Source organism: Ciceribacter sp. T2.26MG-112.2 (assembly GCF_900492205.1).
Lineage (GTDB): Bacteria > Pseudomonadota > Alphaproteobacteria > Rhizobiales > Rhizobiaceae > Allorhizobium > Allorhizobium naphthalenivorans_A.
Genome location: NZ_UEYQ01000007.1, coordinates 1 through 55,357, shown reverse-complemented (window position 1 = coordinate 55,357; position 55,357 = coordinate 1). Strand labels below are relative to the sequence as shown.

58 protein-coding genes and 3 pseudogenes (1 of these 61 cut by a window edge) are annotated in these 55,357 nt (G+C 59.1%); 25 read left to right on the top strand and 36 right to left on the bottom strand.

Going from position 1 to position 55,357, the window contains the following annotated elements; genetic code table 11:
- Together DYZ14_RS12725 and DYZ14_RS12720 are read left to right on the top strand one after the other, a co-directional pair.
- Positions 1-201, top strand: the 3' portion of a protein-coding gene (locus DYZ14_RS12725; protein ID WP_232365530.1) for a WGR domain-containing protein. Its footprint begins 117 nt before the window's first position; only the last 201 of its 318 coding nucleotides appear in the window; its start codon lies beyond the left edge, outside the window; its stop codon occupies positions 199-201.
- A gap of 123 nt (positions 202-324) precedes the next feature.
- The gene (locus DYZ14_RS12720; RefSeq protein ID WP_154721022.1) at positions 325-1,098 is read left to right on the top strand and encodes an AAA family ATPase; all 774 of its coding nucleotides are present in this window, start codon (positions 325-327) and stop codon (positions 1,096-1,098) included.
- Between the two features lie 165 nt (positions 1,099-1,263).
- On the opposite strand, the gene DYZ14_RS12715 is transcribed toward DYZ14_RS12720, so the two are convergent.
- Complete coding sequence (locus tag DYZ14_RS12715; RefSeq protein WP_154721021.1) at positions 1,264-1,503, bottom strand: hypothetical protein; 240 nt, start codon at positions 1,501-1,503, stop codon at positions 1,264-1,266.
- A 464-nt stretch (positions 1,504-1,967) separates the two neighbouring features.
- Between DYZ14_RS12715 and DYZ14_RS24385 the strand changes: the two are divergent.
- Positions 1,968-2,132, top strand: a pseudogene (locus DYZ14_RS24385) (IS3 family transposase); the annotation flags it as partial.
- A gap of 531 nt (positions 2,133-2,663) precedes the next feature.
- On the opposite strand, the gene DYZ14_RS12710 reads toward DYZ14_RS24385, so the two are convergent.
- Positions 2,664-2,819, bottom strand: a complete 156-nt coding sequence (locus DYZ14_RS12710) for a hypothetical protein (RefSeq protein ID WP_154721020.1) — start codon at positions 2,817-2,819, stop codon at positions 2,664-2,666.
- Between DYZ14_RS12710 and DYZ14_RS12705 the strand changes: the two genes are divergently transcribed.
- Both DYZ14_RS12705 and DYZ14_RS12700 read left to right on the top strand, forming a co-directional pair.
- A complete protein-coding gene (locus tag DYZ14_RS12705; RefSeq protein WP_154721019.1) occupies positions 2,818-3,405 on the top strand; it encodes a hypothetical protein in 588 nt (195 codons plus the stop codon). The genes DYZ14_RS12710 and DYZ14_RS12705 overlap by 2 nt on opposite strands.
- Before the next feature lie 275 nt (positions 3,406-3,680).
- Positions 3,681-4,601, top strand: a complete 921-nt coding sequence (locus DYZ14_RS12700) for an ArdC family protein (protein ID WP_154721018.1) — start codon at positions 3,681-3,683, stop codon at positions 4,599-4,601.
- Positions 4,602-4,604: 3 nt separating this feature from the next.
- On the opposite strand, the gene DYZ14_RS12695 is transcribed toward DYZ14_RS12700, so the two are convergent.
- On the bottom strand, positions 4,605-4,793 hold the full coding sequence (locus DYZ14_RS12695; protein WP_154721017.1) for a hypothetical protein: 189 nt from the start codon (positions 4,791-4,793) through the stop codon (positions 4,605-4,607).
- A gap of 459 nt (positions 4,794-5,252) precedes the next feature.
- Between DYZ14_RS12695 and DYZ14_RS12690 the strand changes: the two genes are divergently transcribed.
- From DYZ14_RS12690 to DYZ14_RS24120, 4 genes and pseudogenes are all read left to right on the top strand, one after another.
- Complete coding sequence (locus tag DYZ14_RS12690) at positions 5,253-5,561, top strand: DUF736 domain-containing protein (RefSeq protein ID WP_154721016.1); 309 nt, start codon at positions 5,253-5,255, stop codon at positions 5,559-5,561.
- Between the two features lie 132 nt (positions 5,562-5,693).
- Positions 5,694-5,960 (top strand): type II toxin-antitoxin system prevent-host-death family antitoxin, encoded by a 267-nt coding sequence (locus DYZ14_RS12685; RefSeq protein WP_154721015.1) that lies wholly within the window; start codon positions 5,694-5,696, stop codon positions 5,958-5,960.
- Positions 5,957-6,374: pseudogene (locus DYZ14_RS12680) on the top strand (hypothetical protein). The gene DYZ14_RS12685 and the pseudogene DYZ14_RS12680 overlap by 4 nt, the downstream one beginning before the upstream one ends.
- Before the next feature lie 287 nt (positions 6,375-6,661).
- Positions 6,662-6,832, top strand: coding sequence for a hypothetical protein (locus tag DYZ14_RS24120; protein ID WP_195949938.1), 171 nt, complete (start codon positions 6,662-6,664; stop codon positions 6,830-6,832).
- Between the two features lie 510 nt (positions 6,833-7,342).
- On the opposite strand, the gene DYZ14_RS12675 is transcribed toward DYZ14_RS24120, so the two are convergent.
- Both DYZ14_RS12675 and DYZ14_RS12670 read right to left on the bottom strand, forming a co-directional pair.
- A complete protein-coding gene (locus tag DYZ14_RS12675; protein WP_232365528.1) occupies positions 7,343-7,834 on the bottom strand; it encodes a thermonuclease family protein in 492 nt (163 codons plus the stop codon).
- Between the two features lie 29 nt (positions 7,835-7,863).
- Positions 7,864-8,058: a WGR domain-containing protein gene (locus tag DYZ14_RS12670; protein ID WP_445292460.1), complete on the bottom strand. Its 195-nt coding sequence runs from the start codon at positions 8,056-8,058 to the stop codon at positions 7,864-7,866.
- Positions 8,059-8,516: 458 nt separating this feature from the next.
- Between DYZ14_RS12670 and DYZ14_RS12665 the strand changes: the two genes are divergently transcribed.
- Positions 8,517-9,335 carry a carbon-nitrogen hydrolase family protein gene (locus DYZ14_RS12665; RefSeq protein ID WP_232365527.1) on the top strand — a complete coding sequence of 273 codons (819 nt, stop codon included), beginning with the start codon at positions 8,517-8,519 and terminating at the stop codon, positions 9,333-9,335.
- Positions 9,336-9,443: 108 nt separating this feature from the next.
- Entirely contained in the window at positions 9,444-9,749 is a 306-nt protein-coding gene (locus tag DYZ14_RS12660) for a hypothetical protein (RefSeq protein WP_154721013.1), read from the top strand.
- A 63-nt stretch (positions 9,750-9,812) separates the two neighbouring features.
- Here the strand turns inward: DYZ14_RS12660 and traG are convergent, their stop codons facing one another.
- Genes traG through traC form a run of 3 tightly spaced genes read right to left on the bottom strand, consistent with a single transcriptional unit; the run spans position 9,813 to position 12,241 of the window.
- On the bottom strand, positions 9,813-11,738 hold the full coding sequence (gene traG, locus DYZ14_RS12655) for a Ti-type conjugative transfer system protein TraG (RefSeq protein WP_154721012.1): 1,926 nt from the start codon (positions 11,736-11,738) through the stop codon (positions 9,813-9,815).
- Positions 11,725-11,940, bottom strand: a complete 216-nt coding sequence (traD, locus tag DYZ14_RS12650) for a type IV conjugative transfer system coupling protein TraD (RefSeq protein WP_154721011.1) — start codon at positions 11,938-11,940, stop codon at positions 11,725-11,727. The genes traG and traD overlap by 14 nt, the downstream gene beginning before the upstream one ends.
- A 4-nt stretch (positions 11,941-11,944) precedes the next feature.
- Complete coding sequence (gene traC / locus DYZ14_RS12645; protein ID WP_154721010.1) at positions 11,945-12,241, bottom strand: conjugal transfer protein TraC; 297 nt, start codon at positions 12,239-12,241, stop codon at positions 11,945-11,947.
- A 254-nt stretch (positions 12,242-12,495) separates the two neighbouring features.
- On the opposite strand from traC, the gene traA reads away from it, so the two are divergent.
- The 5 genes from traA (at position 12,496) to DYZ14_RS12620 (ending at position 19,480) form a co-directional block, all read left to right on the top strand.
- Entirely contained in the window at positions 12,496-15,804 is a 3,309-nt protein-coding gene (gene traA / locus DYZ14_RS12640) for a Ti-type conjugative transfer relaxase TraA (RefSeq protein ID WP_154721009.1), read from the top strand.
- On the top strand, positions 15,801-16,367 hold the full coding sequence (traF, locus tag DYZ14_RS12635) for a conjugative transfer signal peptidase TraF (protein WP_445292428.1): 567 nt from the start codon (positions 15,801-15,803) through the stop codon (positions 16,365-16,367). Before traA ends, traF begins: the two co-directional genes overlap by 4 nt.
- The gene (locus DYZ14_RS12630) at positions 16,357-17,517 is read left to right on the top strand and encodes a conjugal transfer protein TraB (protein WP_154721008.1); all 1,161 of its coding nucleotides are present in this window, start codon (positions 16,357-16,359) and stop codon (positions 17,515-17,517) included. The genes traF and DYZ14_RS12630 overlap by 11 nt, the downstream gene beginning before the upstream one ends.
- A 14-nt stretch (positions 17,518-17,531) precedes the next feature.
- The gene (locus tag DYZ14_RS12625) at positions 17,532-18,143 is read left to right on the top strand and encodes a TraH family protein (RefSeq protein WP_154721007.1); all 612 of its coding nucleotides are present in this window, start codon (positions 17,532-17,534) and stop codon (positions 18,141-18,143) included.
- A gap of 83 nt (positions 18,144-18,226) precedes the next feature.
- Entirely contained in the window at positions 18,227-19,480 is a 1,254-nt protein-coding gene (locus DYZ14_RS12620) for an ATP-binding protein (RefSeq protein WP_154721006.1), read from the top strand.
- A 124-nt stretch (positions 19,481-19,604) separates the two neighbouring features.
- Here DYZ14_RS12620 and trbI read toward each other — a convergent pair whose 3' ends face one another.
- Genes trbI through DYZ14_RS12560 form a run of 12 tightly spaced genes read right to left on the bottom strand, consistent with a single transcriptional unit; the run spans position 19,605 to position 29,702 of the window.
- Positions 19,605-20,897 (bottom strand): IncP-type conjugal transfer protein TrbI, encoded by a 1,293-nt coding sequence (trbI, locus tag DYZ14_RS12615; RefSeq protein ID WP_154721005.1) that lies wholly within the window; start codon positions 20,895-20,897, stop codon positions 19,605-19,607.
- Positions 20,898-20,911: 14 nt separating this feature from the next.
- On the bottom strand, positions 20,912-21,349 hold the full coding sequence (trbH, locus tag DYZ14_RS12610; RefSeq protein ID WP_154721004.1) for a conjugal transfer protein TrbH: 438 nt from the start codon (positions 21,347-21,349) through the stop codon (positions 20,912-20,914).
- A gap of 3 nt (positions 21,350-21,352) precedes the next feature.
- Positions 21,353-22,165 (bottom strand): P-type conjugative transfer protein TrbG, encoded by an 813-nt coding sequence (gene trbG, locus DYZ14_RS12605; protein ID WP_154721003.1) that lies wholly within the window; start codon positions 22,163-22,165, stop codon positions 21,353-21,355.
- Between the two features lie 15 nt (positions 22,166-22,180).
- Positions 22,181-22,843 (bottom strand): conjugal transfer protein TrbF, encoded by a 663-nt coding sequence (locus tag DYZ14_RS12600; RefSeq protein ID WP_154721002.1) that lies wholly within the window; start codon positions 22,841-22,843, stop codon positions 22,181-22,183.
- Positions 22,844-22,864: 21 nt separating this feature from the next.
- Positions 22,865-24,043, bottom strand: a complete 1,179-nt coding sequence (gene trbL / locus DYZ14_RS12595) for a P-type conjugative transfer protein TrbL (protein ID WP_154721001.1) — start codon at positions 24,041-24,043, stop codon at positions 22,865-22,867.
- The gene (gene trbK / locus DYZ14_RS12590) at positions 24,037-24,240 is read right to left on the bottom strand and encodes an entry exclusion protein TrbK (RefSeq protein WP_154721000.1); all 204 of its coding nucleotides are present in this window, start codon (positions 24,238-24,240) and stop codon (positions 24,037-24,039) included. Before trbK ends, trbL begins: the two co-directional genes overlap by 7 nt.
- Positions 24,237-25,040 (bottom strand): P-type conjugative transfer protein TrbJ, encoded by an 804-nt coding sequence (trbJ, locus tag DYZ14_RS12585; RefSeq protein ID WP_154720999.1) that lies wholly within the window; start codon positions 25,038-25,040, stop codon positions 24,237-24,239. The genes trbK and trbJ overlap by 4 nt, the downstream gene beginning before the upstream one ends.
- A complete protein-coding gene (locus DYZ14_RS12580; RefSeq protein WP_154720998.1) occupies positions 25,012-27,468 on the bottom strand; it encodes a conjugal transfer protein TrbE in 2,457 nt (818 codons plus the stop codon). The genes trbJ and DYZ14_RS12580 overlap by 29 nt, the downstream gene beginning before the upstream one ends.
- Before the next feature lie 9 nt (positions 27,469-27,477).
- Entirely contained in the window at positions 27,478-27,762 is a 285-nt protein-coding gene (locus tag DYZ14_RS12575) for a conjugal transfer protein TrbD (protein ID WP_154720997.1), read from the bottom strand.
- Complete coding sequence (locus tag DYZ14_RS12570) at positions 27,762-28,136, bottom strand: TrbC/VirB2 family protein (protein ID WP_154720996.1); 375 nt, start codon at positions 28,134-28,136, stop codon at positions 27,762-27,764. The genes DYZ14_RS12575 and DYZ14_RS12570 overlap by 1 nt, the downstream gene beginning before the upstream one ends.
- The gene (trbB, locus tag DYZ14_RS12565) at positions 28,126-29,097 is read right to left on the bottom strand and encodes a P-type conjugative transfer ATPase TrbB (RefSeq protein WP_154720995.1); all 972 of its coding nucleotides are present in this window, start codon (positions 29,095-29,097) and stop codon (positions 28,126-28,128) included. Before trbB ends, DYZ14_RS12570 begins: the two co-directional genes overlap by 11 nt.
- 2 nt (positions 29,098-29,099) lie before the next feature.
- Entirely contained in the window at positions 29,100-29,702 is a 603-nt protein-coding gene (locus DYZ14_RS12560) for an acyl-homoserine-lactone synthase (protein WP_154720994.1), read from the bottom strand.
- A gap of 367 nt (positions 29,703-30,069) precedes the next feature.
- Here DYZ14_RS12560 and repA point away from each other — a divergent pair, with 367 nt between their 5' ends.
- From repA to DYZ14_RS12540, 4 genes are all read left to right on the top strand, one after another.
- The gene (gene repA / locus DYZ14_RS12555) at positions 30,070-31,257 is read left to right on the top strand and encodes a plasmid partitioning protein RepA (protein WP_154720993.1); all 1,188 of its coding nucleotides are present in this window, start codon (positions 30,070-30,072) and stop codon (positions 31,255-31,257) included.
- A 74-nt stretch (positions 31,258-31,331) separates the two neighbouring features.
- Positions 31,332-32,318 carry a plasmid partitioning protein RepB gene (repB, locus tag DYZ14_RS12550; RefSeq protein ID WP_154720992.1) on the top strand — a complete coding sequence of 329 codons (987 nt, stop codon included), beginning with the start codon at positions 31,332-31,334 and terminating at the stop codon, positions 32,316-32,318.
- Between the two features lie 154 nt (positions 32,319-32,472).
- Positions 32,473-33,687, top strand: coding sequence for a plasmid replication protein RepC (gene repC, locus DYZ14_RS12545; protein ID WP_154720991.1), 1,215 nt, complete (start codon positions 32,473-32,475; stop codon positions 33,685-33,687).
- 463 nt (positions 33,688-34,150) lie between these two features.
- Complete coding sequence (locus tag DYZ14_RS12540) at positions 34,151-34,402, top strand: hypothetical protein (protein ID WP_154720990.1); 252 nt, start codon at positions 34,151-34,153, stop codon at positions 34,400-34,402.
- Positions 34,403-34,412: 10 nt separating this feature from the next.
- Here the strand turns inward: DYZ14_RS12540 and DYZ14_RS12535 are convergent, their stop codons facing one another.
- Genes DYZ14_RS12535 through DYZ14_RS12520 form a run of 4 tightly spaced genes read right to left on the bottom strand, consistent with a single transcriptional unit; the run spans position 34,413 to position 36,480 of the window.
- The gene (locus DYZ14_RS12535; protein ID WP_154720989.1) at positions 34,413-35,558 is read right to left on the bottom strand and encodes a site-specific integrase; all 1,146 of its coding nucleotides are present in this window, start codon (positions 35,556-35,558) and stop codon (positions 34,413-34,415) included.
- A complete protein-coding gene (locus DYZ14_RS12530) occupies positions 35,555-35,803 on the bottom strand; it encodes a type II toxin-antitoxin system Phd/YefM family antitoxin (protein WP_154720988.1) in 249 nt (82 codons plus the stop codon). The genes DYZ14_RS12535 and DYZ14_RS12530 overlap by 4 nt, the downstream gene beginning before the upstream one ends.
- Positions 35,804-35,815: 12 nt before the next feature.
- The gene (locus DYZ14_RS12525; protein ID WP_154720987.1) at positions 35,816-36,193 is read right to left on the bottom strand and encodes a type II toxin-antitoxin system VapC family toxin; all 378 of its coding nucleotides are present in this window, start codon (positions 36,191-36,193) and stop codon (positions 35,816-35,818) included.
- Positions 36,190-36,480, bottom strand: coding sequence for a type II toxin-antitoxin system Phd/YefM family antitoxin (locus tag DYZ14_RS12520; protein ID WP_154720986.1), 291 nt, complete (start codon positions 36,478-36,480; stop codon positions 36,190-36,192). The genes DYZ14_RS12525 and DYZ14_RS12520 overlap by 4 nt, the downstream gene beginning before the upstream one ends.
- Before the next feature lie 188 nt (positions 36,481-36,668).
- Between DYZ14_RS12520 and DYZ14_RS12515 the strand changes: the two genes are divergently transcribed.
- A complete protein-coding gene (locus DYZ14_RS12515) occupies positions 36,669-37,799 on the top strand; it encodes an RHE_PE00001 family protein (protein ID WP_154720985.1) in 1,131 nt (376 codons plus the stop codon).
- 80 nt (positions 37,800-37,879) lie between these two features.
- Here DYZ14_RS12515 and istB read toward each other — a convergent pair whose 3' ends face one another.
- Positions 37,880-38,692: an IS21-like element helper ATPase IstB gene (gene istB, locus DYZ14_RS12510; RefSeq protein WP_154720984.1), complete on the bottom strand. Its 813-nt coding sequence runs from the start codon at positions 38,690-38,692 to the stop codon at positions 37,880-37,882.
- On the bottom strand, positions 38,682-40,208 hold the full coding sequence (gene istA, locus DYZ14_RS12505; protein WP_154720983.1) for an IS21 family transposase: 1,527 nt from the start codon (positions 40,206-40,208) through the stop codon (positions 38,682-38,684). Before istA ends, istB begins: the two co-directional genes overlap by 11 nt.
- A gap of 315 nt (positions 40,209-40,523) precedes the next feature.
- Here istA and DYZ14_RS12500 point away from each other — a divergent pair.
- Positions 40,524-41,305 (top strand): IS5 family transposase gene (locus DYZ14_RS12500; protein ID WP_226623038.1). Its coding sequence is split into 2 segments (ribosomal slippage): positions 40,524-40,854 and positions 40,854-41,305, totalling 783 coding nucleotides; the frame shifts between segments, so codons are not numbered across the junction.
- Positions 41,306-41,383: 78 nt separating this feature from the next.
- On the opposite strand, the gene DYZ14_RS12495 is transcribed toward DYZ14_RS12500, so the two are convergent.
- From DYZ14_RS12495 to DYZ14_RS24575, 8 genes are all read right to left on the bottom strand, one after another.
- Entirely contained in the window at positions 41,384-43,915 is a 2,532-nt protein-coding gene (locus DYZ14_RS12495; RefSeq protein WP_154720982.1) for a S8 family peptidase, read from the bottom strand.
- Positions 43,821-44,891: an AAA family ATPase gene (locus DYZ14_RS12490; protein ID WP_170117301.1), complete on the bottom strand. Its 1,071-nt coding sequence runs from the start codon at positions 44,889-44,891 to the stop codon at positions 43,821-43,823. Before DYZ14_RS12490 ends, DYZ14_RS12495 begins: the two co-directional genes overlap by 95 nt.
- A 178-nt stretch (positions 44,892-45,069) precedes the next feature.
- A complete protein-coding gene (locus tag DYZ14_RS12485; RefSeq protein ID WP_154720981.1) occupies positions 45,070-46,185 on the bottom strand; it encodes a glycosyltransferase family 2 protein in 1,116 nt (371 codons plus the stop codon).
- Between the two features lie 21 nt (positions 46,186-46,206).
- Positions 46,207-46,695 carry a GNAT family N-acetyltransferase gene (locus DYZ14_RS12480; RefSeq protein ID WP_154720980.1) on the bottom strand — a complete coding sequence of 163 codons (489 nt, stop codon included), beginning with the start codon at positions 46,693-46,695 and terminating at the stop codon, positions 46,207-46,209.
- Positions 46,688-47,677, bottom strand: a complete 990-nt coding sequence (locus DYZ14_RS12475; RefSeq protein WP_154720979.1) for a hypothetical protein — start codon at positions 47,675-47,677, stop codon at positions 46,688-46,690. Before DYZ14_RS12475 ends, DYZ14_RS12480 begins: the two co-directional genes overlap by 8 nt.
- Before the next feature lie 2 nt (positions 47,678-47,679).
- Positions 47,680-49,827: a cyclophane-forming radical SAM/SPASM peptide maturase YhhB gene (gene yhhB / locus DYZ14_RS12470; RefSeq protein ID WP_154720978.1), complete on the bottom strand. Its 2,148-nt coding sequence runs from the start codon at positions 49,825-49,827 to the stop codon at positions 47,680-47,682.
- Positions 49,828-49,842: 15 nt separating this feature from the next.
- Entirely contained in the window at positions 49,843-50,022 is a 180-nt protein-coding gene (yhhA, locus tag DYZ14_RS12465; RefSeq protein ID WP_154720977.1) for a YhhA family cyclophane-containing RiPP, read from the bottom strand.
- A gap of 309 nt (positions 50,023-50,331) precedes the next feature.
- A complete protein-coding gene (locus DYZ14_RS24575; protein ID WP_154720976.1) occupies positions 50,332-50,673 on the bottom strand; it encodes a helix-turn-helix domain-containing protein in 342 nt (113 codons plus the stop codon).
- A 76-nt stretch (positions 50,674-50,749) separates the two neighbouring features.
- Here DYZ14_RS24575 and DYZ14_RS12455 point away from each other — a divergent pair, with 76 nt between their 5' ends.
- On the top strand, positions 50,750-51,640 hold the full coding sequence (locus DYZ14_RS12455) for a LysR family transcriptional regulator (protein WP_154721131.1): 891 nt from the start codon (positions 50,750-50,752) through the stop codon (positions 51,638-51,640).
- A 291-nt stretch (positions 51,641-51,931) separates the two neighbouring features.
- Here DYZ14_RS12455 and DYZ14_RS12450 read toward each other — a convergent pair whose 3' ends face one another.
- The gene (locus DYZ14_RS12450; RefSeq protein ID WP_154720975.1) at positions 51,932-52,972 is read right to left on the bottom strand and encodes an IS110 family transposase; all 1,041 of its coding nucleotides are present in this window, start codon (positions 52,970-52,972) and stop codon (positions 51,932-51,934) included.
- A gap of 353 nt (positions 52,973-53,325) precedes the next feature.
- Between DYZ14_RS12450 and DYZ14_RS12445 the strand changes: the two genes are divergently transcribed.
- Positions 53,326-54,306 carry a 3'-5' exonuclease gene (locus tag DYZ14_RS12445; protein ID WP_154720974.1) on the top strand — a complete coding sequence of 327 codons (981 nt, stop codon included), beginning with the start codon at positions 53,326-53,328 and terminating at the stop codon, positions 54,304-54,306.
- Positions 54,307-54,475: 169 nt separating this feature from the next.
- On the top strand, positions 54,476-54,622 hold the full coding sequence (locus DYZ14_RS12440; RefSeq protein WP_003551724.1) for a DUF1127 domain-containing protein: 147 nt from the start codon (positions 54,476-54,478) through the stop codon (positions 54,620-54,622).
- Positions 54,623-54,985: 363 nt separating this feature from the next.
- On the opposite strand, the pseudogene DYZ14_RS12435 reads toward DYZ14_RS12440, so the two are convergent.
- A pseudogene (locus tag DYZ14_RS12435) lies at positions 54,986-55,204 on the bottom strand (DinB/UmuC family translesion DNA polymerase); the annotation flags it as partial.
- Between the last annotated feature and the right edge of the window lie 153 nt (positions 55,205-55,357).

The window sequence follows — 55,357 nt, the reverse complement described above, 5'->3', positions numbered from 1 at the left end:
TGGGGACGCATCGGCACGCGCGGCCGTACCCGCGTCGGTCTTTGCCAACGAGGCGAATGCGAGGCCGGCGCTGAAGCGCCTCGCGGCCGCCAGGACCCGTCGTGGCTATCGTGCCGCTGCAACGAGTTGACAGCTGTCAACAGTCTCCGCCAATCGGTCCAAGTGCTCACTCTGACGCTGAAAAGCGTCTCGTCGGCGTGACGGAGCTGTATGCATTCTCGCACGCTTGGGGCGCTCTCGCCATTGAACGGACCTTGGCCGTCGGGTTTCGTTGTGGGGGCCGGAACGCTATAGTCGCAGGGTGTCAACTTCTAGCCTGTGGCGATGTCTGCGATGCGACGAACGAATCTGACGAGCCTGCCGGCGCCATACCTGAAGCGCCTCTGGGTGCGGGAGGATGCCGGTCTGGGCGAGCAATATCCATTCAACCTGCCCTGGCTCGACAAGGATTTTTCCCTCGATTTCTCCACGCCGGTGACGATCATCGTCGGTGAGAACGGGACTGGAAAATCGACCCTGATCGAGGCTCTCGCCGCGTTGTGCGGCTATGACGAGGCGGGGGGCGGCAAGGGCTACAGGCCGGTTGATCATTCCCGGGCGCTCGACCGCAGCGGGGCCCTGCTGGCCGGCGCGCTGCGTGCATCCTGGTTGCCGAAGGTAACGGCGGGCTGGTTCTTTCGCGCGGAATCCTTCTTCTCCGTGGCGCGCTTTCTGGACGAAGCTGCCCGCGAGGCCAATGCCGCGCCGCCCGACTTCCTGTCCTTTAGTCATGGCGAAGGCTTTGTGCGCTTTTTTGCAGAACGCATGGGCAAACAGGGGATCTACTTTCTAGACGAACCGGAAAGCGCGCTTTCTCCGAAGCGTCAACTCGAACTGCTGCGCCTCCTTCATGAGATCCAGGGGTCGGCCAAGGCACAGATCATCATGGCGACGCATTCGCCGATCCTCATGGCGGTCCCCGGTGCGCGGTTGCTGGAGATCAGCCGCGCGGGCATTGCCGATACCGAACTGCGCGATACGCGGCATTTCAAGCTCTACAGAGACTTCACCGAGGATCCGGACGATTTCGTGGACCGTGCCTTGCGTGACGAGATCTGAAGGCTGTTGTCATAAACCTACTTCTCATGAGTTGGGGTCTCCGGCAAAGCCGCGGCCGTTCAAGGGCCTAAGGTGGCCGAGACGATCGACATTGCCGCGGGTGGAGGCGCGGATCGCTTTCTGATGATCGTGACCCTGTAGAGATTACAAACCGGCCGGCCTCCTTCAGGGTGGCCGTGAATCAGCGCCCAGCAGCTTGTCCAGCGGCTTTCCGCCACTCAATGCGGCCAGCTCAACCAGCTCATCTTCGTCGCAGATGCCGCTTTCATGCAAACGGACAATGAGACTTATAGCATTTTCCGCAAGCCGCGGGGTTTCCGCGTAATGGTGGTCTTTCAAGAGCCTCTGGATCGCGTTGCGGACCACAATCGGTTGCTTGCCTATGGGAAACTCGTCATGTGACATTGCCCTCTACCCCGGTGAAACCACGTAAAAAGCGAAGCCATGTTCAAATCAATGAAGTGGTGAAACAATACTACTAATTGGGGGGTGTGACAAATATGTGCCCGACGAGAATACGCGGCGCAAACAAAACTGGACGTCACGTCAAACTGCCCCTTTTTCACATTTTGACCTCCATCAGTTTGCGAACCACAAGGCCGGATTTTGGTGGCGAGCGGCGGCTTGAGTACGCGGACCATGTATACCTTCGCATGACATTGGTCGCAGCAGGACTTTTCCTGCAAATACAGTATGTGGATGTTCTCTCCGTCCAGCTTTCGGATGTCGGCCGGCGATAAGAGGGGATGGTCTTGGATCGAGCGTACCCGGCGCGTATGAACTGGCCGAGCTCGTCGGCATTCGCGAGTGGTGAGCTCTTGTTTTCGATAGAACGTGCGCTGTCGCGATAGCTGATCGCGGACATGGCTATCCACGTGATGCTCCACCGTCAGGGGATCGTCATGAACCTGAAGAAGCTTCGGCGTCTCTACCGGAAGGAGAAGCAGACGGTGCGCAAGCGTGGTGGCAGAAAGCGGGCCTTGGGGACGAGACGTCCTTTGGCTCTGCCGTCGCGTCCCAATGAGCGCTGGAGCTAAGGACTTATATTTGATGGAAATAGTTCCATAAGATATCTTATGCGATTCGTGGATGTAAGCATCTGAAATCTTGAGCTTATTTCTACCTCTTCATCTCTCGGATCTTGTGGTGACTTGACTGCATCGCCTTTGATCTCAAGAGGAAGCTGATGCTCTCCCTCACACGATGGCTCGCACATCGCGAGTAACAAGGCGGCGATGGCGGTCAGATGCCAGGCTTCTCGCAACTTCGGATCCAGCGGGCTTCTACCAGCGCCGGGCGTTCCGTAGCCGGTCCGATGGTGACCTCAACGAGTTCTGGCACTGGTCGGAAGTCGCAAGCGCGATCGCCCGGATTGGACACGACATCGGCATGGCGGGCTTGGCCATGTGCCTTCTCTCGGGCATTGGGAGTGATATCGGACCCGTGCCTGACTGCCCTTCTTGTTCGCTGCGGTCTGAACCGGCGGCCGGTCGGTTCAAGGCCGCTGTCGCGCCGCGGGGCGGCCGACCCAACCCTCTCGGCGCGAGGGCAAGCTCGCGATCTGCTCAGGCCAAGGCCTGCTGGTCCGCAAACCTGCCCTGCTGGCTCAGTCGGATCGGACCTGTGAAGCCGCCCGTCCTTTGCCGGTTCTGGTCGTCCGCACCGAAGGGCAGACCGGCACGGGCCGGAGCCGCTTCGGCAGCCAAGGAAGGAACAGACATGGCCAAGCCCTCTACCCTCAACCGCTCCAGTGTCAGGTCGTCGCAATCGCGCCGCGCCACAACCCTTGAAATGGTCCGCCTCTCCTGTCCCGACGCCACCCAGGCATTCAAGTTCGCCGAAAGCTTCGGCACGGCCGTCGTCGACAGCGATGGCATCCGCAGACTCCACGAACGCCTGATCGTAGAGACCGCCGAAAGCTTCTCTGAAGGCCTCGGCGAAAAGGCGATGCAGATCCATCTGCAGCGAATTGTCGGGGCCTTCGTCGGATCGGCGCATGGCGCCGGACAGTTCTACTCCCGCGCCGTTACCGAAGCGCGCGACGCAACGGCCAAGGCGTCGAACGACGCTCGCGACGAGGATCTCGACGGTCCGGCCGGCTATGACAGCGCCGCGCAGCGAAAGCGCGAATTCGCGGCCGACATGGGTGTCCAATCCCACGCGCTGCGCATGGCAGCCGAGGGCGCAGTCGCCGCCTATGAACAGGTCGTCGGCGAGACCTGGAAGCCCTTCGACCGACCGGTCGAAAATCCGGGCGCATCGCTCGACCGCAAAGCGGCCGAAGCTCAGATGGCCGTTTTCGGATAATACATTGGCGGGGTCGCACCCCGCCTTCATCTGGTTTCCCAAGGCTGGCGCCTGCAGGCGCCGGCCTTTTCTCATGTCGAAAATAAAAGCTGGATGCGCACCTATCGCAGCCCGTCCCGCTCGGCGGTCCTGCAGGAGCCGGGCGCCCATGCAACGGCTTCGCCGTCCTCCACGCTGTTGCGGCCGTTCCGGTGCATGGTCACACCATCGGCCCCTGACTTCAGACCTCCGTGACGGGCCGCGATAGGCGCGGTCCCTGAAAAGGAGAAGAAGTCATGGCAAAGAAATCGGACGACCGTGCAGACATCTACATGCGGATCACCGACCTGATCGTCAAGGATCTCGAACAAGGCGTGCGTCCATGGATGAGACCATGGCGTGCCGGTAACACAGATGGCCGCATTACGCGGCCGGTGCGCTACAACGGACTGCCCTATTCGGGAATGAATGTGCTGCTCCTGTGGTCGGAGCAGATGTCACGGGGTTTCTCCTCCTCGATGTGGATGACCTTCAAGCAGGCTCTCGAACTGGGTGGAGCCGTGCGAAAGGGCGAGACTGGCTCGACGGTCGTCTTCGCCAGCCGTTTCACCAAGTCGGTTGCCGACGGAGAAGGCAATGATGTCGATCGGGAGATACAATTCCTGAAGGCATATTCGGTGTTCAATATCGAGCAGATCGATGGTTTGCCCGACACCTATTATGTGCCGCCGGCCAAGGTACTGGATCCCGTCGAGCGAATTGAAAGCGCCGATCGCTTCTTCTGCAACACTGGCGCGGTCATCCGGCATGGTGGGAACCAGGCCTATTATTCGCCGGTCATGGACTATATCCAGATGCCGCCTTTCGAGGCGTTTCGCGATGCTGCCGGGTACGCGGCCGTCCTCAGTCATGAGGCGACGCACTGGACGGCGGCCGAACACCGCGTCGGGCGAGACCTGTCGCGCTATGCAAAGGACAGGACGGAACGCGCGCGCGAAGAGCTCATTGCTGAACTCGGCAGTTGCTTTCTTTGCGCCGATCTCGGAATCGCGCCGGAGCTCGAGCCGCGACCAGATCATGCATCCTACCTGCAGTCGTGGCTTTCAGTGCTGGCCAATGACAAGCGGGCCATCTTCCAGGCTGCGGCTCATGCGCAGCGCGCCGCGAGCTTCCTGCATTCCTTGCAGCCGGACGCGGATGTGAAGGCTGCGGCCTGATGCTCAAGCGCGGTCGGCACCACCGGTGGCGGCCGCGTGATTCGTATCACGCTGGTCTCCATCCTGCTGATCTTGGAGACCCTGTGCGATGTCAGCGTCAAGCCTTCCCCAGATCGACGGTTTCGCAGCGTCGGGCCTTGGTTTCCGAGATGGTTTGCGTTCGACGATGAATGGCTTGGTCTGCTGGCGCATTGTTTCTCCAGGCTGCGATTCGAGCGTGCAACGATATAGCATGTGACATTGTGGGCAAGACGGCCAATGCGCGCGCGGGGCCGTCTTCCCCGATCGAAGCGTGGAGCGACGACGGCACAGGTCGGGGATGGCGCAGGATGCCATCGTGCCCAGGGCAAATGCGGCGGAACGCCATTGCCATATCCTTTCACGTCGGAGTTTCCGGCAACCTATCTGCGGGCTCGATGAGGCATGTCTGACCGGAGACCGGCTGCGCCTCGATCGTTTTCCCGCAACGACAAGGCGCAGATTTCTTACCCCGGAAGGCTGCGCCCTCCTCCTCGCCCACTAACAAATCTGCGACTTGCCGCCCTCCAATTCATTGCGGCCTTATCAGGTGCGGTCCGATCGTTACCGGTCTTGCGACAGCCATCGAGGCCGCGATGGGCGCGGCCCGAAACATGGAAAAGGAATACGACAATGGCAACCATCGGCACCTTCACCTCCACCGAAAACGGCTTCGCCGGCTCCATTCGCACTCTCGCCCTCAACGTCAAGGCGCGCATCGTCCGGGTCGAGAACCCCTCGGACAAGGGCCCGCAGTTCCGCGTCTATGCCGGAAGCGTTGAGCTCGGCGCGGCCTGGCAGAAGACTTCCGAGCAGGGGCGCGACTACCTCTCGGTCAAGCTCGATGATCCGAGCTTCCCGGCGCCTATCTACGCGACGCTTGCCGAAGTCGAAGGCGAGGACGCCCTCCAGCTCATATGGTCCCGCCAAAACCGGGACTGATGGGAGCACGAGGCTCCGCCAACAGCGGGGCCTCCTTCCACCAAATCCAGCAAATACATCATTGCTGTAAATGCTGGAATTGGAGGTGTCCTTCCGGTACAAGGAAGCTACCGAACCTGAAGGAGTGAAAAAATGGCCAGCCGAAACGGATCCTACACGACAAGCGATCTTTCCCGGAAATCTGGCGATATCATTGCCGAGGCCCTACGGCATCCCGTCACGATCACACAGCGCAGCAAGCCGCGTCTCGTCATTCTGAATATTGATGATTACCAGCGGCTGATGAAGGGCGCCGATGCGCGGGCAGTGGGAACAGTCGACACTATGTCCGATGCCTTGTTTTCGGATATCGAGCGAGCCGTAGATCAGTATGCAGAAGACGACGAGGTCGGGCGATGAGTGTCTACGACGACATCCAGACCGCGGCAGTCATTCGCTACCCATACCTTCGAAATAGGGAGGCGGGTAAAGGCGAAACAGAGGGCCGAAAATGAGCGGCCCGTTGCAGTCGGGGTTCGGATCGAGCATGCCGATGGCGATCTGGTGCTATTCTTTCCGATCACCACGAAACAGCCGGAGCGGGGGCGGTTCGCGTTTGAAATCCCCACAATCGAAAAGCGCCGTGCTGGGCTTGATGCAGATCGTCAGCTCTGGCTGATCATGGATGAATTCAACAGCGACCGGATAGGCCACTCGTTCTACATCGAACCGGAGCCGCCGATCGGTCGGTTCAGCAAAGCCTTTTTTCTGCCGATCCTGCGAGAATTCATCGCGCGTCGCAAATCGTTCTCGGAGGTAAGCCGCCGTCGCTGAAGCTTGAGACCTCTACCCTCTCCAGCCCCTGAAACCCCTCGAGCGTATCGGGGGAGTGCTGCAATACGGTGAGCGGAAGGCTGCTCAAAATAAGCAATCTTGCCAAGCGAGCATGGCAGCCTCAAGGATGAGCGGTGCCCCCAATTTGCTCCGCCTGCCCTGAAGGGTAGCCTCCGCAAACCGGCTCCCCCCACTCCCCGGCTCGGCCGGTCGCTCGCGCGCTCCCTGGCCCTGCCATACCTTCTTGGAGCCGATGGTCATCTTTCACAAGCGTCAAGGAGACGAAGATGACCTACGAACTCGAAACCCAGATCGAAGAACTGCGGGCCGAGCTGCGCAACGCTGTCGACGGTGCCGAGCGTCGTCAGATCCAGGCTGAACTCGAAGTCGCCGAGGAAGAACTGGCCATCGCCACTACCGAGATGCATGGCCTTGCAGAAGCCGAGCCGCCTTTCTGAGGTGGCCGGCGTTGACCGCGATCGTTGTGACGAAGCTGCTGCAGAGTTCCTGTTAATGTCATTTCATCGACATCAGGAATGATACGGATCGTGCGTCATACGCAACTTGATGCCGGCTGCGTTTTCTCCGCTTGCCGCTCCTTGAGCACCAAAACTTAGCTTCCCTCAGGTTATCCGCTGCGCTTCTGTCGTTGGCGCCTCCCCCCTTGCGCAAGCGCAACGGGTCCCGTCGGTGCAGCCCTTCTTCTCCATACGCTTTTTCCCCGCGACGAAACGCAATCGACATGAGAAACCACATGCAACAGCTTGCCAGCTTCATCAAAGCAATCGGCTGTCGCCTGCGCACCCGACCAAGGTGATCTGCCACTTCTTCCGCAAAGGGCAAGTTCGGACTGAAGATCGCGATCAAGCTCCCGTTCTTCGTTGCGGTTGGGGGTACTTTCGAGACGGATTGGAACCTAGGGCGTTAACCGTCGTAGCCGCCCAGTTCGCCAGGCCGATATCCCGGCTTCAGCACCACGGCTCTCTTCGGCCGCTCCAGGTTCTGGCGAGACCTTCCGACACCAGAATATCGCCCAGGCTCCGACTATCTCTTACCAGCACGCGAAGTTTGCGACCATAACGGTCGGCATCTCGCCCCGGCCATGCTTTTAGTTCGAACGGACCATCGTTGATCAGCTCAAGCATTCTGTCCGTGGCGCGCTTGCCTAGAACCAGCTCCGACGAACACTTCGGTTCGCTCACTTCGGGCGTGTCGATATCGGCTATCCGGATCTTCTCGCCGTCCAACCAGATTGTGTCGCCGTCAACGACACATGCCGCGCGCGAGCCCGTGGCGCACTTTTGGAACGGCACGCTTATCTTTGATCTGGTGTCGCCCGCATAGGCCTGATTGCTAATGGAAGCGTAGAAGGCCAGCGGAACTGCGAGCATCGCGCCCAGGAACAACCTGCCGATGCTCCGCATTGGCCAATGACCAACATCTTCAAATCTGCTTTCCATGCCAGACCCTCGTACCATGGCCCCATCTATCAGATATAGGTGCGCGATTGCCGAACGACCGCGGAGTACCCGCGACGCTTCTTCTGCCGGAGGAGGTTCAGGAAAAGGACAACAGCCTCTTGCTCGGTTTCAAATTGGTGGCTCATCGTCTGCCCCTTCGATCCAATCCTTCCCCAACACCGCGTGAGGCAGGGCTGTCCAAACAGGTTGGGTTCGATAGTCATCGCATAAAAGCGAGCCATGTTTTTCGCGAGGTCTGTCCTCTCGATGTATAGGTGGTAGGGCTGAGTAATCATGCCTGCATGTTCGTCTCCTTGCGATTCCCGGTCCAACGAGAATTTTGAATCGCTGGGGTACAATCGATTCATTTCCGTGATGTGGTGATGCTGCCGAGTTCGGGTGGTCCGCCTTCGGCGCACGGCTCTATTCGCCGTGCGAACGAAGACCGCGCGCGGTCTTCGCTCATTCGGGTCACCATCCTCCCGCAGGTTCTGGTCGGGTAGCCTAGCGCCTCCATAGTCGGTCGTAAACGTCGTCATCGCTTAGCCCTGAGAGCGGACATGGCTCCATGGCGGCGTCACGTCGCAGAAGCGCCAGAAGGGGACATTGAAGCCGCAGCCGCTTCTGCTAGCATGCCTTCAATACCATCGTCTGTCCGTGGCGTAGGCCGTTGAGCAGTCGAATGGATCACGCATTTGAGGAGTGGACGCATTTGCCGGCGAATTCGTTTCGGGTGGCCCTCGCCCAGGTTCTATTAGATGCAGATATCAATGCAGTCATAGACAGCGCGTCTGACGCGGGAGCAGACGTTATCGTATTTCCTGAGATGTTCTCGAACGGATACAGCAAATTCGATCCGCAAGACGCCACCGGGCGTGCTGCTTGGCTAGATGGCGCCGTAGATTTGCATGGACCATTTATTGGAAAGTTCCGTGCCGCCGCGCGGAGGACAGAGATTGCGGTTGTTGCAACCTTCCTAGAGAAGGCGGAGCCTAAGCCTTTCAATTCCGCCGTTCTGATTGACGGAAACGGTGACATCGTACTCCATCAAAGAAAGCGCCACATCTGCTTTTTTGATGTGCCAGAAGAGGCCTGCGCGCCTGGCGAAAGCTCTTTAGTTCTTCGACTTAATACCCGCAGTGGGCAGGTTTCTGTCGGGATCATGGTGTGCATGGATCGCGAGTTTCCAGACGTTGCATCCGATCTGGTTCGTTCTGGGGTCGAAATTATCCTGGTGCCGAACAGCAGTCCTCTTGTTGATGATGTCGAGGTTGGTGACATTCGCGTTGCCGGGGTCCGTGCAACAGCGTTCCAATCAGTGACCGGAATCGCAGTTGCAAACTATCCCGAACCTAAAGACGACGGACATTCTTTTGCCGTGGGTGCTTCGGGGCAGATGCTCGCAATGGGAGGAAGGCAAGAGGGCATTATCTACGCGGACTTCGACCTCGAACAGCTAAGGGCCGCTCAGGAAAAGGAGTGGTTTCGTCGCGTCCGGTGACCGCTTAGGGCCGAGACGCGGCCGCCGCTCAGCGCCAAAACCAGCCGTTAATATTTCTCTATGAAGGTTCTCATTGCCATACGCTGGCGATTATGTTGGAGGGGATTCGTGATGATCAAGGAATCACTTAGACGACGCCTCGCTGAGCTGAGCCCTGTCTTGATGGCAACGGCAATTCTTCTGGGAATGATCCCCCAAAACTTGAGGCTTTCCGGAATCCAGGGATTTCATATCGGACTGACGTTCTTCTTCATTAATTTAGCGGTTTGCGCTTTGGGGCTCGCCTCGCGAAAACTCCGTCCATTCTGGCTGTCTTGGGCGGTGGCATCAATTGCGTTTTTCATCCTGTTCGGAATGGCAACGCCGGTGGGAATGGTTCTGATCTTGCCGATTTTTATCTCACATTGGTTCTGATGCGATCTTCCATGACCGGTTTGGGCCGACAGCGGAAGTCGCAACATTGTGCCAAGCACAGAGTTACGGCGTCGTCTTACCCAGTTGAAACCTTCCCTGTTGGACGCAGCCTTTCATATCTTTTCGCCGAAACCAAATAGTCCGCCCGCATCTGAGTGGCGCGTTGCCTGCCGTAAAGACGATCTGCTCGTCCACCCGCATGCGCAGAACTTCGTGAGGCTGAATAAGTGGCCGCGGGGCCAACTGCTTCGACCGCGTCCGCGACGAGCCGCGTGACTGGAAGCTGCGACTGACCTGATCGATTTCGACCGTCGTCATGCCGCAGCGGCGAGAGATGTACTCAGCGGTTTCCGGATCGTTGATAGCGGCGAAACTGATCCAGCTCGCGCTCTCGAACCACTTGCTGGAAGCGTCGCGCCCGCCATAGGCTTCGCGCAGTTGGCCGATCGACTGATAGATCATCGTCAGAGTGATACCATACTTACGGCCGGCGTCCCGTGCGGTCTCTAGAATCCTCATATAGCCGAGCCGGGCAATCTCATCGAGCAGGAACAGGGCGCGACCTTCCATGGCGCCATCGCGATTGTAGATCGCGTTCAGAAATGCGCCGATTACGACGCGCGCCAATCCGCTGTGGGTCTCCAGAGTCTTGAGATCGATGTTTATGAACACGTCGGTTTTGCCCGACGCAATGTCTTCGGTGCGGAATGTCGATCCCGAAACAAGCGCTGCGTAGTTCTGGTACGAAAGCCAGTGCGTCTCCTTGATCGCATTGGCATAGACGCCCGAGAAAGTTTCCGGCGTCATGTTGACGAATGCGGCGACGTTCTCTTTCACGAAGTCCGATCCCGAGTTGTCGTAAATGTCCTGCAGACGCTGTCGCAGCTTCGGCTCGGGTTCGGACAAATTCTCGCGGACCTGGCGGAGCGTCTGCTTCTCCTTCGGCGTGTGGCCGGACAGGCAGACATCAGCAATGATCGCCGTCAAGAGCTGCAAGCCGGAGGCGCGGAAGAAGTCGTCTCGGACACCGCTCGCGCGACCGCTGTCGCTCATGATCCATGATGCGACCGAGGCGATGTCCTCCTCCTTCGTGCCGCCATACTGACCGACCCAGTCAAGCGCGTTGAAGCCGGTTGTTGGTTTGCGCGGATCCAGGACCCTGACCCGCCGGCCCGCCGCTTCACGATGGTTCGAAACCATGGGCGCGACCTCGTTCGAGGGATCGAGCACGATGAGCGTCCCACCCCATTTCAGCGCTGTCGGGATCGTCACCGAGGTCGTCTTGAAACCACCCGATCCAGCAAACACAATGCCGTGCGAGGAGCCGAACGAGCCGTCGAAGCAGAGAAGCGGGGATTTGCCGCCGGCGCCCCAAGTTGCCTCAGTATCGGCACGGAACGAAACGCCGGCCACACTGTCGAGATCGACGCGATACCGCTCGCCGACCACAATACCGCCAGTAGCCGGGAACAGCTTGCCCGCTTCAGCAAGTTTCATCCAATCTGCCTCGCCATGTAGGGCACGTTTGCCGATGATCCGCTTGGGTGCGGCGCGTGGGAAGGCGGCGTTGCCGACCATCATCACGCGCACTGCAAAGCAGCCGGAAATCAGTGCCGCGGCCGCCCCGATCATGGTCGATGGATCCAAATGGGATAGCGCGGATCTTCCCACCTGCTCTTGGGAGGAAAGCGCAGCAAGACGCACACCCTCTCTTGCACAAGCCGTCAGCATGACCGTGGCGTTTCCGATCACAGCGCCAAAGCCTGCGGCGCGGATGCTCGGCGATCCCGCCGTCGCGAACAGAAAAATGAGGCCGAGAGCCGCAGCCGTGACATAGGGGATGGCAATACCAGCTCGACCCAAAGTGAGCTGCGCTGCTTCCGTCTTCCCAAAACCGGCAAGCCAAGTCTCGGTGCCGGTCATGGCGAAAACGGCAACACACATCATGGCCACGGGCAGAATAACGAGTACGACCCTATTCGCTTTCATTGCCGAACGCCTCCGCCCCGATTCCTGTCAACCTTGCGCGCTCGCCGTCCTCGGACTTCAGCCGCTGCCGCAGTTCGATGAGGGCGCCCAGCAGGAGCGCACGCTTCTCGAAGCGAAGGCCCGCTTTCACGATCAGGCCGCCAAGCTCGATCTTGTCACGCGTGTCCTTCTTCCGGGCGGCGGAAGTTGTGTTCCGGCTCATACGCTCAAGCCTCGCGAGCGCTGCCCGAAGCCGCGCCAGACACGAACGTCTCGGACGGCCCCCTGCCCGTGCTGCTTTCGCCTGCCCCTTTCCGTCCGCTCGTGCCGGGCTTGCCTCCACGAAAGTGTTTCGCCAGTTCCTCGAACGCTGTGTGAAGCTCCGTCTCCTCGATTTCGATTTCGCCAAGGCCTGCCCGAAGAGCGATACGACCTATGCGCTCTGCCTCCCGCGTCTCCGCTTGCTTGAGCTGTTCCTGGAGCTTGGCAATTTCTTCGCGGATCTTGGAGGATGGCTTCTTCATCTCTGGATTGTCCCTGTTGCTGCATGTTGTAATTCACGCAGCCAGAGTCGTTCAGATCGGCGTGCCGATCTACTAACAGAATTGCGAGTAGGCGGAGCCTACGCTTTTGAGCATCATCCCGACCGTTCGCAAGGACGGATCCGAAGGGCGCAATTATACGTCGCTGATGCGACGCTCTGCTTCCAAGCCCTGGCGGGGCCTTCCGATCCTGACGGACACATTGATTTTGTTCGATCGCAGGAGCGTTTTCAGTCATGGCCGTCCCGCATTTCTCGGTCAGTATCGTTGCACGCGGCTCCGGCAGAAGCGCCGTGCTGTCGGCGGCGTATCGGCACTGCGCCAAAATGGACTTCGAGCGGGAAGACCGGACGATCGATTACACCCGCAAGCAGGGTCTGCTGCATGAGGAGTTTGTCGTTCCCGCCGATGCCCCGGAATGGCTGCAATTCATGATTGCTGACCGGTCTGTGTCTGGTGCGTCGGAAACGTTCTGGAACAGGGTCGAGGATTTTGAGAAGCGGTCGGATGCACAGCTTGCCAAGGACGTAACAATCGCTCTTCCAATAGAGCTGTCGGCGGCGCAGAATATTGAGCTCGTCCGTGATTTTGTAGCCAAGCACATCACTGCCCAAGGCATGGTGGCTGACTGGGTCTTTCATGATGCGCCGGGCAATCCCCACATCCATCTGATGACCACATTGAGGCCGTTGACCGAGGACGGCTTCGGCTCGAAGAAGGTGGCGGTCACTGGGCCTGACGGCAACGTGTTGCGCAACGATAGTGGCAAGATCGTCTATGCGCTTTGGGCCGGCGGGCTCGATGACTTCAATGCGTTCCGCGACGGCTGGTTCGCCTGCCAGAATCGGTATCTCGCGCTTGCCGGCCTCGATATCAGAACTGATGGTCGCTCCTTCGAGAAGCAGGGCATCGAGCTGGCGCCGATGATCCATCTGGGTGTTGGCGCAAAGGCGATCGAGCGCAAAGCGGAGGGAAAAGGAGAGCCTGCTGCTTTGGAACGCCTGGAATTACAGGAAGAGCACCGTGCCGAGAACGCGCGGCGTATCCAGCGTAATCCAGGCCTTGTCCTCGACCTGATCACGCGCGAGAAGAGTGTCTTCGACAGCCAAGATGTCGCAAAGATCCTCCATCGTTATGTCGATGATGCCGGCCTCTTCCAGAACCTGATGGCCCGCATCCTGCAGAGCCCGGAAACCTTGCGGCTCGACCGGGAGAGGATCGACTTTGCCACGGGCGTGCGCTCGTCCACAAAGTACACCACGCGCGAATTGATCCGGCTTGAAGCGGAGATGGCCAACGGGGCGATCTGGCTTTCGCAGCGCACCTCGCATGGCATTCGCAATGCCGTGATCGAGAAGACGTTTGCCCGGCACGAGCGTCTGTCGGACGAGCAGCGAGCGGCGATCGAGCATGTTGTCGATGACGCGCGGATCGCTGCCGTGGTCGGCCGTGCTGGTGCTGGCAAGACAACGATGATGAAGGCGGCGCGCGAGGCCTGGGAATCAGCGGGCTATCGCGTGGTCGGTGGCGCGCTGTCCGGCAAGGCGGCCGAAGGTTTGGAGAAGGAAGCGGGTATCTCTTCCCGCACCCTCTCGTCTTGGGAACTGAGTTGGAGCAAGGGACGAGGTCAACTCGACGAAAAGACAATTTTCGTGCTCGACGAGGCCGGCATGGTGCCGTCACGGCAGATGGCCCTGTTCGTCGAAACCGTCACCAGGTCAGGCGCCAAGCTCGTTCTGGTTGGTGATCCGGAGCAGTTGCAGCCGATCGAGGCGGGTGCTGCCTTCCGCGCTATCGCCGATCGTATCGGGTACGCCGAGCTCGAAACCATCTATCGCCAGCGCGAACAATGGATGCGCGACGCATCGCTTGATCTCGCCCGGGGTAATGTCGGCAAAGCGGTCGCCGCCTATCAGTCCAATGGCAGGATGGTCGGCGTAGAACTGAAGGCTGATGCCGTCAACAATCTGATTGCCGACTGGAACCGTGACTACGATCCGAGCCAGTCGACTTTGATCCTTGCGCATCTGCGTCGCGATGTCCGCATGCTCAACGATCTGGCACGGGCCACGCTTATCGAGCGTGGCATCATCGAGCATGGTTCACCCTTCAAGACGAACGATGGTGTCAGACGCTTCGCAGCCGGTGAGCAGATCGTCTTCCTGAAGAATGAGGTCTCCCTGGGCGTCAAGAATGGCATGCTGGGCAAGGTGGTGGAAGCTTCACCCGGGCGGCTTGTTGCAGAGATCGGCGAGGGTGAGCACCGCGTCCAAGTCTCGGTCGAACAGCGATTCTACAACAATATCGACTATGGCTATGCGACGACCGTCCACAAGAGCCAGGGTGCGACGGTCGACCGGGTCAAGGTGCTTGCATCGCTCTCGCTCGATCGCCACCTGGCCTATGTCGCGATGACCCGTCACCGCGAGGATCTCGGCGTCTATTATGGCAGCCGATCCTTCGCGAAGGCTGGCGGCCTGGTCGAAATCCTTTCGCGCAAGAATTCAAAGGAAACGACGCTCGATTTTGCCGGCGGCAGCATCTACGGCCATGCCCTCCGCTTTGCCGAAGCGCGCGGGCTTCACATCGTCAACGTCGCCAGGACCGTCGCGCGTGACCGTCTCGAATGGACGGTTCGGCAGAAACAGAAGCTTGTCGAGCTCACCGGCCGGCTCGCAGCCATCGGCGCCAAGCTCGGTCTTTTAACGGCGGCTGCCAAGCCTATTCCCCCTGTAGCAAGGGAGGCCAAGCCCATGGTCGCCGGTATTACCACTTATCCCAAGTCGATCGATCAGGCAGTTGAGGAAAAGCTCTCCGCCGACCCGGCGCTCAAGAAGCAATGGGAAGAAGTCTCGATGCGCTTTACCCGAGTCTATGCGCAGCCCGAAGCAGCGTTCAAGGCAGCGAATGTCGATGCGATGCTGAGTGATCAGGCGGCCGCGGCGAAGACGATTTCAAGGATCGCTACGGAGCCCGAGGCCTTCGGCGCGCTCAAGGGCAGAACCGGCAGCTTCGCGAGCCGGGCCGATAAATCGGACCGGGATCGGGCGCTCAGGAATGTAACGCCGCTTGCCGACAGCATCAGCGACTATCTGCGTCTGCGCGGAGACGCCGAACGCCGAAATCACGCCGAGGAGCTGGCGGTGCGCAGACAGGTCGCGCTCGAGATACCTGCCCTCTCCGCTAACGCCAAAACCGTGCTCGAACGCGTTCGAGACGCCATCGATCGGAACGATCTGCCGGCAGGTCTGGACTACGCGCTGGCGGACAGACAGGTGAAGGCGGAACTCGAAGGTTTCACCAAGGCTGTCACCGAGCGCTTCGGCGAAAGAACCTTTCTCCCACTCGCCGCCAAGGACGCCAATGGGGAGGCCTTCCAGAGGGTCACGTCAGGCATGAACGCGACGCAGAAAAGCGAGGTGCACCAGGCTTGGAACACCATGCGGACGGTGCAGCAACTGTCTGCGCATGAGCGCAGTGTGACGGCTCTCAAGCAGGCTGAGACACTGCGGCAGACGAGATCCCAAGGGCTGACCCTGAAATGAAAATGCGCCATCGGACAAGAATGCTCCGGCGCCTCAACCGTCTTGTCTGGCTCTACCGGATCAGCAGCGTCAGCCTGTTCACACTTGGCATTATCGTACTGCTTGGCGGCGCAGGATTCAGGATCAATCTCACGCCAAGCGAGCCGCTAGGTCTGTGGCGGATCATCGAGCCGGACCGCCCGATATTGGTCGGCGATCTGGTCTTTATCTGCCCACCGAATTCCGATGCGATGCGTGAGGCCCGCGCACGTGGATATCTGCGCTTCGGGCTCTGCGCTGGACGCGTTGCACCACTGATCAAGACCGTTGTGGCGACGTCCGGACAACTCATTGAAATCGGTGAGAATGTGCGTGTCGATGGTCAGCCGCTCCCTCGCTCGCGCGTTGCTCGGATGGACGGCCAAGGTCGCGAGATGGCGCCTCATGACGGTGGTGTCGTTCCACCTGAAACGGTCTTTCTACATTCCCAGTTTCCGTGGTCGTTCGATAGCCGATATTTTGGCCCTCTTCCGATGGATGGGATACTCGGATTGGCGCAGGAGGTTTGGATCTATGCGCCGTGAGCTAATCCGGACGGTCGTGCTGGTCGCACTATCAGCGATCACCGGATGGATCGGCTGGAGCGGTCATGTGCTCCTGATTCCGATAGCTGTCGCCTATCCGCTGCTTTGGTCCCTGGCGCGGACGCGCCTGCAGGCGACGGCGGTCTCCGCTGCCTACTTCCTTGCCGCTTCGCGTGGACTGCCCCAGGGTGTGGCGAACTTCTATTCATCGGATATCTGGCCGGGTCTTCTGCTATGGCTGGTCGCTTCCTCTGCATTCGTGACGGTCCATTCAGTGCTCTGGACAAACCACGGGGGATGGCAAAGGCCGCTACGCTACCTGGCTGCTTGCCTTGCCATGGCCGTCCCACCCTTCGGTATTTTGGGATGGGCGCATCCCGTCACCGCCGCGGGTGTTCTTTTTCCTGGCTGGGGATGGTGGGGACTTGCAGCGACGGCAGCCGGCCTGGTCGTCATGACGACGCATTACAGGCCGGCTGCTGTGATGGCCATGACAGGCCTATGGCTCTGGTCCGCCGCTGAGTGGACATTGCCAATTCTACCTGCGTCGTGGATCGGTGTCGATCTCAAAATGGGCGCATCCCTCGGACGCGAAGCAGGCCTCGAGCGGCAACAGGCACTGATCGAAATTGCTCGCGAGCACCCTCCCGGCACGACGATCGTGCTCCCGGAAAGTGCTCTCGGCTTCTGGACGCCGACGGTGGGCGGCCTTTGGCAGAAGGGCCTCAAAGGGACAGAGGTTACCGTGATCGCCGGCGCGGCTGTGCTCGAAGCCGGCGGCTACGACAACGTGCTCGTTCAGATATCGGCTGAGGGGCAAGAGGTCTTGTACCGGGAGCGGATGCCGGTCCCCGGCTCGATGTGGCAGCCATGGCGAGCTTGGATCGATTATGAAAGCGGCGCTCGGGCACATTTCTTCACCAACCCCGCGGTCAATCTCGGCGATGTGAAGGTCGCGCCGCTGATCTGCTACGAGCAGTTCCTCGTGTGGCCGGTCTTGCAGTCGGCAATCCACCGCCCCGACGCCATCGTCGCAGTCGGAAATGGCTGGTGGACTGCGGGGACGTCGATCATCGACATCCAACAGGCAAGTAGCGTGGCCTGGGCCCGCCTGTTCGATCTGGCTCTCGTCATCTCGTTCAACATTTGAAACATGGAGCTTGCATGCTGGATGCTGCGTTGATCAAGGAATGTGCCGACCCATCGTTGAGGCCGGCCATCGTCGAACAGTTCGTAAAGGCGGTCGGCTCGGATAACCCGTTTGCAATTACGGTAAAGTCCGGCGGCCGTCTGATCCTCGTTGCCAAACCGAAAACGCCTGAGGAAGCGATTGAGATTGTCCGCGAGAGCATTGGTGGTTCTGTCGTGCGGGTCGGTCACACCCAGATCCCGGCGGGTCTCGGCCTGGAGGACGCGTCGGAGCTGAAGGCCGATCTCGTCGACCCCTGCGCCAACCTGCGGATGGGCACAGCGATGTTCGCCAAGATCCTGCGCATCGTTGCGAAATGGTATGGAAATCCGACGAGCGAAGAGGTCTTCCCGCAATTGTTCGATGACGCGGTCCACGCCTGGCAGACCGGCAAGTTCGAGGGCCAGAGTGTGTTTCATGCTCGGGATCCGGGTGGGGTGGTCGAGCAACGGTCAGTGGTGGAGGCAGACGATGGCGACCAAGACAGAAAAGACGCGGCCTCTTTGACGCCTGAGGAGGACCCAGCCAGACCCGACAACGCCGGTATCCGTATTGATCTCACAAGGATCGGAGGCGGAAAGCGATGACACTCAAGATTGGACGTTTCTTAAATTAAAAACGGACGGAATTATGCTTTAAATTGGACGGCCATTGAATTAAGAATGGTCGCATGGCTGAACACTTGAATTCGAAGTCCCTTGTCGATCGTAAAGCGCTGCCTCTCGTTGCGGCGGCTCTCGCCGATACCCGTGTCGTCTTGATATCCGGGCCTCGGCAGGCAGGGAAGACGACGCTCGCGCGCATGTTCTCGGACAGGGATCGACCATACATCACATTGGATGATGCGGGTACCTTGAACGCCGCCAAAGCCGACCCAACAGGGTTCATACGCGGGATCAAGCGGGCGGTTATCGACGAGGTTCAACGAGCCCCCGATCTGATGCTTGCAATCAAGGCAAGCGTGGATGACGATCAGGAACCGGGACGGTTCCTGCTGACGGGCTCCGCCAATCTCGCGACCATTCCGGCTATTGCCGACTCGCTCGCCGGCCGAATGGCAGTCATTCCGCTTCTTCCCTTTGCGCAGGCCGAAATCCGATCAAGTCCGGGCCTCATGCTCGATCGCCTGTTTGCGGGGGAGGAACCAGCCATTAAGGGTGAGGTCGTTCTGGGCAAGGAACTGATGAGCATGGTTCTGGCCGGCGGCTATCCCGAAGCCTTGAGGCGAACCACGTCGGCCCGGCGCGTCTCGTGGCTCGAAGACTATGTCAGTCTGATCCTAGATCGCGACGTGCGCGACATTGCCAACATCGATCAGCTCGATCGTTTGCCGCGCCTCATGAACATCCTCGCGGAACATGCCGGGCAATTGATCAACAATAGCAGCTTCGGTTCGGCGTTGGGATTGTCCGGGGTCACCGCTCAGAAATACATAGCCATCCTGGAGCGGCTATTCCTTATCAAAACCCTGGTGCCATGGTCGAACAACCGGCTCAGCCGGCTTGTCAAAACGCCAAAGCTCCATTTCATCGATACAGGACTTCTGGCGGCCTTGCGCGAAGACGAACTGGCCAGGCTAACCGACGACAAGACCCGATTTGGCGCTCTGCTAGAGAGTTTTGTCGTCTCCGAACTAATGAAACTGGCATCCTGGTCGGAGAGACGCGTATCGTTTTCGCACTATAGAACGAAGGATCTGGATGAGGTCGATGTCGTAATTGAGGATCGGCGTGGGCGGATCATCGGTATTGAAGTGAAGGCGTCTGCAACCGTCAAGACCGATGATTTTCGCGGGTTACGTCAATTGCAGGCAGCCGTCGGCGACCGTTTCGTGCGGGGCCTCGTCCTGCATGATCATGACCGCATTACCCCGTTCGCCGAACGCCTGCAGGCCGCGCCCCTCTCAATCCTGTGGTCGATGTGAAGTGGATTTATCGGGCTTACCAGGTTTTGTCTGGTGGCAGCGTCAGCGGCCACGCGCAACTATGCTGAGCCGTATCGGTTCAATTATCTCTTTGCTCTGGTCTTGGTCAGCCAGGGGTGCCCTTTTAGTTGCGATACGCGGTTGGAAAGATGATGTCCTGATCCACCAGGACGATGAATTTGTAACCTGGTCGGATCCTGATCGTCGGCTGGACATTCAGATTTTTCGAGATGGTTTGCTCTGCCATCCTGCCGAAGCTCTCGGCAAAATTCCGGCGAGCGGCGTCTGAAGCCGTGTCCTGCGTAGCGAGCGTGGAGCTCTCGGGCATCGACATGTCGATACCCGTTCCGATGATGGCGACGAGTGCCGCTGAACCGAACGTGCGCCAGAGGTGACGATCGACCTTGTCCTTGAAACCGCCGTACCCCTCGGCGTCCGTTCCGGACATGCCGGCAATCTGAAGCGTCGAGCCGTTCGGGAAGATGATGTCGGTCCAGACGACCAACACACGCTCCTGGCCAAACGACACCTTCGAATCGTAACGGCCGAACAGCTTCGCCCCCTGGGGGATCAGCAGCCGATAGCCGGTGGCACTGTCATAGATGTTCTGGCTGACTTGTGCCGAGATCCTGCCCGGCAAGTCAGAATTCAAGCCCGTAATCATGGTGGCGGGAATAATTGATCCTCGCTTCAACTCGTAAGGGGAGAGCTGCCGGACGACCTGGTTCGGCAGATAGCCAAGGTCCTTGATGTCCTGGTTGAAGAAATCCTCCTTCGAAGTCTGACCGTTTTGATCCACGTTCTGCCCGAGCAAACCGGATTTCACCGCAACGCTGTAAAGATCGGACGCACTGTTCGTGGCGGCATTTTGAGGCTGGCTGGCGTCGGTTCTGCTGTCAGCTTTTTGAACGTCCGACACATCCACCTTCAGCGGTGAATCGAGTGCGGTCGCTCGTGCCTGCAGGCTGGCCATCCTCTGACGCTGCGCCTCCCGAAGGATCTGCTCGTCCTGTTCCCGCTTCAGTCGGGCCTTCCACTCCGCTTCCGGCTCGAGTTGCGATCGCCGTTCCGTCCGGACCTCGCTCTGACGCTCGACGACTTCCTTCCTCACCGGCTCTCGTTCGACAACGTCAGGTGTCGGCTGAAAGACTTCTCGACTCTCTGGCTCGCCTATGATCCCGTCCGACACCCCGCGCTTCAACTGGTCACCGAAACTGGTCGCCGGAGAATTGGTATTGGTGTCGAGCTCATTTCCTCGGTTGAAGGATAGGCCGCGCCAAGACAGGCCGATGATCACGACACCGAAGAACAAAACGATGATAACGATCGAGATGATGATCGGCAGGCGATTGAGCCGCCGCATGCTCTGTTGATCGTCAGTATTGCCCGTCGTGCCGAGCTGGAGCGATTGAACCATGTTCTCCCCTCCCCTCAATTACGCTTCAAGATCGAGAGCGGGCTGGCCGGTGTCGCGCCCGCAGACGTCGCGGCGTAGGCACGGCCGAGCGCAATGGCTGGCGTACTGACCCTCGCCAGAACCTGTCCGTCGAAACTGTCGATCGACCACGCGACCTCGATTGGTGTTTGATCTTTACCGACTTTCCCATCCGCAATGACCGTGTATCCCCATCCCTTCAGTGCCGCCTCAAGGGCGGCGGCGTATTCGGACGTGTCCTTGTCCATTTTGAAGGTTGTGGTACCGGTTGGCCCAGCCTGTTCAGCGAGGCGGCTTGCCATGTCGCCGGCGATCGCGCTGGCGGTGGCACCGGTGACTGCAATCGAGGCGGAACTGGTAGTCAGTGTCTCATCCGCAGTCTGGCAACCGGAAAGAACGGAGGTGATGACGATGGCAGCGAGGGTCTTCCTCATCGGTCAACCTCCCCGCCGGATCGTGATTTTCTGCCGTCGCCACCCGACCCCGGACACCAACACAGCCTTGTCGACGGCGTAGTCGACGATCATCATGTCGTTCTTCAGCCGATAGTTGACGATGCGGTTCTGGCCGCCGCTGACGACGAACAGCACTGGGGCGTCCTGCCCGGAGAGGGACCGGGGAAACTGGATGTAGGTCCTGGCGCCGTCGGAGTAGACGCGCTTCGGTCGCCATGAGGCGCCACCGCTGATAGAATACGAGAAGTTCAGCTTGTCAGGAGCGCTCCCCGGAATGCCGCCGGTCTCGAGCCGGGCATTGATTTCCGCCAGCTTGGTCGACACATCCTCCGGATACTCGAAGCCAATCCGGGCCATATACTGGCTGGGATGCGATTTGAGCTGGATATGATAGGTCCGACGAGAGGTTGTGACGACCATCGACGTAACCAACCCGGTCTCGGACGGCTTGACGATCAGGTGGATTGCCTGCCCGCCGGTCGCGCCCGAAGTCGCCGGTTCGACCTTCCAACGGACGGTGTCGCCTACAAGTACATCCCGGACGATTTCACCGCCTTGCAGCTCGATATCGCAGACCTGGAGCGGCGAGCAAACAACAGAGGGCTGGGTTTCGCCGAACAGGAAAATGACCTTTCCATCAGGTCCGGTCGTGACCAGACCCGGTGCTCCCCGCCACTTCCGCGAGATGTTGGTGCCTTTCACCTCATTCGACGTCATGCTCTGCGCAAGAGCGCAATCTGCAAGGACGATTCCGGCCATGCAGCCGGCTGCCGCGATCAATCCTGTTCTGTGCATGTGACTGCCCCTTCCTTAAAGCTGTGCGGTCCAGTCGAAGTCCTGGACATAAAGACCGATCGGGTTGAGGCGGATGATCGCCTCGTCCTGTGGCGCGGTCAGTGCGACAGTCGCTATCCCGCGAAACCGCCTGGTGCCGATCTCCTTGCCCTTGCGGTCGCGCTCATATTCGGTCCAGTCGATCTGGTAGGTCTGGTTGGAGAGCGCGACGATATTGTTCACCTCGATGGCGACCGTCGATGTCTTTGCCTTTTCGAACGGCGAGTTTCCACGAAACCAGGCATTGATCTTCTGGGTCGACGGGTCTGAGGTTCTCAGGAGCGCGTAGGTCCGATCGATGTATTGCTTCTGCACCACCGCATCCGGCGTGATCGACTTCAAGCTCGTGACGAAATTACCGAGTGTCGCGCGAACGACGCGGGCATCCGCATACTCGATCTGCTGGGGGAAACCCGCCGTCACCGAGGTGCCGAGTTTGTCGACCTCGACGATGTAAGGCACGAGCTTGACCTGGGTGCTGAGATACATGGCATAGGTGAAGCCGATCACGGCCATCGATAGTCCGAGAATGCCGACGATACGCCATGCGCGCGCGGCTTGGACAAAGGAGCCATATCGTTCTGTCCACTCTTGCCGCGCGGCAAGGTAAGGGCTGTCGGGCGGCCGGTTTGCTGTCATCGCTTTTTGCCTTCCTGATGACTATTTGTCGTTTCGTTCGGGAGGTAGTTTGGGGCCGCTATGTCCAGTGCGGCCCTGATCGAGTTTGGCGTTGGCGAGTCCCATGATGGAACCGGCATAGGCTCCGGGCGAACCAATGGCTTTTTCCTTGGCCGCCGAGCTGGCTGCTTTTCCGGCCGAGCCGATCCCGGCACCCATTCCGCGAAGTGCTGAGCCCGCCATAGAGGAACCAGCAGCGCGTGCGGATTGAGCTGCAGCGGCACCAGCTCCGATGGCGCCCGCGGCGAGGGATGCTGCTCCGAGCGAGTATGATGTGGCCTGCCCGCCATGGCGCATGGCTTCCATGCCGCCAGAGATAGACGCGCCCTGAACAACGCCCTGGATGATGGTGGGGACGTACATGGCGATGATAAACACGACGACAGATATGCCGGCGATCGCCAGTGTGGTGATGAACTGATTGGACTCGGCCGTCGGTGCTTGCGCCAGGCCGAGAAGGACTTCTGATCCGATCTTCGCAATCATGACCAGTGCCATGAGCTTCAGGCCGACGCCGAAGGCGTAGATCAAATATCTGACGGCAAAGTCCTTCGTGAACGATGAGCCCCCAAGCCCGAGCATGATCATGCCGGCCAGGAGGCCGACATACATCTCGACCATCACCGCGACGAAGATCGCCGCCACCAACGAGAAGCATATGACGACGACGCCCATGGCAAGGACGGCGGCGATCGCAAGCGCGTTGTCTTCGAACACGCCAAACTTGGCCTGCTCGGACATCTGCGATGCGACCCGGATACCGGCGTCGAACACCTCAGCCGGTGAAGCGGAGCCGCCGCCCGCACCGATCTGGTAGAGACTGTTGACGATGTCCTTTGCAAGGGTTGGACCTTGGGCGAGAACGAACGCGAAGAAGCCGATGAACATGATGCGACGAACGAGTTCGGCGAACCAGCTCTCAAGGGATGCGGCCTGTATGGCAAGCCAGACGGCGGCAATGCCGACCTCGATCCCGGCGAGCATCCAGAACAGCGACCTCGCCGCGTTCATGATGGTGGTCTCCCACCCCTTCGCAGCAGCAGAAACCTGGTTCTCAAGCTCTGTCAGGACCTGTCCCTGCTGAGCGAGGGCTGGAGTGGCAAGGAGAAGGCAAGCTATTCCTACGAATGTAAGCGCCCGTTCAAGATTTGGCTTCACCATCGCGGGCGCATCTCCTGGCCTTTCTCGATCGGGGGCAGTTCTTCGGCTGTGCCGAAGAACTTCTCGCGGCTAATGCGTTGCTGTTCGCTCATGTCGGGTGGTGCCGCGGCGTCTGCCTGGACGAGATAAAGAGTGGTGCCGGAAGCCGCCGCAGCCACTAAGGCCAGCACCGCGACGATCAGGACCGGGCGGCTCACCAGCGTGGCTCCATCTTCTGGCCGCTCGGGATCGTGGAAACGTCGGCGTTGAAGAATTTCTCTCGCCGGGCCTGGGCGAGATCCTTGTCAGTCTGCTTAGTCTGGAGCCAGGTCCCCATCATCGTCATCTGCTGGGAGACCAGGCCGCGGAGCTTCTGCATCTGGGAGACCTGCTGTGCTGCGATCTGGTGCCCGACTTGAAGAGCCTTCATCTGGCCGTCGGCCGACTCCGACATGGATCGAAGCGAGCTCATGGTGCCTTCTTCCGTGTCGAACTGGTCCGCCGTCAGGCTTGCAGCCTTCAGCGTGCTGCCGATCGTATCCCGGTTCGTGTCCGACCAGGATTGGTAGGTGTTCGCGAAGGATTCGGAGTTGGGCAGGGTGGTTTTCAGGTCCGCATAGCTTTTGAACCGCTGCTGAAGGACGTCGTCGGCATTGCCCATCGAAAACGAGATGCTTTGCCCCTGGTCGACGATGCTCCGCAGACGGTTGAGATCGCCCTCGACCTGTCCCCAGATGTGGTTTGGGAGCTGCGCAGTATTTTGCAGCATGTTCTCGTAGATCTTCAGCTGGTTCTGTATCTGCTCCGCCAATTGGGTGATTTGGGTCAGCTGATTATCAACCTGCAGGCCGGAGCTTTGAAGGAGGTCGATGAGCTGAGCATTGTTGGCGAGCTGCGTCCATTCGGTGGCAGCGCCTGTTGCAGATCCCGCGTCGGCGGAGGCAACAGGCAACAGCGCGATCGCCGCGCTTATCGTTGCGACGGCCCAGTTATTGGACATTGAGTAGCGACGTTGCATTCTGAACCCCTCTTTTTTCAAGCCAAAAGATTGGCCAGTCCTGGCCATGTTCTGCCTTCAGCGCTCGGATGCGCTTCAGGTCTTCCTTTCCTGAGGCACCCACGAAGCTCAGCGCCACCGGTCCGAGCGACATATCGAAGAGCCGTCGGCCATCGGGCGTGGCGACGTAGTATTCACGCTTAGGAATGGCGCTTGAGACAATTTCGATCTGACGCTCGTTGAAGCCGATCCGTTCATAGAACTCGCGCGTCCCCGGCTCGCGCGCGGCGCCGTTCGGCAGGCAGATCTTTGTCGGGCAGGATTCCTTCAGAACATCGATGATGCCGGAGCGCTCGGCGTCCGAGATAGATTGGGTCGCCAGCACGACGGCGCAATTGGCTTTGCGGAGGACCTTTAGCCATTCCCTGATCTTGTCGCGGAACACCGGATGTCCGAGCATCAGCCAAGCTTCATCCAGCAGGATCAGGCTTGGAGAACCGTCGAGCCGCTTCTCGATTCGGTGGAAGAGATAGGTGAGGACGGGTACCAGATTGCGTTCGCCCATGTTCATGAGCTGCTCGATCTCGAAGCATTGGAATGCCCGGAGCGTCAGGCCGTCCTCTTCGGCGTCTAGAAGCTGACCCATTGGCCCATCGACCGTATAGTGATGGAGCGCATCCTTGATCTCGCGCATCTGTACCCCGCTGACGAAATCCGACAACGATTTTCCGGGCGCGGTCGCCATCAGCCCAATCTGACGTGAGATTGCATTGCGATGGTCGGGCGTGATGGTGACGCCTTGGAGTGCGACAAGCATTTCGATCCATTCGGCCGCCCAGGCCCGATCTCCGTCTGTGGAAAGATCGAGCAGCGGGCAGAATGCCAGTGCTCTCCCCTCCCCGTTTTGGTCGTTGCCGATTTCGTAGTGATCGCCGCCTGCAGCGAGCGTGAGTGGAAGGAGCGAGTTGCCCTTGTCGAAGGCAAAGATCTGGGCGTGCTCGTAACGCCGGTATTGTGCGGCGATGAGCGCGAGAAGGGTCGACTTGCCCGAGCCGGTTGGTCCGAAGATCAGGGTGTGGCCGACATCGTCGACATGCAAGTTCAGGCGAAACGGCGTCGATCCGGAGGCAACCTGCATCAGCGGCGGCGAGTTCGACGGATAGAACGGGCATGGAGCGACTGGACTTCCCGACCACACCGAGTTCAACGGGACCAGGTCCGCCAGGTTGCGCGTATTGATCAGCGGTTCACGAATGTTCGCGTACCAGTTACCGGGCAGGCTGCCGAGAAAGGCATCTGTCGCGTTCAAGGTCTCGATACGCGCTCCGAAACCCTCCGCCTGAACCAGCCGGCGAATGGCTTCCGCCTTCTCCTGTAAGGCTTCGCTGTTCTCATCAAACAGGATGACGACCGGGGTGTAGTAGCCGTAGGCGACGAGCTGCGAGGAGGCCTGGGCTATGGCGTCCTCGGTCTCCGCGACCATGGTCATGGCATCCTGATCGATCGATCGGCTCTGGGTCTGGAACAGTTGATCGAAGAAGGGGCGTACCTTTTGCTGCCACTTCTTTCGCGTGCGTTCGAGTTTCTGGCGCGCCTCTTCGGCGTCGAGGAATATGAACCGCGACGACCAGCGGTAAGTCAGCGGCATCAGGTCGAGGTTGTTGAGGATGCCGGGCCAGCTTTCCGCCGGCAGGCCATCAATGGCGACGACAGCGAGAAACCGGTTCTCGACCTTCGGCGTCAGGCCATGCTGGAGTTCTGCGGTCACCAACCAGTCGAGATACATCGGGACATCGGGCAAGCGAACCGGATGGCTCTCTCCGGTGATGCAAAATCGAACGAACTGCAGGAGATCGTCATAGCGTGCGACCCGCTCCCCTCCCCTCTCGCGGACCTCGCGGGTCTGCATGCGGGCGATCGACAGCGTGTTGGCCAGGTACTGTTCGACTTCCCGGATGGCGTTGCGAAATACGAACAGAATGGTGTCCGCATAGGATTTCTTCCGGCTCGCCTCGTCCGAATAGGTGTATTTGGCTAACGCAGTCTTCTTCGACTCGAGCGGCCGATAGGTCAAAATGACCGCATGCTTGCTCTCGAAGTGTCCCTGCTCTCGCTCGAAATGGCTCCTGCGCTCCGCGTCGATCGCGCGGGTAACAGGATCCGGAAAATGGCACTGCTCTGGAGAAGGATATTCGACCGTCGGCACCCGGATCGCCTCGACCTGGATCATCCAGCCCGTCCCGAGACGCGACAGGATTGCGTTGATTTGCCGCGACAGCTCATTGCGTTCGAGGTCGGTGGCGCTCTCGGCGTCCGGGCCGGCAAAATACCAGCCAGCCATCAGGCTGCCGTCCTTCAAAAGCAGGACGCCGTTATCGACCAGGCCGGCATAGGGAACCAGATCTGCAAAAGACGGGCCAGTCGCGCGAAATCGTTTGAGGGAAGCCATTGGGACACTTCAGTATTTTCGCCACGGCGCGGCCGTCGGCCGGTAGTGGGGCTTGTAGGAAATATGACGGGCATAGACCTGCCGCATCTGGGGATCGGACTTGGCCATCATGCGAAGCAAGCCGACGATGACGATCCAGATCGCCACACCAAAGAGCGCCGAGTAAACCGTCAAGACGACGAAGATCAGGATTACGGCGGCAAGCCCGGTGATCAGCACCAGCTCGCGGTCAGCGCCCATCAGGAGGTTTGGTCGTGACAAGGCGCGGTGGATGCGATTGCGGTGGAGGCTCATCAGGCCCCCTCCCCTTCCCCGTCCGAAACCTGTTGGCTGACCTGATCCCTTGGCAAGCCTATCGATGCGCCAGTCGCGCCGAACAAACCGACGATCGTCGTGGCGCCGAGCAGAATACCGGCCACCAGGACGACGTACATCAGCCTGCGGGCGAAATCGTTGAGCTCGCCGCCGAAGATCAGCATGCCGCCGGCGATCGCGACAGCGGCCAGAGCAATATAGCCCGCGACAGGGCCGGTAATAGATTCCTGGATCTGCTCGAGCGGCCCTTCCCACGGAAGACTCCCGCCGGAACTGGCGAAAGCTGGCGTTGCAGCGGCGATAACTGCGACTGCGATAACGGCAATTGTCGGGAATGACCTCTCAAACTGCATCCCGGTTCTCCTCTGCATAAGGTTCCGTTTGGTACTGGCCGCCTGCAAAGCGGGTCACATGGAGGATCTCGCTGATCCGCCGTCCTTTGGCCGTTCGTTCAATCGAGATGATCAGATCGATTGCATCTCCGATGACCGCCTGCATCGGCTGATGGCTTGCCTCGGCGGTCAGCTGCTCAAGACGCTGCAGGGCGGAACGCGCGCTATTGGAGTGGATCGTTGTGACACCTCCAGGGTGGCCCGTGTTCCACGCCTTCAGCATGGTCAGGGCTGCGCCGTCACGGACCTCGCCAACGATGATCCGATCCGGTCTAAGGCGCATGGTACTTTTCAGGAGACGCGACATGTCCACGGCGTCACTGGTATGCAGGCTAACCGCGTTGTCGGCAGCGCATTGGATTTCGGCAGTGTCTTCCAGAATGACCAGCCGATCGTCGGGGGAGTTTGATATGATCTCCGCGAGGATCGCGTTGGTGAGCGTGGTCTTGCCCGAACCAGTGCCACCGGCAACGAGGATATTGAGCTTCGAGGCTATAGCGTTGCGAATGATTTCCGCATGCCTTGCGGTCATGACCTTGCTCGACACATAGTCATCAAGAGGTATGAGCCGCGACGCACGACGGCGGATGGTGAACGATGGACCCGAGACGACCGGTGGGAGCAGTCCTTCGAAACGGTGTCCGCCGATCGGCAACTCGCCCGAAACGATAGGGCGATCGTCGTCCACCTCCGAGTTCAGAACATGGGCGACGCTTCCGATGACAGTTTCCGCCGCAGACTGTGTCATCTCCCCGGCCGCGGCCATGCCGTGACCGAGCCTTTCGATGAAAAGCCGACCATCAGGGTTGAGCATGATCTCAACGACGCTCGGGTCTTCGAGTGCTACACACAGATGATCTCCCAATGCGTTCTGCAGCTTGCTGACGAGACGGGGGAGTGAGCGGTTTTGGGTGCTGAGCATGATCAGGCCGCTTCCGCTTGATAGATTGAAAAGTCTGACGAATAGGCGCCGCGTCGAATGCGATCGAGGCCCTGCCGGTCTGCGAGGAGCAGGCCAGCGACGCTTCTCGATTCGTTGATCTGTGCAGGCGCGCCGAGACGGCTCAGAGGCCAGTCCGCACGACGGAGGATGCGCTCGAGCCTGACGTCCGTCGCGGTCGCGAATTCCCTGTAACCGCTGAGGATGTTCCGCTCGACGATGCCGGCAAACATCACGAGCGTCGCCGAGCGAAGGCCCGCCTGCTCCCGTTCCACCGCGGTGTTCGTGCCCCGGCAAAATCGAGAGCTTTCGATCATTCGATGGTAAGTTGAGAGATGCGCCATTTCCAGGAGTTCGGGAACTACCTTCTCCAGCAGGCGCGCGCATCCGACCAAAGCGTCGCAACGGTCGAGGCGAAGGACGTATGCGGAACCCAGCTTGTTGAAGTTGCCTCTTTCAAGACCGGATGTGCCACGGGCTTTCCAAGCCGGTCGACCACGGAAAATGCGGGCGCGGAGACGGTGCATGGCGCGAATGAGACGGTTCTCAGCTTCGCCTTTCAGGTTCTTGATGGCGACGACGCGCATTGAGCAGATCTCCCTGCGTTGATGACGTAGGGAGGTTTGCCGGGGCAATGAACTTCGATCTACTACCAAAAGTGTTAGCGACTGATTCCATCGCGGACGGGCGTTTCACACCAAAAAATAGGGTCTAGGCCCTCGAGTTCACTAGCAAAAGTGTTAGTAGGCCGCATCAATTGCCTTTTATGCTTCAGCAGCAACATACGGAAATTGCTCAAGAAAACGGTACTTCCAAGCGGACCTCTTCGCATTCGCTTGTGCACGTTACGGGTTTGCTAACCCTATTTTTCTTGCCATGGTGTGGGAATCGGGTGAATGTCACGATAATTGGACGAAAATCCTAGAATTATCGTGACTGAAGGCGAACAAATCAATGAACGTGAAAATGGCCGCTTCAGAGAAAGTGACGAGTTTCGCGGATACAATCCTCGCACAGGGCGGGGATATATCCTCGAAGCTCGACATGCTGCGGCAGGAGAAATTCCCACCGAATGCACAGAAGACGCTTCGCCAGTTCTCACTGGCGGAAGTCGCGGACTTTGTCGGCGTCTCGCAGAGCTATCTCAAGAAGCTTCATCTTCAGGGAAAGGGGGTCGAGCCTAGCACGACCTCGACCGGCCGACGCTACTATACCGCAGATCAGATCAACGAGCTTCGCCAGTTGCTTGATCGGGTGCCGCATCGGCAGGCTCATGAGAAGCTGCAGGTTATTGCAGTCGTCAATTTCAAAGGCGGTTCGGGTAAGACCACGACCTCAGCTCACCTCGCGCAATTTCTCGCGTTGAAGGGCTACCGAGTCCTCGCTGTCGACCTTGACCCTCAGGCATCATTGACCGCGCTTTACGGCATCCAGCCCGAGTTGGACGAGAAGAAGTCGTTTTATGAAGCGTTGCGCTACGACGACCAACGCATGTCGATCAAAGACGTGATCCAGGCTACCAATTTTCCAAACCTCGATGTGGTGCCTGCCAATCTCGAACTGCAGGAGTACGAGTACGAAACTCCGATCGCCATGCAGCGGAAAGACTCGACTGCCGGGAAGATGTTCTACACCCGCATCGGGGACGCACTGGCAGAGGTCGATGATCGCTACGATGTCGTTGTCGTCGACTGCCCTCCCCAGCTTGGCTATCTCACGCTAACGGCGCTGACTGCCGCGACATCGGTCCTCATCACCGTCCATCCGCAGATGCTCGACATCATGTCAATGTCTCAGTTCCTGCTGATGCTCGGAGAGATCTTAAAGAGCGTCGAAAGTGTGGGCGTTGACGTGTCTCTCGACTGGTTCCGTTATCTGGTGACACGTTACGAGCCAACCGACATCCCGCAACAGCAGATGGTCGGTTTTATGCAGTCGATGTTCGCTCAACATATGATGAAAAACCATATGGTCAAATCGACCGCCGTTTCAGATGCGGGCCTGACCAAGCAGAGCTTGTACGAGGTCGAGCGCGCTCAGTTCACGGCCTCGACATATGATCGGGCCCGTGAGTCAATGGATGCCGTCAACAATGAAGTCATCGAGCAACTCCAGAAGGCTTGGGGGCGGCGCAGTGCTTAGTCGATTGTCAGCCGTACAGATCGTTTTTTTCCGTAAAGAAAACAGCGGCATAATCAGATACGGAGATTGCTATCATGGCGCGTAAGAACGTATTTGCGAACATCACGTCCTCAGCGAACGAAGGTAAAGAACGCAAGGCGACACCCGGGTATGCCACCCACGGTGCCTCCAGATCCATGATCAGTTCGCTGAGCGAGCTTCGAGACAAGGTCGCACAGGCCGAACAAAATGTTCCCGGCGAAACGATCATCGAGCTTGATCCCGAGCTTCTTGAATCCTCTTTCGTTACTGACAGGATGGGTGTCGACGATATCGCCTACGCCGAGCTACTCGAAGCAATCCGGGAGCGCGGTCAGGACACGCCGATACAGGTCCGCCCCCACCCAACAGCCGAAGGCCGCTATCAGATCGTCTTCGGGCATCGTCGCGCGCGCGCTGCCAAGGATCTCCGACGCCCGGTCCGGGCTGTCGTAAAGGCAATCTCAGACGCGGACCATGTCATTGCCCAGGGTCAGGAAAATTCTGCCCGCGAAAATCTGTCCTTCATCGAGCGCGCAATGTTCGCCCAGCGATTGGTTGACCTGTCATATGACAGGTCGACGATCCAGACCGCGCTCTCTGTGGACGCGCCGATGTTGACCCGGATGTTGTCCGTATCGGGTCGCGTACCGGCCGAAATCGCGAATGCAATTGGCGCGGCGAAGTCCGTTGGTCGGGATCGTTGGACTGAATTTGCCCAGCAGATCGAAAGGCCTGCAACGCTTGAACTGGTGCGGATCCTTGTCGATGATCCATCGTTCTCGTCGCTCGGCTCAGACGCGCGTTTCGAACTTCTTGCAAAAAGCATCAAGAAGGCAGCCAGGCCGTCAAAGCGGCAGAGCAATGCAAGTGAATGGCGCGCACATGATTCGAGTGTCCGGGCAGAGTTCAAGGGAAGCGGGAAAAGCTACTCGATTGCGCTGAAAGCAAACGACGCCGGCAGGTTTGGGCGGTTTATTGCCGAAAACCTCGATCGTCTGCATCAGGAGTTTCTGAGTTCAACTACAACAGAAGGAAAATAGCGGCAAAAGAAAAAGGCCCCCCAACGTCGCCGTCGTGGAAGCCTTCCTCATGTCTAAGCAACCTGAGAATCGCATTTCCATGAATCACAGTCAAGAGTCTTTGGCGCCAGTTTGGTGAGTTGATTTCCTTTGCCTTTAGAAAGGTGAGAGGAACATGCAAACAGGAAATGTAACGACGCCATTCGGGCGGCGACCGATGACGCTTGCCTTGGTGAAGCGTCAGCTTTCGACGGCAGATATCCAAGCGGGAAAAAGCGTCGACAAGTGGAGAGTCTATCGCAGTGCCTGCGAGGCGAGAACGATGCTCGGTCTGCGTGACCGTGCCCTTGCCGTCTTGAATGCCTTGCTGAGCTTTTACCCCGAGCAGGAACTCCGCGAAGACAGCAATCTTGTCGTCTTTCCATCGAATGCTCAGCTTGCGATCCGCGCCAACGGGATCGCGGGAACGACGCTTCGTGAGAATCTCGCTCTCCTCGTGCAGGCGGGGCTTATCCAGCGCAACGACAGCCCGAACGGCAAGCGTTACGCTCGCAAAGGAAACGATGGAGGAATAGAAACCGCCTACGGTTTCAGTCTCGCGCCGCTTCTTGCCCGCGCAGAAGAGCTCGCGATAATGGCTCATCAGGTTGCCGAGGAGAGCCGGCGGCTGCGTGTCATCAAAGAACGCATCACGATCAAGCGCCGCGACATTCGCAAGCTTATCACGGCCGCGATGGAGGAGGGCGCCGCGGGGAACTGGCAAGCGGTCGAAGACGCCCTCGTGACGACCATTGCTCGGATCAAGACGGCGAAGACAAGCCCCGCCCTCGAAGCCTGCCTTGATGAGCTGACCTTGTTGAGCGAGGAAGCCGTCAACATGCTGGAAATTCAGCTAATTCCACAAAAAACCGACGCCAATGGTGACGAAATCCGTCATCACATACAGAATTCAAATACCGAATCCTTTAATGAACTTGAACCTAGCTCTGGAAGTGAGCAGGGCGAGAGGCCGGCGGCAAGACCAAGACCAGCTGCCCAGCCGATAAAGGCTTTCCCGCTGGGTATGGTGCTTAGGGCGTGCCCGCAGATCGTAGATTACGCTCCTGGTGGTTCAATCTCGCACTGGCGGGAACTGATGACTGCCGCAGTCGTGGTTCGCAGCATGCTTGGGGTTAGCCCGTCTGCCTATCAGGACGCCTGTGAAGCCATGGGGCCAGAGAATGCAGCGGTGGCTATGGCCTGTGTTCTTGAGCGGGCAGGGCATATCAACTCACCAGGCGGATATCTGAGAGATTTGACAAGACGGTCTGAAAGAGGCGAGTTTTCTCTCGGGCCGATGCTGATGGCGCTGCTCAGGACGCATGAGACAGGGGGACAGAAATCGGCTTGAGATCACAGTTCAGGTTCGTTCCCCATCATTTGCAGGGAAGTGAGCAATGAGGCCTTCGGTTGTCAGCCGTACAAATCCACGTTTTCGCCAATAATTACAAAACGTTGATCTAATGTCGTCGGTTTACATGGTAGCGCATTTGAGGTCAGCGAGACCTGCTATAGTGACAGTGGCAAGCTGTAACGGGGAGAACGAGCAGATCGCCGATTTGCTGATCGAACTGACGGGGGCAAAGAAAAACCGGCTCGCGGCCTGTGCTTCCTTTTCCCCGCGAGGTCTGGGACTATCGCTGTAGCCATAAGCGTGTATATCGCATCTATTGGAATGTCTCTTCCAGTTTGTGAAAATTGAGTTGTAACAGCCGGGTGTGCTGCACTTAGTGTGGGTGTCGAAGGCGGTGATTTGGTTTGCCCAGTCTGTCGCGCCCTCAATTCGGTTTGGGCGGCCGGCATATGTCTCACAGATGGTCTACGAGCTTGGAACGATAACGATGGGTGCGAACTATTTCGATGATGAGCAGGAAATTGGACCACAGGCGCTGATACTGCTGCGCAAGGTCTTGGTAGACCTCCGCGAGACCGCTGGTACCGTGACCGCGGAGGAGGAGCTCGGAATCGCTAGGGAGCTTGTAGCTCTTTTCAAATCGGGCTTTCGAACCGAGGAGGAGCTGAAGGCTATGGCTGGTCACATGCCCCTTTTGAACAAGCAGACCTGACCTTCTACAGTCAATCCAAGAGACGCGACGCACGACCACTTCGTCTCTGTGCACTGTTGTAGTAGCTCGATGCCTGCTGGACGGAGCGATGCCGTGACTGCTCCATCGCCTCAGGCAACGGGATGCCGCGGTTGGCGGCTTCGGTCAGATAGCCGGAGCGAAGGCCGTGGGCCGAAAACTCCTGAGGCTCGAGGCCGGCCAGCTTTGCGCGCTGTTTGACGATGTCATTGATCGCCTTCGGGTCCAGACAACGACGCGAGACATTGCCCCACCGATCGATTGCGCGAAACACGCTGCCACTTTCAATCCTCGCGGCAGTCAGCCAGGCGTCCAGTGCCTCGACAGGCCGTCCGGTGATGTAGACGACCTCGTCGTTTTCGGCGCCGCTGGTCTTGGTGCGGCCGAGGTGAATGGACAGCGAGGGGAGGGGAGTTTCGCCGCCGACAGGGATCGGCTCCTCGTGCGTCAACTGCTCCTTTCTCAAGCCCGCCATCTCGCTGCGCCGGCGTCCGCCGGAGGCAAAGGCGACCATCAGGATTGCGCGGTCGCGGATGTCGCGCAGGCTGTCGCTATTGCAGGTGGCAAGAAGCCTGGAGAGGATATCGCCGGTGACGGCCTTCGCGCTCTTGCGCTTCCTCGGCCGGGGCGTTGCACGCACGGCCAGCCGGATTGCGGATTTCAGCGCAGGGGAGCCGAAAGGACCTTCAAATCCGCGCCATTTCGTCAGCGTCGACCAGGTGGCAAGCCGACGGCGCACGGTGTCGGGGGCATGCGGGCCGGATGATCGCAGGAACCCCTGTGAGCGGAGGTTGTCCTCGACCTTAGCCGGCATTCCATGATGGGGATCGGTCAGCCGCTTCTGGACGTCCCAGAGGTGATGGGCGACGAATTTCAGCGCCAGGGCTTCGGGAGCCGGCCAGGGCAGGCTCATTCCCGTGGATGCCAGTGACCAGGCCTGCAGATAGGCGAGATCGGAGGTCAGCGCCCGCAGCGTGTTGGCGCCCATGCCTTCGTTGACCAGATGGCGGAGCGTTTCGATGTCCTGGTCCGTCAACAGTTCGGCCAGTTCGTCACGCCGATCCATGGGTAGGACCGAAGCGATGGTGTCGAGTTCCGCAGCGCGCCGTTCGATCGAAGGTGGTGACGCACTGCTCATTTCGGCAGTCCGTGGTCGTCATAGAGATCATCGTGGTTCGAATTCTGATCTCCGATCGTCGGGCGACCCTCGGCTACCAGCGCCAGAAGAGCGTCCATCGTGCCCTGACCCGGCCTCGAGATCGCCGTGAGGACGGCGATGGGCCGCCCGGCACGGCAGATGACGACCTCGTCGTTGCGCCGGGCGAGATCAACAAGTTCCTCAAAACGTTCAGCTGCTTCGGGAATGTCCGCAAAAATCTTCATCGCTATTGCCCCTCACCAGACCCGTTCATGCAGCACCGTGTCGAACGCGACGTCGGTGGAGACGAAGGCGCAATGCTCCAGGCGCGTCTGGGCAGCGAGAATGCGGTCCCAGGGATCGCGGTGATCCCAGTCGAGGGCGGCCGCCAGCTCGGCATGCAGATCGGTGATCGCCAGCGTCTGCAGGCCGCTGGCGATCACCGCGGCGCGCAATTCCTGCGGTTTCAGATCGAGCCTCTTCAGCCTCATTTTGTTGTCGAGCTCGTAGAAGGAGACGGCGCTGACGAGGACGGTGTTGGCCTTGTCCTCGATCAGCGCCCGGGCCTTGTCGGACAGCCGGTCGCTGCCGATCGTCCACCAGTAGACGGCGTGGCTGTCGAGCAGAACCTTCACGGCTTGGCCTCGCGGTCGGCTGGTCCGCCTCGCCAGACGCCGGTATCGTCGTTGAAGTCGCCGGCGTCGATCGCCGCCTGCTCGGCATCAACATCGTCGAACAGGTCGTCGGGCAGGCCACGCTGGCGCAACAGGCCAAACGGTCGCTTCCCGCCGTCGGCCGGGCCGATCCGCGCATAGACTTCATGGCCGCGCATGATCAAAATTTCTTCGCCGTGGTTGGCGCGTTCGAGCACCTCGGCAAAGTTCTTGCGGGCCTCGCTGATCTTGTAGCTGGTCTGTGGCATCATGCGCTCCTATTTCGGTCTTGATCTGCACGATATCACCGCAAGCGCATGCGTACAAGGCATCTGTACATCTCACAGCCGATAAGGGGTACTTATCGATGGTTAGAAACTCAACCCCCAATCATACCATGTGGCGAACCGTAGTATTTAGATAGAGTTCCTTTAGCAAATCGTTTACTATAAAATCAATGCCTTACGATCTCGCGAAAATCAGCATGACAGCCTTGATGGAGCCGGCTTTTCGCGCCGGTATCGCATTCACGCGTCTCGACGAGCGCGTCGCCCGCTCACCGGTCGGCCAGGGATGGATAGAACGGTCCCAGTTCACTGACGCTTCCGCCTCGCTGTGGATCGACGGCGAACTCGTCCATCTCGAAGACCTCGTCCTCCATGACGCCACGCGGGATATTCGCACACCCACCCACGAATTGACAATTGCGCGCGACGTCCTGCGCACTCGCCGGCGCATCGCCGCCAATCTCCCCGGCTGGGCGTTATCGGCAGAGGGTATCCGAACTTTGCGACAGACGTCGGACATCAATCCGGTGGGCGCGGATGTGCAGGAGCCGGCCGGCGTCGTTCGGCCAGCGGTCGCCATCGATCCGGAAGGGGAGGGGGACGATGGTGATGACGCGGAGAATTTACCCAGCGTCGAGTATGCCGCCATTGATGTTGTCCTGGCCCGTTCCGAAGCTGCGATCGAGAACGCAACGCGGCTCGGCCGTGGCGACGGCCAAGAGAAAGATCCGATGATCTACGATCTCGACTGGGATGAGGACGCGCGGATCGAGGAATGGCGCGCTGTGTTGCGGCAGGCCGAAAACTTGCCGGCGGCGCTGCAGGCGATCGTCGCCCTCGATGCCTGGAACGAGCTGGCCGTGCTGCAGCATGCGCCCTGGCTCGGCCGGCTATTTGCCGCCTCCATCCTGCGCCAGGCCGGCATCACGTCAGGCGCCCATCTCGCCGCCATTAATCTCGGCCTCAAAACCATTCCCGTCGATCGGCGCCGGCACCGTGATCGGGAGACCCGGTGGCTCGCCATTGCTCACGGCCTGATCGCGGCCGCCGAGCTCGGTCTGAAAGAGCATGACCGGCTGACGCTGGCGAAAACGATGATGGACCGAAAACTGGACGGACGGCGGACGTCGTCAAAACTGCCGGAACTGGTCGATCTGGTGATGGCGAAACCGCTCGTGTCGGCCGGCATGGTGGCCAAGACGCTCGAGGTGACGCCGCAGGCGGCGCGGCGGATTGTTTTGGAGCTGGGTCTGCGGGAGATGACGGGGAGGGGGAGGTTTCGGGCATGGGGGATTGTCTAAACATACATCTTCTGAAGGATAGCGCGTGTTGATTTGCGCTGAGAACTGACCCGGGATTTGCGCCGAGAGTTGACCCGCCTTTAGATATCGTTCGTGTCGGCCGTGGTGGTCAAGTTCCTGCGTTTCTCCTTTGTCGTTTTGGGCTCATGCGCTGAGCTGTTCTTGAAGCGGAAGCTGTCGTTTCCGGTTTCCAGGATGTGGCAGTGGTGGGTAAGCCGGTCGAGCAGCGCGGTGGTCATCTTGGCATCGCCGAAGACGCTGGCCCATTCGCTGAAGCTCAAGTTGGTGGTGATGATGACGCTGGTGTGCTCGTAGAGCTTGCTCAGCAGATGGAAGAGCAGTGCACCGCCTGAGGCACTGAACGGCAGATAGCCCAGTTCGTCCAGGATGACGAGATCGGAATGCGCCAGGCGATTGGCGATCTGACCCGGGCGACCTTGGGCCTTCTCCTGCTCCAGCGCGTTGACCAGTTCGACGGTTGAGAAGAACCGAACTCGCTTGTGGTGATGCTCGATGGCCTGGACGCCGATCGCGGTGGCAATGTGCGTCTTGCCCGTGCCGGGACCGCCGACCAGGACGATATTGTTGGCGGTGTCGAGGAACTCGCAGCGATGGAGCTGCCGCACAAGCGCCTCGTTGACCTCACTGCTGGCGAAGTCGAAGCCGTTCAGATCACGGTAGGCTGGAAAGCGTGCGGTCTTGAGCTGATAGGCAGTCGAACGGACTTCCCTCTCGGCGGTCTCGGCCTTGAGGAGTTGCGACAGTACAGGGATTGCCGCTTCGAACGCCGGCGATCCTTGTTCGGTGAGCTCACCGACCGCCTGGGCCATGCCGTGCATCTTCAACTGCCGCAGCATGATGACGATAGCGCCGCTTGCTGGATTATGACGCATGGCGAGCCTCCGTCTTTCTCAGGGCATCGTAACGTTCGACATTGGCCTTGGGCTCATTGGTGAGCGTCAGGGCTTGTGGTGCATCAATGGTGGGCGGCGTGAAGGATTTGCCGTCCACGAGGCGATGCAGCAGGTTCAGCACATGCGTCTTGGTCGGAACGCCGGACTTCAGTGCCATGTCCACGGCCGACAGCACGGCCTGTTCGTCGTGTTGAAGAACGAGCGCCAGGATATCGACCATCTCGCGGTCGCCACCCGGCTTCTTGAGCAGGTATTGCTGCAAGGTCCGGAATGCGTTGGGTAGCTCGGCAAATGGTGCGCCATTGCGCAGAGCACCGGGTTTGCGCTGCACGACCGCCAGATAATGCCGCCAGTCGTAGATCGTCTGTCCCGGCCGGTCGTGGGAGCGATCGATAACGCGGCGATGCTCACAGACGATCTGGCCTTCCGCTGCGACGACGACGCGATCCGGATAGACCCGCAGGCTCACTGGCCTATTGGCGAAGGACGCCGGGACGCTGTAGCGATTGCGTTCCAGATGCACGAGACAGGTCGGTGTGACCCGCTTCGTATACTCAACGAAGCCGTCGAACGGACGGGAGACAGGCATCAATGCCCGAGCTTCCTCAGCCCAGATATCGGCGATGGTGCCGCGCATCTGACCGTGTGGGGTCTTTGCCCAGAACTCCTTGCAACGAAGCTCAAGCCAATCGTTCAGTGCTTCCAGCGACGGAAAGCGGGGTATGGGTTGGAAGAACCGATGACGTGCATCCTGAACGTTCTTCTCGACCTGTCCCTTCTCCCAGCCGGACGCCGGATTGCAGAACTCGGGCTCGAACACATAATGGCTGGCCATCGCCAGGAAACGGACGTTGACGTCACGGTCTTTGCCACGACCGACCTTGTCGATCGCTGTGCGCATGTTGTCGTAGATGCCGCGGCCAGGGATGCCACCGAAGACACGGAATGCGTGATTGTGGGCATCGAATAGCATCTCGTGCGTCTGGAGGAGATAGGCCCGAACGATGAAGGCGCGGCTATAGCTCAGCTTCGTATGCGCCACCTGCAGCTTCGTCCGCTCATGGCCGATGATCGCCCAGTCCTCCGACCAGTCGAACTGGAAGGCCTCGCCCGGCTCGAATGCCAGAGGCACGAACGTTCCGTGCCCTGCCGTCTGGAACTCCCTCTGCCGGTCCGCCTTCCATTCCCGGGAAAAGGCTGCAACACGGCAATAGGAACCGTTGTAGCCGAGGCTCACCAGGTCGGCATGGAGTTGCTTCAGGGTGCGCTTTTGCTTGCGTCCCTTCTTGGACTCCGTCTTCAGCCAGGCCGACAGCCGATCCGCAAACGGATCAAGTTTGCTCGGTCGTTCGGGGACTTTGAACTTCGGTTCCACACCGTTCAGGCGCAGGTATTTGCGGATGGTATTCCGGGATAGGCCGGTCCTGCGGCAAATCTCCCGGATCGATATGTGCTCTCGAAAATGCCAGCGTCGGATTACGCTCAGTAACGCCATGTCGATCACTCCAGAGCCCCCGCTGAAAACACGCAAGGGGTGATTGAAACATGGGTCAAATCTCAGTGATAATTTCCCGCAATCCCGGGTCAGTTCTCAGCGCAAATCAACATATAAGCTACGGTACTTACGTAAGACGCTTTTCGGATACCTCAAACAATGTGGCCCTCTCGTTGATTAAGGCTGAGGCATCCTCGCAGACATTTGATTATTGAGACGGGTCATGCCCGGCAGCCTGCGCACTAGGTCCTGTTGACAAAGTGGATTCCCAAATCAGCGGAAGCATGATTCAAGACTGCCTTTTGGGAGGCGGTTTTGGCTCGCGGCGACCTGACGGATATGGAATGGCAGATCATCGAGGGGTTGTTGCCCAGCGAACGTGGCAGGAAGTCCCGGCCCTCGCACGATAATCGACGATACCTGAACGGCATGTTTCATGTTCTTCGGGTCGGATGCCCCTGGCGCGACATGCATGAGCGCTACGGAAAGTGGAATTCCGTCTATGTGCGCTTCCGCCGTTGGGCCGAACAGGGCGTTTGGGACGCTCTGCTTGAGACCCTCGTTGAACTGGGGCTGACGGATGACTGGCAGCACATGATCGATAGCACCACGGTTCGCGGCCACTCTCAGGCTGCGGGCGCTAAAGGGGGACTTATCAGGAGGCTTTTGGTCGATCACGCGGCGGCTTTACGACGAAAATCCACGCCCGAGCAGACGGTCAGGGCCGCCCTCTTGGCTTCGTCCTGACGGGCGGGGAGGCTTCGGACTACAACGCAGTTCCGGACCTGCTGGCGATACCGGTCAGTAAGCCGAGGCTGTTCCTTGCCGATAAAGGCTATGACGGCGACTTCCTGCGCGAGGAACTCCTGATCCACGGGATCAGACCAGTCATTCCGCCGAAAGCAAACCGAAAGAACCCGCCTGCCTGCGACTTCCGGGCTTACAAGGACAGGAACCGCATCGAGCGGATGTTCAACCGCCTCAAACAGTTCCGACGTGTCGCCACCCGATACGACAAGACACGAAAATCCTTCTCGGCATTCCTCGCCCTGGCCGCAGCCAGGATATGGCTGCCATACTTTGTCAACAGGACCTAGGACTCAAAACAGCGTTGTGCAGAAACGTGTAGGCAGTATCTCGAGATTCGACAAAGCAGGCACCATTATGGAGCTGCCTCATGGAGTTGCTCGCTGTGGCGGTCGCGGCTGTAGACGCGCTCTCACTTGGTCATATAGCCGAAGCTCGCCCGGCATTTCGAGTGAAACCGCCAGTCCGAAGGGGACCGTCTCGTCCACAGGATTGCCCGGGTCGGGCTCTCGCTGGACCTTGAGAGTGATCGTCATGCCGTCAGCGACCACCGCCGCCCGATCGCCGCTCCATCGGCGGGTGAAGACGGTACCGCGATTGGTCTGGTTCAGGTCGGGTTGGCTACCGTGGCCCTTCACTGCCAGCTCGTCGAGATCGTCTGGTGCCAATATTTTCATTTTCACGCCTCGATAGGATTTGCGCCCTGGAAGGACGGGCGTGAACCAGGCGAGAGTCGCGCAAAATGAATGGGGACGTGCCTGGCCGCCCAAGACTGCGGGAATGGGAACCACCACGTCTACGCTGCGCTCCCGACCAAGCTCACCGACGCACCAGAATGTCGCGCGGTCAGACGCGCAGGCTATTGCGTCGTCCGCGTCATACACGCCGTATCCGAAAAATCTGCGGATATTGTCTTTCTGACGAGAAGCCTGGCCTTGCCCAAATGGTCCAATCAGCCTCTTGACCATAGCCGCCGCGTGTTCGGGCCACCGCGCCGGATGAACCAAGAGAGCCTTGATCAGTACCGCACGCGCTGTCCCAGGCAATTGGAGAAACTCCTGCCCATAGGCGGTTTCCAATGCATCGTGAATCCGGTGCGCCGTACGCGAAGCAAGCGCAGTGGCAGCACTTGTTCCGTTGGTGAAAGCTTCGCCGCCCTCTATCCCCGGCCGAGGTGGTGCTGCGACCTTCAACCCAGCGCCGCGGGCTGCGCCCGCTGGGCTGACGATAATGCCCCCTCCGCTCCCAATAACGCGAAGATGCTCGCGGGCAGCAGGCATGAGGATGTCCGGTTTGACGGAATCTGCAAAGCCCGGACCCAGCGCGCTTGAAGGATTGGCCGTATCGAGTTCGGTGAATGGGTTCACGTTGGTGCGGGCCGACGCCCTGTCCGCCTGCGAAACCCAATCGAGGTTCCGGCCTCCGACCGTCAGACCATTCACAGTCTCAGACGGGGAGAGAAGTCGCCGATCGGCAATGATGGCCGCTATCGCACTAACGACACCTTCGGCACGAGTGCCGTGACCAGCGTCCTCGAACGCGGCGCGCGTATCGAATGTCGGAATTGGAAAGCTGGAGGTAACATTTCCAGCGCTAACCAAGAAAAGTATTCCGAACCGGTACGCCAGTCGGTCGAGAAGCCGCGCCCATGGTGACAGCTGACCATGAAACGGCCGTCTGACATTTCCAAGCGAGATGTTGACGATGATAACCCAAGGAGCCGATGGCTGCGCGCCGCCACGCATCTGTAGCACTGCCTGATAGATAAGGTCGACAATCAAGCGGTCGGAGGGAAATCGGTCATTGCTGCCCATGACCGGGATGCAATGGATCTGGCGAGGCAGCGGCAGTTCCGGCCGGTTGCGATCGCCGTGGATGATAAGGGAGGCCATGGCCGACCCATGCACGCGCTGCGCAACCAGAGCGTCTGGTTCAAGACCAAAATGGTCCTCGACATTGAGGTGCCGCCTCAGAAGGGGATGGCCCGCGACCGGCACTCCGTCCAGGAGTGCAAGAATCGATGCAGGGCTCACCTGCACCTCCGCCGCTGGCGCGGACGCCGGTAGGCTGTCATTGGCTTCGATGCCGGTAACGAGGCTCTGCGGTCTGATATGCATGATCGGTTCGACACCGGCCAGGCTGCCAGGCTGCCGAGTGATGACGCTCCGGATCGAAGCAACCGGTATTTCGGCGAGAATGGCGTGGTAGGCAATGTCGTCGATACGGGCACGATGGATGACACGTCCGCCCACCTGGGCGACAGCGTTCGAGACAGCGGCTTCGCTCACGACACCGGCGTTCGTCGAGGAGCGGAAGATGAGCTCGATCTCGAGGGGAATCAGCTCGTCGTCGTCCCGCCCGTCGATTTCATCCTCCAGGATACCGGCATCCAAGGGCTGAACTCGATCGGCCGGTCCCCAAACACGCAGGTCGCGAAGGCAGGCAAAAACGTCGCGCCACGGTGTATAGCCGGTTGGAAGCGTTCGTCCCGCAACCCAGCTGCGCCATAACGATTCGATCTGGCGAAGGGCGGCGAGATCAGGAACAAGAAGATAAGCGAAGGGCGACTTGTCCTCGTCGCTTGGAAGCTCTTCCTCGTCGATCAATTCCAGGCCGGGAATATTGTTGATGGCACGCGCGAAATTCGCGATGTCGCTTTTCACTTCGAAGACGAGAAGCCTTTCCGGAGCAAGCGCCGTGGGATCGGCGCGTAGGGAGAGCCCCGTTGGATCCCGTTGCAGGACCTCGGTCAGACGCCGGAACGTTGGAGTAAACTGCTGATCCTGTCGCTGCCTTGCGAAAGGCTCAGGTCTCTGGATGTTTGCCGGCTTGCCGATTTGTCTTGGAACCGCCGCGCTTGGACGCAGTCTCAGGATTGGTCTGGTCGGATCGCTCACCATTCAGAATTTCCGGTCCCACGCGTGTGGCCCAGAGGTCAAGCTCAGAACGCAAAGCGTCATCGACAGAAAGCTCCCCCAAGCCCAGTATCTGTCTTCTTCTCACGTTTTGGCAGAAATCCAAAGCCTCCGCAAAACTTAAGGTACCCAGTTTCCCACTGATAGTCTTCGAAGTTGCTTTAGGAAGATCGGGCCATTGAGAAATGACCCGATTGAGAAATCCTTCAATACGCTGGCGGTCAGGAGCTGGAAAACCGAGCCGCATCTGGAAGCGGCGCCAGACCGCTCGGTCGAGCAACTCGGCATGATTGGTTGCGGCGATCACAACCACATAACTCGGAAGCTGGTCGAGCTGCATGAGCAGAAAGGAAACCACACGCTTGATTTCGCCGGTCTCGTGCGTGTCACCTCGTTCTTTGCCGATAGCATCGAACTCATCGAAGAAGAGGACGCTAGGCCGTGTGCGCACGTAGTCGAAAAGCTTGCGCAGGCGCGCATTCGTCTCGCCAAGATAGCTACCGATTAGCGCGTCATACCTCACCACGAAAAATGGCAGACCCAGCGATTCGGCCACGGCTTCGGCAAACGAGGTCTTGCCGTTGCCGGGCGGTCCGGACAGAAGCACGCGGTGACGAGGCTCGTAACCATGAGCCCGCAGAACATCGGCGCGCGTATGTTCCTCGATCAGTTGCCTGCCGCCCTGTTCAACAGGCAGCGGCAGCATCAGCTCGCTCAGCTGGATGCGAGGCTCGAGTTCGAGAATGGTGTCCTTGCCAGAGCCGGCTTGCGAAGAATTTGATGTTAATGCCGGCGGTGTTACGGTTACCGCGGCCAGCGCACGCTCAAGCCGGTCCGCAACTCCGTGATGGTTTTTTGCGCGTTCTTCCGCGACCAGCGCCTCGGCTGCTGACTTCAGCGTCGCCCGATCGCCAGCTGCACCGGCCCTTACAAGGGAAATGAGAAGATCGCTACGGGCCATATCGTCGACTGACTTAGTGTTTCCTGTTTGTTCGCTTTCCGAATCTTAGCGCAAATAGTTTATAAAGTCTTCCTATGCCAGCCCCCGAGCGAAATTGCCGTCCGATTATACATAAATTCGTGAGTGCCAGTTGCGGCATGACAGCGACGCTTGCCCCGCCAACGCTTCGGTTCCTTTCTCACGGCGGAGTGAAATAGAGACGATCCCTCACGTCGGGTCCAAGTTCGGCCGGTGAAAAATACACATCGGCTGACCATTCATCGACTTTGCGCAGAACCCGTTCGAGGAGTGCGCCGGGATTGTTCAATGTATCGTTTGACATTGGACCAGCTCTCTCGAGGATACCCGGACCTCTTTTGAAATCATCGCCGCCGGGAGCGCATATCTTCTGCACAAGCATTGGCAGAAGCCAAAACAGACCGACAATATGAGCCTGCCGCGTGCGGACCGCGGCTTTCAAGGCGAGTTGCGGGTCCGATGCCTCGAATGTCGCGAGATCCCGGACCCCGGAATTGCGGCCGTTCCACTCACGCCACCAGGCATTGTTGCGGGGGAAGCCGGCCGTTGCGAAATGTCTAACGGGGTTGCGCAGGATCTTTCGTCGAGACGGTGCTGCCGATGCGGTATCCACTCGAACACGCTGCGCGCCGGTACGCTTGCCACGAAGAAAAAGCCGCGATGTTTCGGCAAAGATTTCGTGACCGTTGCGGTCATAGTCCCGTTGATGACCACCCCAGTCCAAATAGGCGGAGTAGAAGAAACCGGAAACCTTGTCATCAATGACGACATCTGCGCTATCATCGGCTATCCAGTCCTCCAATGCCGCGTCCGTTTCGTTAGCGAGGTTCACAAAGCCCGGATGCCCTTTAAGAAACTGATGCGGTGGATGGGTGGTGCCTTCCAACATCACATTCTTCGATTGGGTCGAGGCTACGGCCTGCATGGCGGCAACATAGCCCGGATCATAAAGGGTGTCCGCGTCAACCTGGATGATCAAAAGCTTGTCAGCCTCGACGTTCTGCTCGCGCGCGATGTCCGCAGCAGCTGCTATCCCACGGGATCTCGCCGGCACATAGCCTTTGACTGGTTCTTCGCAGACGATGATTTCACCTGGTGCCGCGCGTTCCTTAATGGCACGCATCATGTCCAATGTGCCATCGGTCGAGCCATTGTCGACCAAGATGAAGATCGCATGCGCGCTGCCGTGCCCTCCGGACCCCAATCGGAGCGAGTCCAGCGAGGTCTCAAGTGTTCCTCGCTCGTTGAGACAGGGCATGACAACTGAAGTTAGCATCGGCGCGTCCTCCCACAAGACTCAGGTTTCTTCCGCCAGACCTCCTTGGCCGTCGGATTTCCGGTGCCAAACCATCACTTTCTGACGCTCTTGCGGTGCTGTCGCATCGACAAAACCGGCTTGTTCGGCGGCTCGGGCCGAGGCGATGTTCGCTTTCTGCATATGAGCATAGATTGTGTCGTAGCGGCTGGCGCGTACCGCCTTGGCATAGGCAATCTGTCCTATGTGTCGGCCCTGACTGGCCAAATTGAGATAGATCTGCAGTGAAGCATGCAGCCCCAGTTGCGGCGTGTCGATCAGATTGATGAACACGGTCCCGCAACGTTTGCCATCGACCTCGATGCGCCAGGCTTCGCCGTCACGTCCACCGCCTCGCCCTTTGGTTCCAGGCGTTCGCACGAGGGCGACTTGATTGGCAGCGACCGGCTCCCGGCTCGCGACCCGTGGTGACGGTCGCGGTGTCGCGCGCCGATTGGCCAGTTTTGCTCGCTGGTCGATGGTCCTAGCCATCGCTCAATCCCAGCCCGTCGACAAGGCGTCGATCAGCCTCCTGCCAGAACTCGGCCGGGAAGAAGCCAGGTGAAAAGGCGATCACGACGTCATCGATGCGGGCTGCAATATCGGGTGGGCTCAACACGCGTGTCAGCTCATCGATCCGTGCCATGATGACGTCTCGTGGTGGATCAAGCGGCGACGCGTGCAGCGACCAATCGCTGTCCCCATCATAACGATTGTTGAAATAGTCCAAGTCGATATGCAGAAGATAACGCCGATCCCGCGTGTCAGCGAGCCAGTCTTCGATGTCTGGGGTCAACAGATATGTCGACGGCCCAGTGTGCGGCTCCAAATCTCGGAGCACCACGGACGGACGGCAGGCGAGCGGGTCAAGCAGGTTGTCGGAAACCAAGCCCGGCTCAATTCGGAAGACCTTGGTGGACTGAGCCTTCGGCGGCTGGCAGAGATGCCGAACCTCGCATCCGGGAAAGCGATGCAGGAAAGGGGTCATAAAACTTCCCATGCCGATCGCGCCGCTGGTGACGGCGTTCGTCACGGAAATGGGATCCGACAGAGTAACCGCGTTGCCGCCGATCATATCGGACCAGCCATCCGTTTCGACCCGCAGGCGCGGTGATCCGAGGTCGCGATGATCGTCGACATGTAGGATGACAGGCTGCCGTTCGGGGTCGGACTGACGCGTCATCCATTCGCTCCAACTCGCCAGTGTCCAACTGTCATAGAGGCAACGCAAGAGCTTGCCACTTCTGCGTTGTGCCGCGAACATAGTCTCATACCGCACACCCCCGCCCCACCAGGCAAGACCGGCGGCGAGGGCGGGATCCACATGACGCTCCGGATCGGCCGGCCAGGCCAGGCTCAGCTCCCATCCGTCGCCGCAATCGATAGCGTGTGCATCAATATCACAGAAATAATCGCGAAGGGCGGCATGGCGCTCGCCGGGCTCGGAGGGAAGGGAGCCCAGCGCGATTCGCATGATCAGGCAGCGACCGGCGCCTGGCGGCTGGCCGCCTCCAGCTCATCAGTCAGGGCGCGCCCCAGTTCCGTCAGCTCGCATTGACGCAACGTCGCAACTCCGAGGTTGAGGTTGCGCTCGGTATCGCGCAGTTGTCTTGTTGCGCGCTCCTTCATATGGGCAGGCCCGTGGGCGAGGATGTGCTGCCATAGGCGATGCAGCTCAACGAAGACGAAGACAGCGTGAAGCAATCCTGACGGAGGCCGAAGGTCGGCCCGCCATGGGGAGATTACCCGAGGCGCAAAGCGGCTAACGGTGGGGCCTAAGCGTTCGAGCAGATAGAGCTTCTGATGGCGATGCTCGTGGACCAGCGAGTCGGCGAGATCGAAGGGATCGATCAGCTTTCCGTCCTGCATGACCGAGACGAACAGGGTTCCAGGCACGGAATCGTCGCTGAAGGAGACGATCTTTTCTGGATCCGCTGTCGGATCGCGGACAAACTGGACCGCCTGGCACGCTAGCAGCATTTCCTCGGCAAGAGCCGGACGCCAGCTGTGGACAATTTCGAATGCTTCCTCAACCACTTTGCGAGCAACCGCTGCAACATTCTCACGTTCGAAAATGATCTGGTCTCCGAATGGCAGCTTGAGCCAGGCATCGTTCTGTGCGACGTCCCATTTGATAGCCGCGCTTGGGGCATAGGAATTCAGGACATCGACGAGATAGGCGATGTCGGCAAATATAGGCTTACCGTCGACGTCGTGTATCTGGCGGCCCCGCGCCTGCGCAAGAAACGCTTGGCTCCAGGCGACCATTCCGGGCCGTCTCGCAAGGCGTGCGAATGCATCTACGCCAAGCCCGGCGAGTTCGCGGGCGATCTCTGTTGCCTCAGGTCCGGTCTTTTCCAGCTCAGCCAACACCTGACGAAGTCGTTCGGTATAGGTCAGGTCGGCATCCGCTCGAAGGACTGCCATGGCCGGGCCGGCGGTCTCCGCCCGCTCGAATTCGCTGAGATTGAAGGTTTCCGAAAGGCGGTTCGACAGATCCTCTTCCTCGGCGGTCAGATCCTGCACGAGGCGCGCTTTGACATGTGAAATCAGCGCAAAGAGTTCCCCGCAGTAAGTCGAGGGGTTGTTGAATCCATCGGCGCTGAAGCGGTGAGGTACCGATCCACCTCCGCAGACGTCTACGACCTGGCAGCTGAGACAGCTTTCGCTGAGGCCCTCCTTGTTGAGAAGAGCTCGGTGCCGCTCGATTACCGGAGAGGCAGCTGCTGCGCTAATTGCCATATCCCGCACAGAGCCATGCAGATCGGAAATGCCATCGCCGACGATCTTCAATACATCCAGATCGTGATAGCCGCCGTCTGTCTCGATCGATAACAGATTGACGTCACCGAAGCCAAAGGCATCTGTCGCCGAGGGCAAGCCCGCCGCGACGTCAAGGAGAGCTTCGAAGGTTCGGAGCGGTATGTGGGGATAGCGATCGAACCAGCAGTCGAACGCGCGGATGAGCCAATCTTTATAAATCTCAGGCTCGGCCTCCCGACCAGGCGGTGGACGCACATGATGAGCGTCTGGCAGCAGCAAATCGAGCTTCGGCGGGTTGATGTCGTTGAAAAAAGCGAGAAGGTTCTCCGGATCAGACTTTGCGTCGATCACCGCGATGACACCGGCGAAAATCTTGGGATGGGCCTCTAGTCGGTGATAGGCTTCCATTACCCTATCAAAGCTTGACCGCCCCTTGCGCGTGGAGCGATGCCGATCATTGTCGACCTTTGAGCCGTCAATACTCAATGAGACCGAAATGTCGGCTGTGTCGAGCGCTGTCAGAACCGCGTCGGTGATGAGCAGACCGTTTGTCTGCATCGCGAAATCCAGTTTTACATCCGGGCCAACGGCATGACGCAACTGTTCAGCAAAGTCGGTAATGCTTCCGACTCCGGCCAACAGAGGTTCGCCACCATGAAAAATGATGACGGCTCGTCGCAGCCCCTCATCTTCCACGTATTCCGCCAGACGGTCGGCAAACGCCCGCTTTATATCAGGAGACATAGTTTTGGGCATGGATCTCCAGCTCTGATCGGCGTGGTGATACACGTAACAATAGTCACAATCGAGATTGCAGCGTGAGGCTATCTTGACCAGGAACGACGTAATGCGCGCGGTCACGGCACAGCCGCTCTACTAAGAACGATTATGCCGATGATGCATGCGGTCGTAGCTAGTGATGACTTCACTCGTCTCTGCATTGGCAAGGACGCGGCTACGTAAACGCTGAATAGCCGGGTTAATCGATTCACTGCGCAAAACAGAGGCCTTCACAGCGTCGTCAGCGACTTTTTCTTCCTGCAGAACGTCAGACATCTTGGATCTCCGATTTGCAATAGATTCAAGGTATACGGTTCGCGCAAAGTTGCAATCCCTTCAAAGCACAATCCCAATCTGAAAATTATTGAATCGTCGCATTGGAAATAGTTGCGAGGCGGCGCTAGCATTGGAGACATGGAAGCTAACGTTCATGTACTTTGAACTTGTCGTGAAATCAGAAGTCAGTTCATTTCCGCAGCCTGCTATTATCACCCTTTTGATATTACTGAGTTTTGAGCGGCGCGGTAACATGTTCTCGGTTCGATTCCGTTCAAGGCGAGCGATTGTTTGGAAACCCGAGATTGACTAGGTTGCCATGTTCCGGGGTTCTGAGGCCAAGGCCTCGATCATCACGGCAAGTCGCTGCAAATCATCACTCCGCAGCGCGTGGAGCGCGGAGATAATCCGCTCCTGAAATATCTCCTCAGAAGTTCGAACCTCGCTCGCATCAGCCAAGCCCACCAGTTCATCCACGCTGACGGCCAATACGGATGCAATCCTCACCAATGTCGACAAGTCGGGCTCCCGCCGGCCACTTACGTAATTCCCGTATCGACGATCGCTGAGACCTGCCCGACGAGCCACCTCAGCATTGGAAATGCCAAGTTGCGCTGCCCGGCGACGAAGGTTTGCTGCAAATGATTCCATACCACATTTTGTTCATGACAAACCAAACGGGTCCATGTACGATACGTTGTTACAATTAGGAACAAAATGTGGTGCCATGGAAATCCGCCAGCTTTCCTACTTCGTGGCCGTCGCCGAGGAACTGCACTTCGGACGTGCCGCCATGCGGGTGAACATCGCCCAGCCGGCATTGAGTACGCAGGTGCAGGCGCTGGAGAAGTTCTTAGGCGTGCAACTGCTGTTGCGCTCAACGAGGCGGGTGGAGCTGACCAGGGCAGGGGAGGTGTTCTACGATCGCTGTGTCAGGATGCTGAGCGATCTGGAGCTCTCGGCCGAGATGGCCCGCTCTGTTGCCGGCAAGACGGTGCGCGAGATCAGGATCGGGACGATCTATCCGGCCACCACAGGTGTGCTGCCGGCGTTTCTCTCGCGCATCGGCCGGAAGTATCCCGATATCCGCCTGCATGTCTCCAACGGCTCGACCAGCGACATCATCCGCCAGCTCGAATGCGGCCGCATCAACCTCGGCTTCATCCGGCCCGTCGAGAACATCGGTTCGCTGCGCTTTTTCTCCATTGCCCATGAGCGCTATCTGCTGGCGGTGGGAAGGGACAATCCGCTGGCTGATCTCGACGAGGTCTCTGTCTCGGATCTGCGCGACCAGAAGATCATCGGGTTCAAGCGGCAGAACCTCTCCTTTACGGAGCGGTACTTTGCCGAGAAGTTCGATGAGCATGATCTGACCGGCAATGTCGCCTACACCTGCGACGACACCTTCGCGTTGATCTCGCTGGTGTCGGCCGGGCTTGGAGTGGGGTTCGCTCCGGAATGGACTTCTGAGCTTCCCGATCGCGACATTGTGCTGAAGAAGGTGCGGGGCATCGATTTCAGGATCGGGCTCGGGGTTGCCTGGAACAAGGAAGACCCGACAGCAGCGCGTGACGACATCATTGACATTGCACGGTCGCTTGCACGACCGGGGCGGTGAGGGAAGGGTGGTCCCTGGCGGTCCCTCCTATGGTCCCGCGCGCCGGGGGCTGTTCTCTAATTGCGCCCCCCAGGTCAACCCCTTTTCAGCTGACTGTTCTTGCCGGTTCATAGTTCTCTCCGTGGTCGAGACAGGTGCTCGCCACATCATGGCATCGGATGCGGTGGTTCCCAATGTCGGTCGCGCGGCCCATTCAAGTGAGCTCGCAACAGCCCCCGCGGGATTACCACTGCTGCGTCCCGGCAAGGGACAGTGCTCCGCCACACGACGGATCTGGTTGAGTAGCCTTTTCTATGAGGCCTCAAGCTCTGGTGTCGACGTCCACCGGAAGGTCTCTCCGGTTGTCCATACGCGGTGCATGATGACGGCCATCTTTCGCGCGACAGCTACGGCCGCCTTCTTCATGCCGCTCCTCTTGGCGATCCGCAGACCCCAGGCTTTGAGGGCCGACCATCTTCCGACGCGGGTTAGCAAGGTTGTGGCGGCCTCGAACAGGTAGGCACGAACGAGAGGGTCGCCGCACTTGGAGATCTTGCCGTTGTGGTCCATCTCGCCAGACTGATAGCGACGGGGCGTCAGACCAAGATAAGCTCCGACGCTGCTGGATTTCGCAAACCTGACCGGATCGTCGATCGCGGTGATGAACGCGATCGCGCTCAACAGCCCAACTCCCGGAATGGTCATCAGCCGCCGGCACAGGGCACTTCCCCTGGCGTAACGCGCCAGTTCACGGTCCAAACAGAGAATCTGCGCCTTCAGACCGATGTAAACCGCGAGTAGCGTGCGTACCGTGTGGCTGACACGCCCGATATCTCGTTCGCAAGCTTCACTCACCAACGCTTCGAACGACAGCCCATCGTGCCGCCTGAGAACAATGCCGAATGTCTTGAGCATGCCTCTGATCTGGTTGCTGACTTCAACCCGCATGGCGATGAGTTGAGCGCGAGCGCCCAGCATGGAACGGATTGTGTGACTGTCGAGGCTTTTAACGCCGACCTCCCGATACCAGCCAGCCTTTACGATTTGTGCCAGGCCGTGGGCGTCGTTCTTGTCGGTTTTGTTCATCTGCATGTTCAGTGCCGCCTTTGCATGGCGGGCGTCGAGACAGATGACGGGAAACCCTTCGGCTTTCAGAGCATGCCAATGCCAGGTTGATAGCGGCCCGCTCTCAAGTCCAATGCGGATCGCATTCGAAGCCTTAGCTCTGACGGCGTTTGAAATCCCTTCCGGCGTTGAAGGGCAGGTACCCTGCCAAACAATCTTGCCATCGCTACCAATGACGCAAACATGCGTGATGTCCTGCGACACATCCAGTCCGACGAACTGTTCCATGACTTGCTCCCCGAGTTGGTTGAAACGGCGGCAGCATAGCACTGACCGCAATTATCCCATGTCGGTCCCGGTTTTCGGCGTTGCCGTCGCTATGCTAAACCTCCTGCGGCAACCCTTTTAACCGGTCTTGCGGGAGGCGAACGGCTTTCGCAGTGCCTGCTACAGCTGGTATGCCCATTTCTGTTCTGGACGCTTCTGCCTAGGGGCCGAATCGCTGTCACTGGGTGAAACAGCGTGATTGTTGCCATTGCTCGCCACGTTGGCTGAAATCGCACACCTACCAGCAAGGTTGATCTGCCGATCGCGTCGTGTTTTGAAGGAGAAATATTGGCGGCGGGGCTTTGACCACAGGAATGGCAGAACAATTCGACATGTTTTCGGACGAGGCTGCCCGTGACCGGGTGGTTCCGCGTGACATTTCCAAGACCCCCAAGCCCGAACGGAATGCCGTCGCCATGAGTGAAGTCGATATGGTCCGACATCTCTTGGAGACGGGCCGTTACCGCATCCTCACGAAACTCGTGCCGCGCGCGATCGCGCCATTCCGGCGTCCGGAATATCCCCTCAACGGCATCATTCTCGACACCGAAACCACGGGCCTCGATGCGCGCAAGGATGAGATCATCGAGATTGGCGTGATCGCTTTTACCTTCGATGCGACAGGACGCATTGGTGACGTGACCGGGATTTACGGTGGGCTTCAGCAGCCGAGCGTTTCGATTCCTTCCGACATCACCAGGCTCACCGGGATCACCGACGACATGGTCGCCGGGCAGTCGATCGACATGGTGGCATTACAGACGCTGGTCGAGCCCGCCGATCTGCTGATCGCCCACAATGCCGGTTTCGACCGGCCATTCTGCGAGGCGTTCTCTCACCTGTTTTCCGGCAAGGCCTGGGCTTGCTCAAACTCCGAGATCGACTGGTCGTCGCGGGGATATGAAGGCACCAAGCTCGGATATCTGATCGGGCAGGCAGGCTATTTTCATGAAGGTCATCGCGCGGTCGATGATTGTTTCGCGCTCCTGGAGGTCCTGGATCGCGAGGTGGACGGAACGGCTTCCACCGCTTTCGCCGAGCTCTATGAAGTAAGCCAGAGGTCGCGTGTCCGGATCTTTGCGGAGAACAGCCCCTTCGACATGAAGGATCACCTGAAGGCGCGAGGCTATCGCTGGTCTGACGGTAGCGACGGCCGCCCGAAATCCTGGTGGATCGAGGTTGGAGAAGAAGCGCTCGATGATGAACTCCGCTATCTCAGGGCCGAAATCTACCGCTATCCAGACGCCGATCCTCCAATCAAACGACTGACCGCCTCCGACCGGTTCCGGGCCTGATAGCCCCCTTCAGCTCGTCTCTGATTGGACCCATGCTTGGGACGCATGGCCGACCTGAGAACCTGTGCCTTATCGACGGTGGCCAGGAACCTATATTCCAATCATCGAAACGACGTTGGAACCGAAGCAAGGTTGCTGGCGTCAAGAGGCCTCGCGAAAGGGGATCATCATGAACGTAGCACGCTCCTTCAATAACTGGCGCAAGTACCGTCAGACCGTTACCGAACTTGGCCGGATGAGCTCGCGCGAACTGCAGGACCTCGGTATCAATCGTGCCGACATCCACAGCGTTGCCCGCCAGTCGGTCGCTCGCTAAGCGGCTTTTTCCCGGCCTATCCTGAATGACACGACGCCCGCTGATGACGCGGGCGTTTTTGTATCTGGCCTGCCACGAGGCGCTGTGCTGGAGATCGCTCTTATCAGGATTAGGTCGTGCATTTTTCGCATAGCTGCGCTGCAGCAAAGTCTATTTAATGTGCGGCGGGAATGGGTATCTTGGTTTTCATCGAAGCGATGCACCTCCTCCCGCAGAGCTTCGAATTCAGACGGCCCACTCCTCCTCCCAAGGGGCGTCTGTCGGAACAGCGGCACTCCCCCTCCCAGCCGTTGTTTGGTTCTTTTCGGAAAGCCTGCCGCACCTCCTCCCGCGGCAGGCTTTTTCGTTTTCAGGACCGTCGCATCATAGGCCGAGAGCGAGCTGCGGTTCTTGCCCGCTGTCTTCCGTGCTGAGCGAGGAAAGGGTAATCCCGAGCAGCCGCACCGGACGTTTGAACGGGAACACCGAGGCGAGCAGGGTCTCTGCAATCTCCAGGATCACGTCGATGTCCGAAACGGATCCGGACACGGTCCTGCTGCGTGTTGCCTGGCTGAAATCCGAATATTTGATTTTGACCGTCACGGGGCTCTGTGGTCATTTCTACATTAATACACGCTAAGGGCATTTTGCAGGTGACGGGAAACACATGATTTCCGCTCACCGTGATCGCGGGGCAAACTGGCCACGCAATAGGGCCATTTTTTGCGCGACAAACCCTGTCGGAATGTTAGGCTG

Coding starts and splice junctions, on each gene's coding strand:
- DYZ14_RS12600 (WP_154721002.1), bottom strand. CDS start 22,843: ATGACAGCAAACCGGCCGCCCGACAGCCCTTACCTTGCCGCGCGGCAA.
- DYZ14_RS12625 (WP_154721007.1), top strand. CDS start 17,532: ATGCTGGATGCTGCGTTGATCAAGGAATGTGCCGACCCATCGTTGAGG.
- DYZ14_RS12575 (WP_154720997.1), bottom strand. CDS start 27,762: ATGAGCCTCCACCGCAATCGCATCCACCGCGCCTTGTCACGACCAAAC.
- DYZ14_RS12480 (WP_154720980.1), bottom strand. CDS start 46,695: ATGGCTAGGACCATCGACCAGCGAGCAAAACTGGCCAATCGGCGCGCG.
- DYZ14_RS12485 (WP_154720981.1), bottom strand. CDS start 46,185: ATGCTAACTTCAGTTGTCATGCCCTGTCTCAACGAGCGAGGAACACTT.
- trbB (WP_154720995.1), bottom strand. CDS start 29,097: ATGCTCAGCACCCAAAACCGCTCACTCCCCCGTCTCGTCAGCAAGCTG.
- DYZ14_RS12515 (WP_154720985.1), top strand. CDS start 36,669: ATGCCTTACGATCTCGCGAAAATCAGCATGACAGCCTTGATGGAGCCG.
- DYZ14_RS24120 (WP_195949938.1), top strand. CDS start 6,662: ATGACCTACGAACTCGAAACCCAGATCGAAGAACTGCGGGCCGAGCTG.
- traD (WP_154721011.1), bottom strand. CDS start 11,940: ATGAGCCGGAACACAACTTCCGCCGCCCGGAAGAAGGACACGCGTGAC.
- DYZ14_RS12540 (WP_154720990.1), top strand. CDS start 34,151: ATGGTCTACGAGCTTGGAACGATAACGATGGGTGCGAACTATTTCGAT.
- repA (WP_154720993.1), top strand. CDS start 30,070: ATGAACGTGAAAATGGCCGCTTCAGAGAAAGTGACGAGTTTCGCGGAT.
- DYZ14_RS12450 (WP_154720975.1), bottom strand. CDS start 52,972: ATGGAACAGTTCGTCGGACTGGATGTGTCGCAGGACATCACGCATGTT.
- DYZ14_RS12445 (WP_154720974.1), top strand. CDS start 53,326: ATGGCAGAACAATTCGACATGTTTTCGGACGAGGCTGCCCGTGACCGG.
- DYZ14_RS12700 (WP_154721018.1), top strand. CDS start 3,681: ATGGCAAAGAAATCGGACGACCGTGCAGACATCTACATGCGGATCACC.
- DYZ14_RS12710 (WP_154721020.1), bottom strand. CDS start 2,819: ATGTCTGTTCCTTCCTTGGCTGCCGAAGCGGCTCCGGCCCGTGCCGGT.
- istB (WP_154720984.1), bottom strand. CDS start 38,692: ATGCGTCATAATCCAGCAAGCGGCGCTATCGTCATCATGCTGCGGCAG.
- DYZ14_RS12690 (WP_154721016.1), top strand. CDS start 5,253: ATGGCAACCATCGGCACCTTCACCTCCACCGAAAACGGCTTCGCCGGC.
- DYZ14_RS12695 (WP_154721017.1), bottom strand. CDS start 4,793: ATGCGCCAGCAGACCAAGCCATTCATCGTCGAACGCAAACCATCTCGG.
- DYZ14_RS12495 (WP_154720982.1), bottom strand. CDS start 43,915: ATGGTGAGCGATCCGACCAGACCAATCCTGAGACTGCGTCCAAGCGCG.
- traC (WP_154721010.1), bottom strand. CDS start 12,241: ATGAAGAAGCCATCCTCCAAGATCCGCGAAGAAATTGCCAAGCTCCAG.
- traF (WP_445292428.1), top strand. CDS start 15,801: ATGAAAATGCGCCATCGGACAAGAATGCTCCGGCGCCTCAACCGTCTT.
- DYZ14_RS12580 (WP_154720998.1), bottom strand. CDS start 27,468: ATGGCTTCCCTCAAACGATTTCGCGCGACTGGCCCGTCTTTTGCAGAT.
- trbJ (WP_154720999.1), bottom strand. CDS start 25,040: ATGCAACGTCGCTACTCAATGTCCAATAACTGGGCCGTCGCAACGATA.
- DYZ14_RS12630 (WP_154721008.1), top strand. CDS start 16,357: ATGCGCCGTGAGCTAATCCGGACGGTCGTGCTGGTCGCACTATCAGCG.
- DYZ14_RS12535 (WP_154720989.1), bottom strand. CDS start 35,558: ATGAGCAGTGCGTCACCACCTTCGATCGAACGGCGCGCTGCGGAACTC.
- repC (WP_154720991.1), top strand. CDS start 32,473: ATGCAAACAGGAAATGTAACGACGCCATTCGGGCGGCGACCGATGACG.
- DYZ14_RS12665 (WP_232365527.1), top strand. CDS start 8,517: ATGGATCACGCATTTGAGGAGTGGACGCATTTGCCGGCGAATTCGTTT.
- trbH (WP_154721004.1), bottom strand. CDS start 21,349: ATGAGGAAGACCCTCGCTGCCATCGTCATCACCTCCGTTCTTTCCGGT.
- DYZ14_RS12475 (WP_154720979.1), bottom strand. CDS start 47,677: ATGCGAATCGCGCTGGGCTCCCTTCCCTCCGAGCCCGGCGAGCGCCAT.
- trbI (WP_154721005.1), bottom strand. CDS start 20,897: ATGGTTCAATCGCTCCAGCTCGGCACGACGGGCAATACTGACGATCAA.
- DYZ14_RS12520 (WP_154720986.1), bottom strand. CDS start 36,480: ATGCCACAGACCAGCTACAAGATCAGCGAGGCCCGCAAGAACTTTGCC.
- DYZ14_RS12490 (WP_170117301.1), bottom strand. CDS start 44,891: ATGGCCCGTAGCGATCTTCTCATTTCCCTTGTAAGGGCCGGTGCAGCT.
- DYZ14_RS12720 (WP_154721022.1), top strand. CDS start 325: ATGTCTGCGATGCGACGAACGAATCTGACGAGCCTGCCGGCGCCATAC.
- istA (WP_154720983.1), bottom strand. CDS start 40,208: ATGGCGTTACTGAGCGTAATCCGACGCTGGCATTTTCGAGAGCACATA.
- DYZ14_RS12530 (WP_154720988.1), bottom strand. CDS start 35,803: ATGAAGATTTTTGCGGACATTCCCGAAGCAGCTGAACGTTTTGAGGAA.
- traA (WP_154721009.1), top strand. CDS start 12,496: ATGGCCGTCCCGCATTTCTCGGTCAGTATCGTTGCACGCGGCTCCGGC.
- DYZ14_RS12570 (WP_154720996.1), bottom strand. CDS start 28,136: ATGCAGTTTGAGAGGTCATTCCCGACAATTGCCGTTATCGCAGTCGCA.
- DYZ14_RS12715 (WP_154721021.1), bottom strand. CDS start 1,503: ATGTCACATGACGAGTTTCCCATAGGCAAGCAACCGATTGTGGTCCGC.
- DYZ14_RS12685 (WP_154721015.1), top strand. CDS start 5,694: ATGGCCAGCCGAAACGGATCCTACACGACAAGCGATCTTTCCCGGAAA.
- DYZ14_RS12705 (WP_154721019.1), top strand. CDS start 2,818: ATGGCCAAGCCCTCTACCCTCAACCGCTCCAGTGTCAGGTCGTCGCAA.
- trbL (WP_154721001.1), bottom strand. CDS start 24,043: ATGGTGAAGCCAAATCTTGAACGGGCGCTTACATTCGTAGGAATAGCT.
- DYZ14_RS12620 (WP_154721006.1), top strand. CDS start 18,227: ATGGCTGAACACTTGAATTCGAAGTCCCTTGTCGATCGTAAAGCGCTG.
- DYZ14_RS12560 (WP_154720994.1), bottom strand. CDS start 29,702: ATGCGCGTCGTCGCCATCAAGAACCTGAAAGGCGAAGCTGAGAACCGT.
- traG (WP_154721012.1), bottom strand. CDS start 11,738: ATGAAAGCGAATAGGGTCGTACTCGTTATTCTGCCCGTGGCCATGATG.
- DYZ14_RS12670 (WP_445292460.1), bottom strand. CDS start 8,058: ATGACTATCGAACCCAACCTGTTTGGACAGCCCTGCCTCACGCGGTGT.
- DYZ14_RS12455 (WP_154721131.1), top strand. CDS start 50,750: ATGGAAATCCGCCAGCTTTCCTACTTCGTGGCCGTCGCCGAGGAACTG.
- DYZ14_RS24575 (WP_154720976.1), bottom strand. CDS start 50,673: ATGGAATCATTTGCAGCAAACCTTCGTCGCCGGGCAGCGCAACTTGGC.
- DYZ14_RS12440 (WP_003551724.1), top strand. CDS start 54,476: ATGAACGTAGCACGCTCCTTCAATAACTGGCGCAAGTACCGTCAGACC.
- yhhA (WP_154720977.1), bottom strand. CDS start 50,022: ATGTCTGACGTTCTGCAGGAAGAAAAAGTCGCTGACGACGCTGTGAAG.
- repB (WP_154720992.1), top strand. CDS start 31,332: ATGGCGCGTAAGAACGTATTTGCGAACATCACGTCCTCAGCGAACGAA.
- trbG (WP_154721003.1), bottom strand. CDS start 22,165: ATGCACAGAACAGGATTGATCGCGGCAGCCGGCTGCATGGCCGGAATC.
- DYZ14_RS12675 (WP_232365528.1), bottom strand. CDS start 7,834: ATGGAAAGCAGATTTGAAGATGTTGGTCATTGGCCAATGCGGAGCATC.